The following is a 55,755-nucleotide window of genomic DNA, read 5'->3' on the forward strand; positions in this document are numbered from 1 at the left end:
CCTGTCACAACCAGGTTGATTTATACCGCCGGACCTGGAGCACATTCCCGTTTCGGGGCGTAAGGGAGGTTCCGGCGGGTGAGGCCGCGGAGGGTGAGGAACAGGGCGGCCGAGCTGGCCAGGACCAGCGCCGCGGCGAAGGCCAGGGTCGCCGGGTCCTCGGCCAGCAGCGCGGGGATCCTCCGGCCGGGCGCCAGGGTGGCGAACGCGAACGCGGTGGCCGTGCCGAGGTAGCTGCCGATCATGTTCCCGCGGTGGGCCGCGATGTTGCCCCGGATGGCGCTGATAAGGCCCAGGGTGACGGTCAGCAGGGTGAAGGCGGAGAGCCCGTGCAGCCAGCTGAAGCCGCCGTCGTGCGTAATCCAGAAACTCGAGATGCACACGTAGTACATCGCCCCGACCCAGGTGAAGCCGACGGCCTTGTGGACCGTGTCCTTGGCCCGGCGGAAGATGTTCAGCGGCCCCAGGACCAGCACGTAGCCGGCGGCGACGGCATGGGTGGCGATCAGCCAGTTCCAGTGCTCCATGGGTTTAGGATAGTTCCACTATCCTGTTGGCGCATTTATGGATAGCTGCCCGCCCGGCAGCTATCCGGTCAGGGGCACGCGATGCAGCTGAAGGAACTGGGCCTGCGCAGCGGGGTGAGTACCGCCAGCATCAAGTTCTACCTGCGCGAAGGCCTGCTGCCGCGCGGCCGGACCATGGACTCCTCCCGCGCGGAGTACACGCAGGCGCACCTGCGGCGGCTGGAGCTGATCAAGGGGCTGCGCACGGTGGTGGGGCTGGGGCTGGACCGGATCAAGGCCGTCACCGCCGCCATCGACGACGGGCAGCTGGGCGACGTCGAACTGATGGGCAGGGTCCAGGCCATGGTCCTCGGCCTGGCCGAGGACCCGGTGCCGGACCATCCGCTGACCGCCGGGCTGGTCGGCAGCGGGCGCTGGGTGGATGCGCCCTCGCAGGCGCGGAACTCGCTGAACCAGCTGCTGCACCGGATGGACGATCTGGGTGTTCCCGCCCGCGCCGAGGTCCTGGCCGCCTATGCCGACGCCGTGGACCAGGTCGCGGCGCTGGACCTTGCCAGCGCGGAGCAGGCCGGCAGCCGGGACGAGCTGGTGCTGGCCGTGGCCGTGGGCACCCACCTGTACAGCCAGCTGCTGCTGAAGATGCTCGCCGTGGCCCAGGCCTCCCGGGCCATGCGCCCCGGCGGCCGGGGACGCGGCCAGGGAGCGCCCTAGAGTGGGGCGCGAGGGACCCGGTGTGGCGGCGGAGCCGACACTGCGGGAGCACCCCAATCTTAGAAGACGGCCCGCACCCACCGGATCCGGGCTGCGGCCAGCGAGACGGCGAACGAGCCGGCGGTGGCCAGCACGAATTTGAGCGCCACCAGCCCGAACGTCGGGGTCTGGGCGGGGAACACCGCGACGGTCAGCCACAGCAGGATCAGGTAGTGGCACAGGAACACCCCGAAGGAGGCGTTGGACAGCGCGGCCAGGCCCCGGCCCAGCCGCGGCCCCGGCTGCCAGCCGCGCAGCCGGTGGAAGGCCCAGGCGAAGATGGCCGCCGCAGCCGCCGCCACGCCGAGCCCGATGTAGCTGGAGGGGGTCACGATGTTGAGCAGGGCCAGCTGGTCGCGGTTGATCCAGTGCCAGATATTGAACACGGACAGGACGACGGCGGCGGCTCCGGCCGCCGCTGCGGCACGGTCGGGCAGGCGTACCTGGGTGAGCACCCAGCCGGCCATGAAGTAGCCCAGGTAGGGGATCCACTGCGTCAGGGCGTTCCAGGCGAAGCGCCAGTCCCCGCCGGAAGCGATGCTCCAGGCCTGCCCGGCGAAGACCAGCAGCAGCAGCAGCTGCACCGCCGCCGTCGCCAGTCCCGCGCGGCGCAGGCCGCCGGAATGCAGGAACCTGGCCAGCGGCGGCGCCACCAGGTACAGCCCGAGGATGAGCCACAGGAAGTACAGGTGCGGAACCAGCCGGGTGTTGAACACCTCGGCGAGCAGCTGGCCGCCGGCCAGGCCGCGCCCGGGCACCAGGACCTGGACGGCGGCGATGTAGACCAGGTGCCAGACCACCAGCGCCGGCAGCAGGCGCACGGCGCGCCGCCGGTAGAACCCGGCCGGTCCGGACAGGTGGGCCCCCGGCGTGAGCGTCAGCGCCCCGGAGATCATCACGAAGACCGGCACCACCCAGATGAATCCGATGTCGATCACCGCGGCCGCCAGCCAGCCCCCGCTCCCGCGCGCCTGCTCGTTGCCGGCCAGCTGGCCGAACGCATGGATCGCGACGACGCCGGCAATGCTCACGATCCGCAGCAGATCGAGGGCGTAATTGCGCGGTTTCCTGAGGGGCATTGCGGCGGTCATGGTGCGGAAGGCAGGCAGGGTCCAGGGGCAGGGGGGAAGGAATGGCTGCGGCGGCTGCCGGAGCCGGGCAAAAGCAGAGGCCCCCGAAGGGTTACCCCGGGGGCCTCTGGAGGCCGCGATGCGTCAGCGGTCGATGTCGCCGCGGATGAAGGCTTCGACCTTCTCATGCGCGACGTCGTCGCTGTACTGCTCCGGCGGGGACTTCATGAAGTAGCTGGAGGCCGACAGGATCGGGCCGCCGATGCCGCGGTCCAGGGCGATCTTGGCCGCGCGCACCGCGTCGATGATGACGCCGGCGGAGTTGGGGGAGTCCCAGACCTCGAGCTTGTACTCCAGCGCCACCGGGGCGTCGCCGAAGTTGCGGCCCTCCAGGCGCACGAAGGCCCACTTGCGGTCATCGAGCCAGGACACGTAGTCCGACGGGCCGATGTGCACGTCCCCGGCCCCCAGGTCGGCCGAGGTGTTGGAGGTGACCGCCTGGGTCTTGGAGATCTTCTTGGACTCCAGGCGCTCGCGCTCGAGCATGTTCTTGAAGTCCATGTTCCCGCCGACGTTCAGCTGGTAGGTGCGGTCCAGGATCACGCCGCGGTCCTCGAACAGCTTGGCCATCACGCGGTGGGTGATGGTGGCGCCGATCTGGCTCTTGATGTCGTCACCGACAATCGGCACGCCGGCGGCGGTGAACTTGTCGGCCCACTCCTGGGTGCCGGCGATGAAGACCGGCAGCGCGTTCACGAAGGCCACGCCGGCGTCGATGGCGCACTGGGCGTAGTACTTGGCCGCTTCCTCGGAACCGACCGGCAGGTAGCAGACCATGACGTCCGCCCGGGCGTCCTTCAGGGCCGCGACGACGTCGACCGGCTCCTCCGGGGCCTCGATGATGGTTTCGCGGTAGTACTTGCCCAGGCCGTCCAGGGTGTGGCCGCGCTGGACCTTCACACCGGTGGCGGGCACGTCGGCGATCTTGATGGTGTTGTTTTCGCTGGCACCGATGGCATCGGCCAGATCCAGCCCCACCTTCTTGCTGTCCACGTCGAACGCGGCCACGAACTGCACGTCGTTGACGTGGTACTTGCCGAACTCGACGTGCATGAGGCCGGGGATGGTCGACTGCGGATCCGCGTCCCGGTAGTAATGGACGCCCTGGACCAGGGACGCGGCACAATTGCCGACGCCGACGATCGCGACCCGGATTGGGTTCTCTGCCACGGTTCTCCTTCAAAAAAACGCTGCGCTGGGGCCACGTCTGGACCACGCGGCCTGTTTATTCTACCGGTTAGCGCAAAGTGCCCTGCACAGGGGCAGGAGCAAGGCCTCAGCCGTTCATCGGCCCTTCGGCCCTGACATGCTCGGCACCCGGGCCCGTGACGTCCACCGTGCAGCGGACGACGAGCTTGTCGTGCCCGGTTTCGCCGCCGTCGATCAGGGTGTCCGCCTCGGACACCAGCGTGTATTCCGCCGTCTCTTCACGGATCCGCAGTCCCTTGGCGGCCGCGGTCTCCGCGGCATTGCGCAGCGCGGCGGCCTTCAGGTCCGCAACGTACGCGGCATCGTCTTCGCGGGCGGGATCGCCGAAGGCCCAGCCGAACAGTGTGGCATTCCTGGTCATGGCCGCCAGTTTAGCCGCACGCGCCCGCCGCTACCGGCGCAGCTGGAGCGCGAGCCGCAGCGCCGGCGCCGGCAGCAGGGTGCGCAGCCGCTGCCGCAGCCGCCGGCGCTGCGCCTCGGCCACCCGGCCCGCCCCCGTGGCCAGCCGGCCGGCCCGTGCCCGGGCGGCGTAGAAGGCCAGCAGTTCGGCCAGCGGGGTGTCCTGCCGGTGGAAGTAGTTCTCCCGCAGCCAGCCCTGCTCCGGGTGGAAGAAGCGGCCGGCCCTCAGGTCCTCGAGCGTGCCGAGCAGGCCGGAGCCGTCGAAGACCGCGTTCAGCATCTGCTCGGAGACGCCGAAGTCGGCCAGGACCAGCACCGGCAGTCCGGCGTCGACAGCCTCCAGCGCCGCGGTGGAGCTGACGGTGGCCAGCGCGGTGCCGGGGACCAGCTGTTCCGCCATGGACCCGGTGCAGAATTCGAGTTCGTGGCCGGCGGCGGCGCGGGTTTCCACCAACTGCTCCCAGAGGTCGTCGTACGGGTACCGCTCGCGGTGGGTCTGCGGCTCGCCGGCCCACGCCCGGAGCTTGACCCGGACGGTCAGCCCGGAGCGGCGCGAGAGCGCGGCCAGGGCCTGCAGGATCGCCACCCGTTCCGCGCGTTCGACCGGCACCTTGGCCTGCGGGGCGAAGACCACCGTCCGCAGCGGGGCGTCCACCGGTTCGGGCACCGGGGCCGAGCGCAGGAACGGCAGCCGGCTCACCAGGATCTGCTGCTCCTGCTGCAGCGACTCCGCCAGGTCGCTGAACGCGCGGCATTCGGCGTGGCTGTGGGTAATGAACGCATCGCCGAGGGCGCGGAAGCGCAGGGCCTTGCCGGTGGCCGGCAGGGCGACGCCGGGCAGGGCCGACACCAGCGCCGGGCGCGGACTGAGCCGGGCCGCATGCAGGAAGATTTCCTCGGCCACGGGGCCGGTGGCGGCGGCCAGCACGACGTCGGCCCCGGCCAGCACGCCGGCCAGCGCGCCGGCGGGCAGCACCGGGACCGGCCGGCCGTCCTGGAAGGTTCCGGCCGTGGCCGCGGCGAGCTGGGCGGGGGTGGGCTGCAGGGGCGAGCGGACCAGCAGGACGCGGCGCTCCCACCCGGGCCCGAGGGACTGCAGCGTGGCGCAGGCGAACTTCAGGTAGGAGTCGCTGTCGGCGACGGCGATGATCCGGTAGCGGCCGGCCGGGCCCGGGGCAGAACCGGTCATGGCCGGCCCGGCTGCCCGGCGGCGGCTTCGTCCAGGCAGCTGCCCAGGTGCCGGCGCAGCTCGGCCGAGGCCTGCGGGGTCCACCAGTGCCCGGGCACGTCGTGGCCGCGCAGGCGGACGCCGTCCGGAGCCAGGACCAGCCGCAGGGAGGCCAGCACGGTGGAGGGCAGGCTACGGACCACCTGGCCCGGCTGCAGCCCGCGCAGCCGCATTTCCACCGGGACGGTGTGCTCGTTGACGCGGATCAGCGGGTGGGCGGCCAGAGCCTCGAGGAGCTGCGGGGTTTCACGGCGGTGCGGGAAATAGCTGACCGGGCCGTCCTCGGTCAGGGACCGGACCCACTCGATGTACGGTCCGGGGTGGATCAGCCCGTCCGCCGGCATGGCCGAGCCGACCAGCACCGTGGGCTCGCGGATGATTTCGGTGACCGGCCGGGTGCCCAGCCATTCGAAGCGGTGCCGCTCCAGCTTCCCGCCCAGGGCGCGGAAGCGGCGTTCGACGGCGTCGGGCACGGGCAGCGCGGTGACGACCAGCAGCCGGCCCTGGCGGGCCAGCCGGCGCAGCCGGTGCCAGCTGGCCAGCCCCAGCATCCGGCGGGGAGCGGTCGCCCGGCTGCGCGGGCGGGTGAGCGCGGCGGGCCTGTCCTGCACCAACGTGGCGAGCAGTTTCAGGCTGGCCAGCCCGTCATCGAGCAGCACCAGTTCGTCCGCGTCCAGGCCGCGCAGCAGCCCGGCCTGGACCTGGCCGGAATAGGCGTCGCCGGCAACCCAGCGGTCCGGCCGCCCGGGCGGGGCCGCGGCTGTTTCCTGGGCAGGGCCGGCGGGCGGATCCTCGATGGTCAGCCCGGCCGGGGCCTGGTCCCGGAGCAGGGCCACGGTGCCGGCCATGCCGGCGCCGGCGCGCGGGCGGACCACCGTCTGCCGGCCCAGCAGGCCGGCGCTGTGTGCCTCGACGGCGCTGAGCAGCTGCAGCGGGGACTCGGCCCAGACCTCGGCCCGGCCGGACCGGGGCCGCAGGACCTCCGCCGGTCCGTGCCCGGGAACCCGGCGTGTCCGGGCCGCGGGCTGCGGGGCCGGCAGGGCCGGGAAGGAGTACATGGCGGCCACCGGCTATTTCCCGGCCGCCGCGATCATGCCCCGGGCGGCCGCGGCCCCGGCGCGCAGACCCGACCGGACGGTCCGCACGGTCCGGCGGGCGCGTCCCAGCCGCTGCAGCACGCCGGCAGGCACCGGCTGCGGGCCGGCACCGGGCAGCTGCAGGCTGGCCAGCCGGCGCCGCTTAAAGTAGCGCAGCTCCGCGGTGCCCTGGGCCCGGGCCAGGAACTGCTCGGCGGCCGGGCGCGCCTGCTGCAGGGTCTCCGGCTGCATGCAGTACGACACCGCCTCGACGAGCTCCTGCAGGCCGGCGCCCGGGCCGGCCGGCCCGGCGGAAACCGGCTGCCCGGCCGGTGCCGGGTAGCCGCGCTCCAGCACGGCGTCGATGATGGTCACCGGGATGCGGTTGCTGTTCTGGTAGGGGCTCAGCCGCTCCAGCAGCATGCCGGTCCCGGCGGCGGCAGCCTCGAGGCCGAAGAGGTACTTGGCGGTCATCAGCGCCGTGGAAAAGGCGCCAAGCACCAGGGCAGGCTGCAGCCGGAGCATCACGACTTCGGCCGGAGTGCCGTCCTCGAGCACCGTCAGCCGCAGGCCGAGGCCGGCGGCGGCCGCCTGCAGGGAGCTCACCGCTGCGGGCCCGGCCGCGGGGTGGGGCTTGAAGACGCAGCGGCGCAGTCCGCGCGCGGCCACCTGTGCCAGCATGCCGCGGTGCAGGTCCAGCTCCTCCTCGGCGGTGAGGATGCCGAGCCCGGCCAGGTACTGGCCGAGGACCAGGGCGGCGCCGCCGTCGTTCCCGCCGCCGGCACCCTCGCCGCCGCCGGGTGCGGCCGGCAGCGCCCGGGCCAGCGAGCGCATGCCGGCGGCCAGCGCCTGGGCCGGGACCGGCAGCAGGGCCGGGGCGTGCTCGCGCAGCAGCTGCGGGACCAGCCCGGGCACCAGGTCCACATAGAGCAGCGATTCCAGCCGCTGGGCGATCTCCAGCGGCAGCGGATTGCGGGTAGGCCCGTAGCTCATCAACCCGTCCGAGTGCACGCAGACGGCGGCGGTGGAAAAGATCCGGCACAACGCCACGGCGGGATTGACCTGGATGGACTCGACCCACAGCCGCAGCGGGCCGTCGCCGAGCTGCCAGTGCGAGCGCAGCAGCTTTTCCCAGGTGCCCAGCTCGTCGGCCCGGGGATTGAACTGGCCGGGCCGGCGCGGCCAGAGCAGCCCGCCCAGGTCGACCACCCGGTCGAACCGGGCGGCGGCCTCGGCGAACCCGGGGGAGTCGTGGAACGGGTCGGCCAGTTCCGGCAGCAGGGCGTTGTTGGCCAGCACGAGGATGCGCTCGCCGCTGGCCGGCAGCCGGCCGGCGTCGATGGCCGCGGCCAGCGACAGGCACTGGTAGAGCGAGGAGACAGCGAACAGCTGCTTCACAGGGTACTCCTGAGGACTTTGGTCAGTACTTTGCGCCGTTTGGGGTCCAGGTCCGCCAGGCCGGCGCGGGCGGCACCGGCGGGCAGGCCGGCCACCGTGTCGCGGATCCCGGAGCGCAGCTGCCGCCGCACGCCGCGGTCCATCCGGGACGAGCGGTCCACATGGTGGCAGGCGATGGCCAGGAACTGCCGGACCGCCTTGGGCCGGAAACGCTCCGCCTCCGGATCGGCCCCGACCAGGGTGAAGACCTCGCGGTAGCTGCGCAGGAAGTCCAGCTGGCGGCGGTCGAAGACCTGGCTGAGCGAGCCCGGCATGCCGCGGCGGTAGAAGGCACCCGGTGCGTCCACGACCGCGTAGGAGGAGGCCTTCAGGTGCAGCCGCCAGATCCACGGCCGGTCCTCGGCGGTCTGCAGCCCGTCCGGGAAGTGCAGCAGGCCCGCGTCGCGCAGGGCGCCGTCGAAGATCCCGAACGGGGCGTACGGGTAGTCCACCATGGTGGTGGCGTGCACCGGGCCGATGTCCGCGCGCGGATCGAGCGCCACGCCGTGCCGGGCCTGCGGGGCCCGGTGCACGGTGCGCACGCCGTCGGTGTGGCGGATGTGGTCGGTGCGCACGAAGTCCACGCCCAGCCGGTGGATTTCCGCGGTGAGCCGGGCCAGGTGGCCGGGGGCGTACCAGTCATCCGGGTCCAGGAAGGCGATGTACCGGCCGGTGGCCGCGTCCAGGCCCCGGTTGCGTGCAGCGGCCAGGCCGGCGGGCTGCTCGTTGCGCAGGATCTTCAGGCCCGGCAGCCGGCCGGCGTAGGCCGCCGCCAGCTCCCCGGTGCCGTCGGTGGAGCCGTCGTCGACGAGCAGGATTTCCATCACCGACGGGTCGTCGAACTGGCGGGTCAGGGAGGTCATCGAGTCGGCGATGAACGGTGCCTGGTCCCGGGCCGGGACGATGACGCTGATCAGCGGCCGGTGCACTGTGCTAGCCGTCCACCCGGCGCAGGCGGGAGAGCGGGGCCAGCTCGCCGGGGAAGACGCGCTTGACGCCGTCGCCCATGGCCTGCTCGAGGATGCGGATGTCCCGGATCAGGGCCTCGAAGCCCTTCGGCTCCAGCGAGGAGGCCTGGTCCGAGCCCCACATGGTCCGGTCCAGGGTGATGTGCCGCTCGATGGCGACCGCACCCAGGGCCACGGCGGCCAGGGAGATCTGCAGGCCGCGCTCGTGGCCGGAGTAGCCCACCGGCACCCCGTAGCGCTCCTGCAGGGTGGCGATGGTGCGCAGGTTCGCCTCCTCGGCCGGCAGCGGGTAGGTGCTGGTCGCGTGCATCAGGACCAGCTTCTCCGTGCCCAGGGTCTCGACCGCCGTGTCGATCTGGGCCAGCGTGGACATGCCGGTGGAGAGGATCACCGGCTTGCCGGTTTCGGCCAGGGCCCGCAGCAGCTCCAGGTCGGTCACGGAGGCGGAGGCGACCTTGTGCACCGGGGCGCCGGCGTCCTCCATGAACGCCACCGAGGGCACGTCCCAGGGCGAGGCGAAACAGTGCAGGCCCTGCGCGGCGGCGTGCTCCATCAGCTTCTGGTAGATCGGCATGTCGAACTCGACCCGGTGCCGGTACTCCAGGTAGGTCATCTCGCCCCAGGGCGTGGCGCGGATCTTGTCACGCATGTCCGCGGGCGTGGAGATCTCCGGGGTGCGCTTCTGGAACTTCACCGCGTTGGCCCCGGCCGCCGCGGCCGTGTCGATCAGCTGCCGGGCGATCTCGATGTCGCCGTTGTGGTTGATGCCGATTTCCCCGATCACGTAGACCGGCTGACCGGGCCCGACTTCGAGGTCGCCGATGGCAACGGGGGCGGGAACGGCGGCAGCCTGGAACGTTTGGGTAGTCATCACGGGCCTTTCAGGTGTGTGGATGGTGCCGGCGGAGCCGGCCGGACGGGCGGTGAGGATCCGCTCGCAGATTTCGCGGACGGCGCCCTGGCCGCCCTGGTGCTGCAGCACCACGCGTGCCGCAGCCTTGACCTCGGGCCGGGCGTCCGCCACGGCCACCGGCCAACCGACCAGGCCCATGGCGGGCAGGTCGTTGACGTCATTGCCGACGAAGGCCACCCGTGCCGGGTCCAGCCGGCAGGCGCGCATCCAGGCACCGAGGGTGGCGGCCTTGTCCGCCACGGCCTGGACGACGTCGATGCCGAGCTTGTCCGCCCGGGCGGCCACCACCGGGTTGGTTTCGGTGGAGAGCACCAGCTGGGGCACGCCGGCGCGGCGCAGCCGGGCCACGCCCATGCCGTCGGAACGGCTGACGCGGACGAATTCCTCGCCGTCGGCGTTCACCCAGGCGTGGTCGTCGGTATGCACGCCGTCGAAATCCATCACCAGCGCGTCCACGTCAATGGCCGCGGGGGCGGGATCCAGCTCCGCGGCCAGCGCGCGGGCCAGGGCCAGGTCGGCGGGGGAGTCGATCTCGACGGCGTGCGCGGCAGCGACGGGCTGCAGGGCCAGCCGGCCGAAGAAGCGGTGCCCGTGCTCGAGGAAGCCGTCCGTGCGGATGGCGTAGAAGGCCCCGGTTTCGCGGTACTGGGGCGCCCGGTCCTGCCGGCGCGGCCGGAAGCCGGCGTCGTGCCCGAGCGCGGCGGCCCGGCCGCCGTCGACGGTCCAGAGGAAGCCGTGGTCTTCGGCCGCCGAGAAGGCGACGTCGGCCTGGCCGTCCAGGACCTTCCGCACGGCCGCGTCCAGGTCCGCCGGGTCGATGAACGGCGAGGTGCACTGCAGCAGCACGGTCACCTCCGGCAGCACCGCGCGGTCCCGGAGCTGGTCCAGGACGTGCAGCAGCGCCGATTCGCTGCTGGCGGTGTCCCCGGCCAGCTCCGCCGGCCGGTCCAGGGCCTCGGCGCCGCAGCGCAGGGCCTCGGCGCGGATCCGGGGGTGGTCGGTGCTGACGACGACGCCGGTCACCAGGTCGGCGGCGCGGGCGGCCTCGATGGCCCGGGCCAGCAGGCTGCGGCCGGCCACCGGGGCCAGATTCTTGGACGGGATGCCCTTGGAGCCGCCGCGGGCGGGGATGACCGCCAGGACGCTTGGGGTGGTGTGCATGTTCATTGCGGCCACCGTAGGAAGCCCCGGTGACCGCTGAGGGTGCTCCGGGTGAACCGCCGGTGAGCGTCCGGCAACCATTTGCCTTCCCACCCTGTCTTCCCGTCGACGTGGCGGATCACGCCCGTATCCGGGCCGGAAACGGGCGTGATCCGCCACATCGATCGAAGCGGAGGGGGTCCCGGCAGTATGGTGGGCTGTATGCCCGCGACCACCCGGCCACCGTCGCGCCGCCGCCTGCCGCTGCGCATCGTGGTGCCCAGCAGGAACGATCCGTTCCTGCGCCGGTACACCGAGGTGCTCGGCGGGCCGCTGGGCCGGCACAGCGCCCCGGGAATCGTCACGCCCGGCTTCTTCACCGTGGAACGGGTGCTGATCCTGCTGACCACGCTGGCGGCGCTGCTGTCGGTGCTGGCCAAGACCCCGTGCCGGGCCGGGGGCTGGACGCTGCCGGACTACTTCTACCAGGGGTGCTATTCGGACTGGCCGGTGCTCTTCGAGTCCCGGCAGCTGGCCGAGGGCGTGTTCCCGCTGCTGACCCCGGGCAGCTTCTTCGAGTACCCGGTGCTGCTGGGCCTGCTGGCCGGCGCCACGGCCTGGCTGGTGCCGGGGCAGGGGGCCTCCGCGGAGCGGGTGCTGGCCTATTTCGACATCAATGCCGCGCTCGCGGCGGCGGCCTGGATCACCGCCGTCGTGGCGACGGCGCGGATGGGCCACCGCCGCCCCTGGGACGCGGCCATGGTCGCGCTGGCCCCGGGCATCGTGCTGGCCGGCACCATCAACTGGGATCTGTGGGCGGTGATGCTCACGGCGCTGGGCATGCTTGCCTTCGCCCGGAGCCGGCCGGTGGCCGCGGGCATCTTCCTGGGCCTGGGCACGGCCGCGAAGGCGTATCCGCTGCTGGTCTTCGGCGCCATCATCCTGCTGGCGCTGCGCACCGGCCGCTACCGCCCGCTCTGGCAGGCGACCGCCGCGGCGGCGGCGGCCTGGCTGGCGGTGAACCTGCCGGTCATGGTGCTCAACCCCGGAGGCTGGAGCCAGTTCCTGGCCTACAGCCGGGACCGCGGCGCCGGTCACTCCTCGCTCTGGTATGTCTGGAACCTGGCCGTGGAACAGCAGGGGCTGCCGCAGGTGGATGCCACCGTGGCCAACGAGGCCTCGCTGCTGCTGTTCCTGGCCGCCTGCGCCGGGATCGCCCTGCTGGCGCTGTCCGCCCCGCGCCGGCCGCGGCTGGCCTCGCTGGCCTTCCTCATCGTGGCGGCCTTCGTGCTGACCAACAAGGTCTACTCCCCGCAGTTCGTGCTCTGGCTGGTGCCGCTGGCGGCCCTGGCCCACCCGCGCTGGCGGGACTTCCTCGTCTGGCAGTTCTTCGAGGTCCTGCACTGGTGGGCGGTGTGGATGTACTTGGCCCGCGGCACCAGCGGCGGCCCGGCCGAGCACAACCTGGACACGCCCTACTACGTGCTGGCGGTGCTCGGGCACATGGCCGCCACCGGGTACCTGATGGCCCGGGTAATCCGGTCCATCCGGCACCCGGAGCACGACGTGGTGCGGCGGATGGACACCGACGACCCGCAGGGCGGCCCGTTCGACCGCGCCCCGGACCGCTTCGTGCTGGCCCCCCGGCCAGAGCGCCGGCCAGGGCGCCGGCCGGCGCCGCTGCCCGGGGCGGGGCGGCCGCCAGGACAGCAGGAGGAACCATGACCAGTCCCGCCGGCACGGGCGCCGGGAACGCCGTGGACGCCGTCGTCGTCGGCGCCGGCCCGAACGGGCTGGCCGCCGCCGTCGTCCTGGCCCGCGCCGGGCTGGCCGTCCAGGTCCTCGAGGCCGCCGCGGAACCGGGCGGCGGGGCCCGCACCGCGGAACTGATCGAACCGGGCCACTGGCACGATGTCTGCTCGGCGGTGCACCCGATGGCCGTCGCCTCGCCGTTCTTCAAGGCCTTCGGCCTGGCCGGACGCATCCGGCTGCACACCCCGGAGGTTTCCTACGCACAGGTCATCGACGGCGCGGACGCCGCCGTCGCCTACCGCAGCCTGGACCGCACGGTTGCCGGGCTCGGCGCGGACGGGCCGGCCTACCGGGCGCTGATGGAGCCGCTGGTCGACGGCGCGGAGCAGTTGGTGGACCTGACCATGAACCAGCTGCTGCGCGTGCCCGGCTCCCCGCTGGCCGCGGCCCGGTACGGGCTGCGCGCGCTGGAACAGGGCAGCCCGGGCTGGAACCTGCGCTTTAAGGAAGACCGGGCGCCTGCGCTGCTGACCGGGGTCGGCTCGCATACCCCGGGCGGGCCGCGCCGTCCCATCGCCGCCGGGGCCGGCCTGATGCTCGGCGCGCTGGCGCATGTGGGCGGTTACCCGATCCCCGCCGGCGGCTCGCAGGCGATCATTGCCGCCCTGGCCGCGGACCTGGAGGCCCACGGCGGCAGCATCGCCACCTCCGCCCCGGTGGACAGCCTCGCGGACCTGCCCGCGGCCCGGGCGGTACTGCTGGACACCACCCCGCAGCAGCTGCTGCGGCTGGCCGGGAACCGGCTGCCGGCCCGCTATGTCCGCACCCTGGCCGGCTACCGCTACGGCCCGGGCGCGGCGAAGGTGGACTTCATCCTCTCCGGCCCGGTGCCCTGGGCGGACCCGGAGCTGGCCCGGGCCGCCACCGTGCACCTGGGCGGCACCCGCGAGCAGATCCAGGTGGCCGAGCGCGAGGTGGCCCGGGGCCGGCACGCCGCCTGGCCGTTCACCCTGGTGGCCCAGCCCAGCAGCTTCGACGAGCTGCGCGCCCCCGCCGGCCGGCACGTGCTCTGGACCTACTGCCATGTGCCCGCCGGCTCGGCCCGGGACCTGACCGGGCTGATCACCGCCCAGCTGGAGCAGGCGGCGCCGGGCTTTTCCGACCTCGTCCTCGCCTCCCGGGCGATGTCCGCGGCGGAGTTCGCCCGGTACAACCGCAACTACGTGGGCGGGGACTTCGGCACCGGGGCGGTGAGCCTGCGCCAGGTGCTGGCCCGCCCGGTGCTCAGCCCGCAGCCCTGGCGCACGCCGCTGCCGGGGTTCTACCTGTGCTCGGCGGCCACCCCGCCGGGGCCGGGGGTGCACGGGATGTCCGGCTGGCACGCGGCGCGGCTGGTGCTCCGGGAGGTCTTCGAGCTGCCGGAGCCGGACCTGGCGCCCTGACTGCGTCCGCCGGGGCCGTCCGGAGCGTATATTCTGCCAAGCGGCGGATGTTTTTCCGCCGGGCCACGGGAACGACGGCGGCGTCCGGCCGCCTGCAGGAGGTACAGATGCGGCTGGGAACGGTACGGCGGAACGGGAGCACCCAGGCCTTCCGCCAGGAGGGCGGGACCACCACCTACCTGCCGGTGCGCGACGTCGGCGAGCTGCTGGCCCGGGAGGACTGGCGGTCGCTGGCCGGCGAGCAGGGCCCGGCCCCGGAGGCCGGGGCGCTGGAGCAGCCCATCCTGCGGCCGGAGAAGATCCTGTGCGCGGGCCTGAACTACCACGACCACGCCGCCGAGGTGGGCCAGGAGCCGCCCAAGTACCCGACCATCTTCACCAAGTACGCCAACGCCCTGGTCGGCCCTGCCGACGATGTCGTCATGCCCGCCGCCAGCACGAAGATCGACTGGGAGGTCGAGCTCGCCGTCGTCATCGGCCAAACCGTCCGGCACGCCGACGAGGCGGCCGCCCGGGCCGCGATCCTGGGCTACACCGTGCTCAACGACGTCTCGGTCCGGGACTGGCAGGGCCGCACCTCGGAGTGGTTCCAGGGCAAGAACTGGGACCGCACCACCCCCTGGGGGCCGGTGATCGTCACCGCCGACGAGCTGGACCCGGAGGCCGGCCTGGCCCTGGAATGCGAGGTCAACGGCGTGCTGAAGCAGTCCGGGACGACGGCGGACATGATCTTCTCCTGCGCGCAGCTGGTGTCCTACCTGAGCGAGTTCATGACCCTGGCCCCGGGGGACCTGGTCGCCACCGGCACCCCGGCCGGCGTCGGCCTGGCCCGGAAACCGCGCGAATGGATCCCCGCCGGTGCCGAGCTGGTGACCCGGATCGAGGGCATCGGCGAGCTGCGCAACCGCTGCGTAGCAGAATGAGCACCGACTAACCCCGCCCGCTCCAATCGACGTGGCAGATCACGCCCGTTTCCGGGTCGGAAACGGGCGTGATCTGCCACGTCGACGGGGAGGGGACGGGGGAGGGGCGGGTCAGCGGGTGAGCTCGGCCGTCCAGGTGCCGGGGTCGGTGCTGATGCCCCGGAGGAAGGCCAGCACCGCCGGCCGGTAGCTGTCCGCCTCCGCGGCGCCCCGGCCCTTGAGCCGGATCGCATGCAGCAGGAGGCCGTCGAAGGCCTGGGCCAGCACCTGGGCGTCCAGCGGCAGGATCTCGCTGCCGTCCTGGCCCTGGCGGATGATCTGCGCGAAGGCGGCGAGCATGTTGTCATACTTGCCGCGCCAGTCGGCGAACTCCTCCTCGCGCAGCAGTTCGGTCAGGTACAGCCCGCGGACATCGACCGGGCTGCCGAAAATGACCTCCAGTTCGTGGTCGGCGATCTGCCGCAGCCGCGGCAGCGCCGGCCCGCCCGCCCGTGCGGACCGGGCGGCGAGCACCAGGGTCTCCTCCAGGTCCAGCTCGAACAGCCGGTGGGCGATGTCGTGCTTGGTGGGGAAGTGGTAGAAGAGCGAGGGCTGGCGGATGCCCACCGCCGCGGCAATGTCCCGGGTGGAGGTCCCGTGGTAGCCCTTGGCCGCGAAGAGTTTGCTGGCCTCGTGCAGGATCTTCTCCACCGTCCCGGCCGCTTTCGCCATGGCTCCCCTTCCCGGTCCGTCCGTCCGCCATCCTGCCAATCCTTCCGGCCGGCGGGCAAACCGGCATCCACAGAAAACGAATATTTTTCATTTAGGGCTTGACGGTGACGCGGACCACTTCCTACCCTGATTCTACCTATCGATCGATAGGTGAAGTTTTCCGGCGCGTTCCGCCCGAAGGAAAGTGAAGCACCGTGACACCACACCCAGACGCCCTGCCGCGGCTGTCGCCCCAGGCCCTGGCGGCCATTTCGGGGACCTTCGTCGTCGGCTACATGATTGCCAACGTCATTCCGCTGATCATCGCCGCCATGGAGGCCGACCTGGGCCTTGAGCCGGTGGCGGCCGGGGCGCTCGGCACGGCGATGATGCTGTGCAGCGCGGCTTCCGGCACGCTTCTGGCCCGCCGGGCGTCCCGTCCGAACCGCTACAAACTCGCCCGGGCGGGCCTGCTGGTGATGGCGGCCGGCAGCCTGGTGGCGGCCCTGGCCCCGCTGCCCTGGCTGGCGGTCGCCGGCGTCGTCGTGGCCGGCCTCGGTGCCGGCGCGGGGATTGCCTCCGGCGGCGCGGCGATCGCCGCCACCGCGGATCCGGACCGCACCTCCGGACTGGCCGCGCTGGTCAATCGCCTGCTCGCCGCCCTGCTGCTGCTGGTGGTGCCGCTGTTCGGGATCAGCATGGCCTCCAGCTTCCTGGCCCTGGCCGCCCTGGCCCTGCTGGGCGCGCTGATCTGCAGGCCGTTGCCCGAGGCCCCGGCCGCTGCCGGCCACCTGCCGGTGGCGGTGGACCGGCGGACCCGAATCCTCGGCCTGGTGCTGGCCGCCGGCGCCTGCCTGTGGGCCGTGGGCGAGGATTCGCTCTGGGCCATGTCCTCGGGGATGGGGGTCGACCAGGCCGGACTGGACGGGCCGGGCATCGGCCTGCTGCTGAGCATCTCCACCGCCGCCGGCCTGGCCGGCATCCTGGTGGCCACGGTGCTCGGTTCACGCTTGGGCCGGGTGGTCCCGCTTGCGGTGCTGCTGGTGCTCGGCGCCGCCGCGAAGCTGGTCACGGCCACCACCGGTGACCCTGCGGTCTTCGGCACCGCGTTCATCGCCTGGAACACCATCTACGCGGCCACCTTCGTCACCATCGTGGCGCTCTCGGCCGCCGTGCACAGCAGCGGCCGGTACGCGGCGCTGCTGACCAGCGTCTACCTGTTCGGCTCGGCCCTGTCGCCGCTGTTCGGCGCCGCCCTGGTCGAGGCGGCCGGCTACGCCGGCTTCGGCCTGTCGACGGCGCTGATCAGTGCCGCCGTCGCCGTTCCCTTCCTGTGGGTGGCGGTCTCGCTCCGCCGGCAGCCCGCCCCGTCCAGCGTCCCCGAGGAGCAGTTCGATGCCCGCTGAGTACGCCGACCTGATCATCCATTCGGCCACCGTCCACACCCTGGACCCGGACTCGGCCGGCACCGCCGTGGCCGTCCGGAACGGACTGGTCACCGCCGTCGGCTGCGACGCGGACATCCTGGCCCTGGCCGGACCGGCCACCGAGGTGGTCGACGGCAGCTCGCTGACGCTGACCCCCGGGCTGACCGACTCGCACCAGCACCCGCTGATGGGCCTGGAGCACGGCCGCGGCCTGGACCTGACCGGGGTGGACCGGCTGGAGGAGCTGCGGGACCGGCTGCGCGCCTACAGCGCCAACCTGGGTCCGGAGGAGTGGGTGATCGCCCGCGGCGTCGAGTTCAACGCCTTCGCCGGCCGCAGCCTGCACCACGAGGTCCTCGACGACGTCACCGGCGGACGCCCGGCCTTCCTCTGGATGATCGATGTGCACACCGCGCTGATGAACCGGCGCGGGCTCGAGCAGGCAGGCATCACCGGGGCGCGGCAGTTCGAGGACGCCTCCGAGATCGTCGTCGACGCCGCCGGGCGGCCCACCGGCGAGCTGCACGAGGGCAACGCCGTCTTCGCCGGCTACGCGGCCGTGCCGCCGCTGGACGCCGCGCAGCAGCATGCGCAGCTGCGCGGGCACTTCGCGGCGCTGAACGCCGCCGGCATCACCGAGATCCACATCCTGGACAACTGGCGCGGCACCGAGCAGGCCCTGCGCGCGCTGGAGGCCGACGGCGAGCTGACCGTGCGCGTGCTGTGGGCGCCGTGGTGCCTGCCGGGCACCACGGACCAGCTGCTGGAGCAGATCGGCGCCACCCGGGCGGCCGGCCAGGGCAGGTACTGGAAGGTGGCAGCGGTCAAGTTCCTGATCGACGGCGCGGTGGACGGCGGCGGGGCCTGGCTGTGCACCGCCGACTACCTCGGCGGCAACGACCGCTCCATCTGGCGCGACGTTGAGGCCTATCGCGGGTCCGTGCGCCGGATGGCCGGGGCGGGCCTGCCCGCCTGGACGCACGCGATCGGGGACGAGGGCGTCTCGGCGGTGCTCGACACCTACGCCGGCCTGGCCCGCCCGGAGGGCGGCGCGCGGTTCAGGATCGAGCACGTCGAAGTGCTCAAGGACCAGGACGTGGACCGGTTCGCCGGCCAGGACGTGGTCGCCTCGATGCAGCCGACGCACATGGACTGGACCCGCGCCGACCACCAGGACAACTGGTCCCGGCGCGTGGGCGAACACCACTGGGACAAGGCCTGGCGCTGCGCGGACATCGCCGCCGCCGGCGGCCGGGTGGCGATCGGCAGCGACTGGCCGGTGGTGGACTTCGACCCGCGCGGGATCCTGGCCTCGGCCCAGCTGCGCCGGCCGGTGCACGACGCCGCCCGCGAACCGCACCTGCCGCTGCAGGCCCTGACCGCCCGGCAGGCGCTGGAAGGCTACACGGTGCAGGCCGCCTACGGCGCCGGCCAGGAGGCGGTGGCCGGCAGGATTGCGCCCGGCTTCCGGGCCGACCTGGTCCTCTGGCGCCGGGACATCCTGGCCTGCCCGCCGGAGGAACTGCCGCAGGTGGACGTGGTTCTGACCATCATGGACGGCCAGGTGGTGCACGGCGCGGTCCCGGCCATGGCCCGGCCCTGACCGGACCGGCCGCGGCGCCGCGGACGGTCCGGTCCGGGGAAGTGCCACATTTCGACTCTTTTACGGATGAAAACGCTGTTATCCGGCACGTCAATGGGAGGGAACGGGAGGACCGGCCTAGGATCGGTTGCGTGGGACAGCAGCGGCTCTTCGGACGGGAACGGGAGGTGGCGCAGTGGCGCCTGCTCGCCGATTCCGTCGCCGCGGGCCGGAATGCCGGGCTGACCATCAGCGGCCCCTCGGGCATTGGCAAGAGTGCGCTGCTGGAGGCGATCTGCCAGGACGCGCAGGCGCGGGGCTGGAAGCTGCTGCGCGCGGTCGGGGACGAAAACCGGCAGCTGCCCGGGGCCATGCTGTGGCAGTGGTTCGCACCGCTGGCCCAGCAGCACCCGGCCGGCCTGCCCCCCTTTGACGGCCAGGGCGCACTGCTGCACCGGTTCCTGACCGACACCGAGCTGGATGTCAGCCAGGACGCGCTGAGCTATTCGGCCTCCTGGGTGCTGCGTTCGCTGGGCCAGCAGCAGCCGGTGGCCGCGGTGGTGGACGACGCCCAATGGCTGGACGAGCTGTCCCTGGCCGTCCTGCTCGATGTCGGCAGCTTGCTGCTGGACGTGCCGGTCCTGCTGCTGCGCGGACTGCGCACCGGCACGCCCCGGCCGGCCGGCGGGACCGCGGACGGCCGGCGGGAGGATCTGCACGCCCTGGTCTCCCGGGGCCAGTCCTCGGGCGCGGAGCTGCACTGGAACCTGAAGCCGCTCTCCCACGAGGCGATCGAGAACTGGCTGACGGCCCGGCGGCAGGACACCCTCGCGGTCAGCGCCGCCCGCCTGCAGGCCGCCAGCGGGGGCGTGCCGTTCTTCATCCGCGAACTGCTCGAACGCGAGCAGGACTACAGCCTGGACCCTGGCAGCCGCGAGGACGCGATCCTGCGGGAACGGCTGGACCGGCTGCCCGAGGCCGGACGCCAGGTGCTGGCCGCCGCCGCCGTCCTGGGCGAGGACGCCTCCGCCGCGCGCATCGCCGCCGTCCTCGGCACCGAGCCGGCCCAGGTGGCCGCCGGCCTGCGCAGCCTGCAGGAGGGCCGCTTCCTGTCCACCGTGCGCCCGCGGCCGCGGATCCAGCATGCGCTGATCGCCGAGACGCTGCTGGCCGGGCTGGACCCGGCGGCGCTGGCCCGGCTGCAGCGGCGCGCGGCGGAGGCGCTGCTGGCCGACGGCGCCGGCACGGCGGCCGTCGCCGGGCACCTGCTGGCCGCGCCCGCCGGGGCCGACCAGCGCACCGCCCGGGTGCTGCTCGACGCGGCGGCGGATGCCCGCCGCCGGGGCGCCCACGGCATGGCGGTCCAGCTGGGCGAGCGGGGCCTGGAGGAGGGCGGCCTGCCGGCGGACCTGCGCCGGCAGCTGCTGGTGGAGACAGCCCAGGCCCGCGAAATGGCCGGGGAGAGCAGGCGGGCCGAGGAGCTGGCCCGGCAGGCCCTGGCACTGACCGAGGGCACCGCCGCGCGCGGTACGCTGCTGCTGGAGTTCGCCGAGACGCTGTACAACAACGGCCGGGTGGAGGCCGCCGCCGAGTGCTATGCCCAGGCGCTGAAGGAACTGGACAACGAACCCGGCGCCCATGCCGGACTGCGCCGGAAGGCGGTGGCCATGGCCGCCGGCGCGGGCTTCCAGCAGATGCAGTTCACCCGCGACTACGCGGCGCTGGTGGGGGAGGTGCTGGCCCAGGACCCGGCCGCCGACGGGCCGTGTGACCGGCTGCTGCTGGTCCAGGAGGCCCTCCGGCTGACGCTGGCCGGCGAGGACGCCCGGCGCACGGCGGAACTGGCGGTGCGGGCCGTGGCCGGCGGGAAGCTGCTGGCCGAGAACGGGGCGGCCTCGAACATCATCAACTATGCCACCGGTGCGCTCACCGGGACCGAGCAGGATGCGGTGGCCCTGGTGCTGCTCGACGCCGCGATTGCCGAAGCCCGGGCCGGCTCGGCGGTCATGGCCCACGCCACGCTGGCCTACTGCCGCGGCGCGCTCCAGCTGCGCCGGGGCCGGCTGCGCCTGGCCCAGGTGGACCTCGAGGCCTGCCTGCGCGCCGCGGACCAGGGCTGGCGGACCTACCTGGAGGCCGCCTGCGTGATCATGGCCGGCATCCGCATTGCCCGCGACGACCTGGAGCCGCTGGACGGGCTGCTGGCCCGGGTGCCGCTGGCGGCCCGGCGGCCGCCGCTGGTGCAGGCCATGGCGCTGCAGCTGCACGGCATGGCAGCCGCTGCCCGCGGCCGGCACCACGCGGCGCTGGAGCACTTCACCGCCGCGATGGACCTGGCCGAGGGACTGGGGCCGGCCCTGGACCTGTGGACCGGCGCGGCGATCGAATCGGCCGTGCGCTCCGGCTCCCGCGACAACCTCGAATACGCCCGGGTCGTTGCGGAGGAGGCGGTGGCAAGGGCCCGGGCCTTCGGCGCCCCGCGCTGCCTGGGCACCGTGCTGCGGCCGGCGGCGCTGGCCCAGCCCCCGCAGGCCGCCGTGGCCATGCTGCGCGAGGCCGCGGCCCTGCTGGAGGCCGGTTCCGGCCGTTATGATCTGGCGCTGGCGCTGGCGGACCTGGCCGAACTGTGCCTGCTGCCCGGCAGCGATCCCGCGCTGGCCGGCCACCGCGCCGAGGCCCTGGCGGCGGCGCGCAAGGGGCTGCTGCTGGCCAACCGGATCGGGGCGGCCGGCGTGGCCCGGCGGATGGCGGCGCTGCTGGCGGCCCAGCACGCCCCGACGCCGGCGGTGGCCGAGCAGCGCGCGGACCGGCTCACCCCGGCCGAATTCCGCGTCTGCTCGCTGGCGGCGCGCGGGCTGACCAACCGGCAGATCGCCGCGGAGCTGTTCATCACCATCAAGGCGGTGGAATGGCACCTGTCCCGGTCCTTCGCGAAGCTGGAAATTTCCTCCCGCAGGGAGCTTGCCGGTGCCCTGGAACCGCGGGAGTGAGCCGCGTTACTACCGGAATACCCTAGCGTTTGCGAACTAGGGTGGTTAACGCTGGTGAAACCGCCCGCGCGGCAGCATGATGGATGGTGTCGGGGATGGACCGGGAGACCGGAACGGAACCGGCAGCAGCTGTGGCTTAGTTGGGGGCGGCCGGATTCTCCCGGCTGTGGTGGCGACCACCTGGTAATTCTTGGCTGCAAAACTGGCGGAATGGCTTGAAGCGCACGACGGGGGAAGGCGCTTCAAGCCATTCCGTTGTGTCCGTGAAAAACCGGGTGGATCCGGCAGGCAGCCGGTGCCGGCACACGGAAAACCTGCGCAGGCTGGCAGACTGGTCCAATGGCCCACACCGTCCTCTCCGGCGCCCGGACCGGCTCCGCCCGCGCCGCCACCTTCGCCGTCTTTCTGCTCAACGGCCTGGCCTTCGCCAGCTGGGCCGCCCGCATTCCGGCCGCCTCGGCCACGCTGCAGATCGGCGCCGGGGAAATCGGCATGCTGCTGCTGGCGCTGGGCCTGGGCTCGGTGCTCTCGCTGCCGGCGGCCGGGCCGCTGGCGGCGAAGATCGGCACCGCGAACACCGTGCGGGCCGGCGGCGTCCTGACGGCGCTGGCCCTGCTCGGGCTGGCCGGCGCGCTGCTGGCCGCCTCGGTGCCGGCCGCCGCGGCAGCACTCTTTGGCTACGGCGTGGGCGTGGCGTGGTGGGATGTGGCGCAGAACATCGAGGGCGCGGAGGTGGAGCGGCGCCTGCTGCGCACCGTGATGCCGCAGTTCCACGCCGCCTTCAGCCTCGGGGCCTTTGCCGGCGCCATGGCCGGGGCCGGGCTGTCGGTGCTGCAGGTTCCGCTCTCGGCGCACCTGCTCTGGCTGGCCGTGCTGGTCGCCGCTGCCTCCCTGGCGCTGCCGAGGTTCTTCCTGCCGCACGATCCCCCGCCCGGCGACGGCGCCGGTGCAGCCGGCGGGGGCCGGGCCGGCGCGTGGCGGGAGCCGCGCACGCTGCTGATCGGCGTCGTCGTCCTGGGCGCGGCGCTGACCGAGGGCGCGGCGAACGACTGGATCGCCAAGGCCACCGTGGACGGGCTCGGCGCCAGCGAGGCCGACGGCGCGCTGATGTTCGCGGTGTTCGTCGCCGCAATGACGGCGCTGCGGCTGGCCGGCGGCCGGTTCATCGACCGCCTGGGCCGGGTGGCGGTGCTGCGGCTGAGCCTGACCGCGGCACTGGCCGGGCTGCTGCTCTTCGTGTTCGCGCCCCAGCTGCCGCTGGCGGTGGCCGGCGCGGTGCTCTGGGGCGCCGGAGCGGCGCTGGGCTTCCCGCTGGGCATGTCGGCGGCCGCCGAGGACCCGGCCCGGGCCGCCATGCGCGTCTCCGTGGTGTCCACACTGGGCTATGTAGCGTTCCTGGCCGGCCCGCCGCTGCTGGGCTTCCTCGGCCAGCACGTGGGGGTGCGCAACTCCCTGCTGGCCGTCGGGCTGCTGATCACCGCCTCCATCCTGACCGCCCCGGCTGCCCGCGAGCAGCGCGCTACCTCCGGCTGACCGGCCCCTCCTGGGCGGACTCGCCCAGGTCCCAGGAGCGCAGCCGCCGCAGCAGGCTGCGCTTCTTCTGCATATGGTCCTGCATCCGGGCCAGGATGTCCGCGAGCATGGTGATCGCCTCATGGATGTAGGGGCCCTTGTTGAGCATCACGCATTCGGCGCGCTCGGCCATGGCCGCATCGGTGACCTCGGCGCGCGAGGGCACGCCGGTGCGCGCCAGCCTGTCCAGCACCTGGGTGGCCCAGATGACCGGCACATGCCCGGCCTCGCACAGCCACAGGATCTCCTCCTGGACCTCCGCGAGCCGCTCGAAGCCTGCCTCCACCGCCAGGTCCCCGCGGGCGATCATCACCCCGATGTTCTCCCAGCGCATGGCCTCGAGCAGGATCTGCGGCAGGGCTTCGAAGGCCGGGACGGTTTCGATCTTGAGCACGATGCCCAGGTGCTGCCGGTCCCCGAGCCGGGAGATCAGCTCCTGGACATCGGCCGGGCTGCGCACGAAGGACAGGCTCACGATGTCCGCGTGCTCCTTGACGAAGTCCAGGTCCCGGATGTCCTCCTCGGTCAGGGCCGGAACCGACAGCCAGGTATCGGGCAGGTTGATGCCCTTCCCGGCCCGCAGCCGGGTGCCGCCGGCGGCGGCGGTGCGGACCTGGACCTCCACCTCGTCCGGGGACACCGCGGTGACCACCCCGCCGATCTTGCCGTCGTCGAGCAGCACCCGCTCGCCGGGCCGGACATCGGTGAACACCTCCGGCAGCGTGCAGCCGATGCGGTGGATGCCGCCGGTGGAGGGGACGGCCGGGGCCAGGTCCCGGGTCAGCACCACCGTGTCGCCGCGGTGCACCAGCAGGGCCTGCCGGGCTGCCGGCAGCGGCCCGACCCGCACCGTGTCCCCGTCCGGCTCCCCGTTCCGCCGTTCCTCCTCCGGCGCTTCCCCGGCCGGAAAGGCCGCCAGCTCCAGGCCGGGCACGAAGTAGACGGTGCGGGCGGAGGAGGCCAGGCAGCCGCCGCCGGCCTGCACCACCTGCAGGCTGCGGCGGGAGCCGCGGGCATCCACCAGCCGGACCGTCTCGCCGGCCCGGCGGCGTCCGGCCCACCCCGGATCCGCCAGCGGGAGCACCGGGGCATCGGCGGCCCCGGGGGCGTGCACCGGCCGGCTTCCCAGCCACAGCAGCGCCGGTTCGACGACGGCGCCGGTGGCGGTGCGCACCGGCCGCACCTTGAGCACCTGGGGGCCGGGCTCGACCGGCCCGGTGCGCAGCTTCGGGCCGCCCAGATCCATCGCGACCAGGCAGCGGGTGCGCAGCGCGGCCTCGGCCGGGCGGATGTTGGCAATCATCGCCGCCCACTGCTCCGGCCCGTCATGGGCGCAGTTGATCCGCGCGATGTCCATGCCGCTGGCCAGCATGTCCTGCACCAGCTGCGGGTCGGTGGCGGCCTCGCTGGGGAAGGTCACCATGATCCGGGTGCCGCGCCCTTCCGGCTTGGGGCCCAGGAGCGCGTCCGCGTTGCCCGCGAGCAGCTCGGCCCCGTCCGGCACGCGGGCCGGCGGCGGTTCGGCACCGTCCGCCCCGGTCAGCCGGATCAGGGTGCGCAGCAGCGACTCGACGCTGGCCAGCACCCGGGACTCGGTCCGGCCCAGCGAGGTCAGCCCGTACCGGGCCAGCCGCGCCTGCATGTCCCGGATGTCGTGCCGGCGCAGCTCCACGTAGTGGACCAGGTTGGCGGCGCTGTAGCGGTGCCGGGGACGGACGGCGGCAATCTCGGCCGCCTGCCGGGCCTCGGCCTCAAGCAGGTCCTGGTGGAGCCGGCGCACATCCGCCAGCAGCGCCTCCAGCTCCTGCCAGTCTGAGGAGTTCATCCCGCAGCCCTTTCCCGCCCATCATGGCGGCTGTCCCGGCGCGGCCGGGCCGGGTTAGCTCCGGCGCGAGGGGCCCGCGTCCGGCTCGTCCGCGGCCGGGCCGGTGGAGCCCGAGGTGCTGCCGGGCTGGCCGGTTCCGGTGGAGCCGGGGCCGGCCGTGCCCTCGTCCGGACCCGGTCCGCTGCTGCCGGTCCCGCTGGTCCTGGTACCGGCTCCCGTACCGGTCCCGCTGCTGCCGGTGGCTCCGGTCGGGCCGGCGTCCGCCCGGGTGCCGCTGCTGGAGACGGTGCCGCCCATATCGGTGACCGTACCGGCCGGGTCGGGCTGCAGGCCGGCCGTGGCCGGATTCTCCACCGTCGCCGCCGGCTGGCCGGAGTACCGCAGCGATTCCTCCCCGCCTGCCTTGTCGCCGCCGTGCTCGCGGTGCAGCACGCCGGAGAGGCTGCCGCCGGCCTTCTTTACTGCGTCCTTGAGGTGGCCGGGTGCCTCGGGCGCCTTGTCCTTGACCGCGGCGGCCGCCCCGGAGACCTTGTCCTGGACCTTCGGGTTTTCCCAGAGCTGCCGGGCCCGGGTCTTGAGCTGCTCATAGCTGCCTCTGCCGGCGCGGGCGCCCAGAACGTAGCCTGCGGCCACACCTGCGCCGAAAACAATGGCTTTCATGATCGCTCCTGTCGGTAGGGGAATAGAACAACGTAAGCATACTGAGCATTGCCGTTCAACCACGGTTTCCTGCCCGGCATCATCCCTGAGGACTACCGGCCTGCGGCCGAAGATCAGCCCCGGGAGCAATGTGGCCGTACCGGGCGGTCCGTAGCGTGGTTCATGGCAACGGAAATGCCGGTTTCACCGGCCCCTCCTGGTTTCCCGAGGATTCTTCTAAGGACGGTAAGCATGATCGAGGCACGCGGCCTGGTCAAGGTCTACGGCGGCAAGCCGCAAAAATACGCCGTGCAGGACATCTCCTTCACGGTCCGGCCCGGCAAGGTCACCGGCTTCCTGGGCCCCAACGGCGCCGGCAAGTCCACCACCATGCGCATGATCATGGGTCTGGACGACCCGACTGCCGGCCGGGTCACGGTCAACGGCAGGCCCTATGCGCAGCACAAGGCACCGCTGCGCGAGGTCGGCGCGCTGCTGGACGCCAAGGCCGTGCACACCTCGCGCAGCGCCTGGCACCACCTGCGGGCCATGGCCGCCACCCACGGCATTCCCCAGCAGCGGATCCACGAGGTGATCGAGCTGACCGGGCTGGGCCCGGTGGCCACAAAGCGCGTCGGCGGGTTCTCCCTGGGCATGGGTCAGCGCCTGGGCATTGCCGCCGCGCTGCTCGGGGACCCGCAGACGGTGATCCTGGACGAACCGGTGAACGGCCTGGACCCGGAGGGCGTGCTCTGGGTCCGCAACCTGGCGCGCTCGCTGGCGGCCGAGGGGCGCACCGTGTTCCTCTCCTCGCACCTGATGAGCGAGATGGCCCAGACCGCTGACCACCTGATCGTGATCGGCCGCGGCCGCATCATTGCCGATGCCTCGATCCAGGAGATCCTGGACGGCCAGGGCCGGGCCCGGACCCGGGTGCGCACCGGAGGCCCCGAGGGTGCCCAGCTGCTCGGCCGGGTGCTGGCCGGCCCCGGCGTGAGCATCGAGGCCCGCGAGGGGTGCCTGCTGGAGGTCTCCGGCGTCGAGCCCCGGGCCATCGCGCAGGCGGCACTGGAGCAGCAGGTGCTGGTGTGCGAGCTGACCCCGCTGCAGGCCTCGCTCGAAGAGGCTTACCTGGACCTGACCCGCGACGAGGTCGAATACCACTCCGGCGCCCTGGCCGGACGCCCCGATGCACCCGATGACGTTGCCGCGCCGGCCGCGGCAGGAAGGCAGTCTTGATGAGCACCACGGCACTGCAGAGCCCCCGGACCGGCATGAAGGCCGCCCGGCCCGCCGGCGGCGTCAATTTCCTCCGCGCCCTGCACGCGGAGTGGATCAAGTTCACCACCCTGCGCTCCACCTGGATCCTGCTGGCCACCACCCTGGCGGCTATGGTCGGCATCGGCCTGCTCGGCGCCTGGGGCGTGGCCACCGCCCTGGAGCAGGCAGCGGATTCCGGCCGGGACCCGGGCGCCGACGGCGTCCGCCCGCAGCTGCTGTACCTGATGCCTACCGGAGGCATCGACTTCGCCCAGCTGATCATCGGCTCGCTCGGCGTGCTGCTGATCGCCTCCGAATACTCCACCGGCATGATCCGCTCCACCATGACGGCGGTGCCGGACCGGCTCTCGCCGCTGTTCGCCAAGGCCCTGGTGATCGCGGCCGTCGCCGCCGTCACCGGGATCGTCTCCAGCTTCGCCACCTACTTCCTGATGCAGCCGGTGCTGGCCGGGTACGGGCAGGAGTTCGGCCTGGAGGTGGAGAACCTGGTGCCGTCCATGCTGCTGTCCGGAGCGTACCTGGCGCTGGCCTCGCTGACCGCCCTGGCCCTGGGGTCCCTGCTGCGCAACAGCGCCGGCGGCATTGTCACCCTGGTGGCGCTGTTCCTGGTCCTGCCCACGGTGCTGGGCCTGATCCAGCTGGACTGGATCCAGGACGCGCTCCCGTACCTGCCTTCCAACGCCGGCCGGCAGCTGCTGGCCCTGGAGATTGCCGGCGGCGACCTGACCCGGCTGCAGGGCGGGCTGGTCATGGCCGCCTGGTCCGCGGTGCTGCTGGCAGCCGCCGCGGTGGTCACCAAGGTCCGCGACGTCTGAGCCGCCCGCCGGGCCCGGTTAGGCTTTCAGGTATGGGGACCATGGCGGCGGTGACGGAGGCGGCGGAGCGGGCGGGGGCCGTCTCCTTCACCGAACTGGCGGCCCGGCGGCGCGGGCCGCTGCGCCGCTTCTTCCGCAGCCGGCCGCTGGCCATGGACTGGCTGGTCGCCGCGGCCTACCTGCTGCTGTCCGCGCCGGGGGCCGTGGCCACCGCGCTCGCCGGCGAGCCGGTGGCCCTGGCGCTGGTGCTGCTGATCGGCGCCGTCCTGCTGCTGCGCCGGCGCCGGCCCGTGGCCGTGCTGGCCGCTGCCACCGTGCTGGAGCTGCTGCTGATCATCCTGCAGCCGACCAGCCAGTCGGCCACCTCGAGCATGTGGTTCGCCCTCTACGCCGTGGCAGCCTCCCGGCCCACCCGCTTCGCCCTGGCCGCCGCCGCGGCGGCGAGCCTGCCGCCGATGGCCGCCTTCGCGCTGTTCCTGCCGCAGCTGCTGGCACGGGCCGGGATCCCGCCCGCGGTGGCCGCGGAGCTCAGCTCGACCGAACTGGGCTATGCCGGCTGGGTGGTGGCCGGGTTCATCGCCGCGGCCAACCTGATCGCCACCGGCATCGGCAGCATGGTCCGCCGGGACCGGCTGCACGAAGACGAGGTGGCCCGCTGGGCGGCCGAACACGCCCGGTTCGCCTCGGCCACCGAACGGACCCGCATCGCCCGGGACATGCACGACGTCGTGGCCCACTCGCTCTCGGTGATGATCGCGCTCTCCGACGGCGCCGCCGTCGTCGTGCGGAAGGACCCCGAGCGCGCCGGCCAGGTGCTGGAAAAGCTCTCGGCCACCGGCCGGACGGCCCTGGCCGACATGCGCCGCGTGCTCGGGGTGCTGCGCGGGGACGACGCGCCGGCGGCGCCGCTGGAGCCGCTGCAGGGCGACGGGCAGCTGGCCGGCCTCATCGAGGGGTTCCGCGCCGCCGGGCTGCCGCTGCGCATGGTGGTCTCCGGTCCGGAACTGCCGCAGGATGCGACCTTCCGGCTCACCGTGTACCGGATCATCCAGGAATCGCTGACCAACGTGCTGCGCTATGCGCGCGGGGTGACCCGGGTGGAGGTGGCCCTGGAGCGCGAGGGCGCCCGGGTGCTGGTCCGGGTGGCCGACGACGGCAGGGGCCAGGTGCCGGCGGCGTCGCTGGGTGCCGGCCAGGGCATCACGGGCATGCGCGAGCGCGCGGCCATCTACCACGGGAGAGTTGACTGCGGGCCCGGGACGCACGGCGGCCGGGAGGGCTGGATCGTCGAAGCAACGCTGTACTGGCCGGGAGAGGACGGGGATGGAACCAGGACCTGAAACAGCACCTCGGGAAGGAACCGGGCAGGCACCAGGCTCCGGGCAGCCGGGTCCGGTACGGGTGCTGCTGGCGGATGACCAGCCGCTGCTGCGCATGGGCTTCAGGCTGATCCTGGAGGGCGAGGACGACGTCGAGGTGGTCGGGGAGGCCTCCGACGGCGCCGACGCGGTGCGCCTGGCCAGGCGGCTGGAGCCGGACGTGGTGCTGATGGACGTGCGGATGCCGGTGATGGACGGGATCGAGGCCACCCGGCAGATCGCCGCCGGGCCGCAGGGACCGCGCATCATCATCCTGACCACCTTCGACCTGGACGAATACGCCTTCGCCGGGCTGCAGGCCGGGGCCAGCGCCTTCCTGCTCAAGGATGTGGCCCCGGCGGAACTGGTCTCGGCCGTGCGCCTGGTGGCCAGCGGCGACGCCGTTGTGGCGCCCCGGGTGACCCAGCGGCTGCTGGAAACCTACGTCCGCGGCCTGCCCGCGGCTCCGGAGGCCGGATCCCGGCCGGTGCAGCGGGACCCGCTGCTGGATGGGCTGACCCCGCGCGAGCAGGAGGTGCTCGAAGCCATCGCCGAGGGCCTGTCCAATGCGGAGATCGCCCACCGGTTCTTCCTCTCCGAGGCCACGGTGAAGACCCACGTGCGCCGGATCCTGGCCAAGCTGCACCTGCGCGACCGGGTGCAGGCGGTGGTCTACGCCTACGAGACCGGGCTGGTGGTGCCCAGCCAGGGGCTGGACTACTAGTGGTCCGGGTCTGAAATCCGCTTCCTGAGGCGGGCGGGGCCGGCGAGGACGTCGCAGGCTGTCCTGGTGCAGCTGGACGGCGGTTCTGCTGCGGATCGGCGGGTCCTTGTCGGCTGGCGCGGGACCCGATAGCTTGTCTTGCCAAGCACGTCCCGGGAACCGCTGACCGGGGGGAAGGTGGGGTGCGGCATGCCGGCAGAAGACCATGCTGCGGTCATCCGCAGTCTTTTCGATGCTTTCAACGAAGGAGATGTCGGCCGCTGTGCGACGCTGGTCACCGCGGATTTCGAGTTGCGGGACATGCCCACCGGCCAGACGTTCCACGGTCCGTCCGGCCTGCAGCAATGGCTGCAGGTGTTCCTGACCGCCGGCCCGGATGCAAAAACCAGCATCCTGACCACGATCGTGGAGGGCGACTGGGCCGCGACCGAACACGTCGGCAGGTCTACCCATACCGGGCCGCTGCTCACCCCGCCGGGGAGATTCCGCCAACAGGCAGGCACATCGAGTTGCAGATTGCAGAGGTCTACCAGTTCAAGGACGGGAAGATTTCCCTGCTGCGCGCCTACTACGATCTCGCGACCTTGATGCGGCAGCTCGGCCTGGGGCCGGAGGCACCGTAATCAGCCACGGAAGCCGGTTGGCCAAATGGTTTCGGGCACCGTGTTGTGCCTGCATGAGCTGAGCGCGGCTGCTTCGAACCCGTCCGGGCCTCAATTTATCGTTCCGACGGTGAGGAACCGGGCCCGTCAAGGGCAACCGGCGACGGGGGTCCTCTGCGGCAGCAGACGTCCCGGACGGGCTCGACGCCTCCGGGCGGAGCGTCGGGACGGTGCCGCTGCCGCTGTGGACGCAGGATTAGCTGCGGCTGCCCGCCACCGGCCCGAGGGCCGCGATCGGCAGGTCGCCGTCGGTCTCGATCGCGTCGCCGCCGCCGTTGCGCGCGTGGTAGCCGGTGGAGAAGTGCCGCACGATGTGCACCGCGGCGCCCGCATCGCGCAGGGCGGCCACCACCAGGTCCCGTTCCCTGTCGGTGTCTTCGGCGATTTTGTGGGTGACCTGGAAGGTGAACAGGGACAACCCCACCCGGCGGTCGAAGGTGGCCGCCCCGACCAGGTCGACGGCGAACCCTCCGGGCAGCCGCCATCCCGGCGGGCAGGCCCAGTAGCGCACATGGTGGCGCTGGGCGGGACTGCCGGCCACCTCTTTTTCGAAGGCCAGGGTCTGCTTCTGCCCGAACACAAACAGCGGGCTGACCGGGGCTGCCGGATAGCTGCGCCGCAGCAGCGAATCCCGGACGATCCGCCAGCTGCTGCGCCAGGTCACCGGGTCGGCCTCGGTCCAGCCGGCGGCCGTCATGGCTGAGCGCAGCGCTTCCGGGGTGCCGATTACTGCCAGGTTGACCGGGTCCCCGAGCAGCCCGTCCACCGTCCGGGTCCGTCCGATGAAGTAGTCGGGGAGGTAGATGCGGGTGAGCACCCGGTTCAGCCGGGGCAGCAGCAGGTAGGCGGCCAGCACCCAGATGGCCAGGAACGCCCAGGGCTGGCGCGCGCCGTCGTCAATTTCGGCGACGAACAGCGCATAGACCGCCCAACCGGCGGCTATGGTGGTGGCCAGGTAGAACAGCCGCTGCAGGGCCAGCACCACGGTGCCGGCCAGCCGCCGGTACCAGCGCCGCGCCGGCGCCGCTGCGGGGAGTGCGGCATCGCCACCGTCCATCGTCCCATTATCGCCGCGCTGCCCGGGATTTAGGCCCGGCCGCGGCCATCCGGTACCATTGATGAGTCTGTGCTGCCTGCGGAAGCGGCCTTCCCAAGGAACCCAACCGGGTCCCGCGGGTGGGCCTGCACCCTGCACGGCAGCCACGTCAACGCACTAGAACCTCCTGTTACGGAAAGACCGTGACCGCTTAGCCCGAAGGAGGTGGGTTCACAATGCGTGCTTATGAACTGATGGTGATCATCGACCCCGAGGTTGACGAGCGTACCGTCGAGGCCTCGCTCGACAAGTTCCTCACCGTTGTCCGCACCGATGGTGGCACCATCGACAAGGTCGACATCTGGGGACGCCGCCGTCTGGCCTACGACATCAAGAAGAAGTCCGAAGGCATCTACGCCGTCGTCAACTTCACCGCCACCCCCGCGACCGCGGCCGAACTTGACCGCCAGCTTGGTCTGAACGAGACCATCCTGCGCACCAAGATCATCCGCCCGGAGGAGCAGAAGGTCTCCTCGAAGTAACCGCCGGGTACGTCCCGCGCAGTTGCTCCGGCAGGAGTCTTCGGGCCCTTGACCAGGGCCCATCCAGAACGTAGCTACCAGGAGGCACCATGGCAGGCGAAACCACTATCACCGTCATCGGGAATCTCACCAACGATCCCGAACTCCGTTTCACTCCGTCGGGTTCCGCAGTCGCCAACTTCACCGTGGCGTCTACGCCGCGGACCTTCGACCGCCAGACCAATGAGTGGAAGGACGGGGAGACCCTGTTCCTGCGCGCATCGGTGTGGCGCGAGGCTGCCGAGAACGTCGCCGAGACCCTGACCAAGGGGACCCGTGTGATCGTCCAGGGCCGCCTGAAGTCGCGTTCGTATGAAACCAAGGAAGGCGAAAAGCGCACCGTTATTGAGCTCGAGGTGGACGAAATCGGCCCCTCGCTGCGCTACGCCTCCGCCAAGGTTACCCGCACCCAGCGCTCCGGCGGCGGGCAGGGCGGCTTCGGCGGCGGCAACGGTGGCTTCGGTGGCGGCGGTGGCTTCGGCGGCAACGCCGGGGGCAACGCCGGCTGGGGCGGGCAGCAGCCTGCGCCGCAGGAAGATCCCTGGGGCGCACCGTCCGGGGGCAGCTCCGGCGGCTGGGGCAACGGCCCAGACTCCAACGAGCCGCCCTTCTAGCCTTCCCGAGGTCTCACTTCGCCCGGTCTGCCGGGCATCCCAGGCGGCATCCGCCGCCGCAATCCATCCCGTGGATAAACATCCACGGGCTCCACTAGACAAAGGAGCTCCACGATGGCTAAGGCTGAACTTCGTAAGCCCAAACCAAAGTCCAACCCCTTGAAGGCCGCTGACGTCACCGTCATCGACTACAAGGATGTAGCACTGCTGCGCAAATTCATCTCCGACCGCGGAAAGATCCGTGCCCGCCGCGTCACCGGTGTGACCGTGCAGGAGCAGCGCAAGATCGCCCAGGCTATCAAGAACGCCCGCGAAGTTGCCCTGCTGCCCTACTCCGGCGCTGGCCGCGGCTAAGCGAAGAGGAGAGAGAGTAGAAAATGGCAAAGCTCATTTTGACCCACGAAGTTACCGGTCTGGGCGCCGCCGGCGACGTCATCGAGGTGAAGAACGGTTACGCCCGTAACTACCTTCTGCCCCGCGGCTTCGCCCTGGCCTGGTCCAAGGGTGGCGAGAAGCAGGTTGAGGCCATCAAGGCCGCCCGCGCCGCCCGTGCCATTGCTTCCCTCGAAGAGGCACAGCAGCTGGCCGCTTCCCTGTCCGCCAAGCCGGTCACCCTGACCGTCAAGGCCGGCGATTCCGGACGCCTGTTCGGCACCGTCAAGGGCGAGGATGTGGCCAAGGCCGTCGAGGCCGCAGGTCTGGGGTCGATCGACAAGCGCAAGGTCGAACTGGCCGAGCACATCAAGTCGACCGGCGAGTACCAGGCCAGCGTCCGCCTGCACGAGGACGTTTCCGCCGTGATCAACCTGAAGGTTGTGGCTGCCCGGAAGTAACCGGACAACCGGCACAGGAGGGGCTCCCGCCACCGGGCGGGGGTCCCTCCTGCCGTTAACGCGCCGGCGCCTCCCACCCCTCGCTTCGCCCGGGTCGGGTCCCTCGGCGCCTAGACTGGGCGCATGACTGAGCGCGCGTTCTCCCAGGTCGACGTCTTCACCACCGGTCCGGGCATGGGCAACCCGCTGGCCGTGGTGGCCGCCGCCGCCGACCTGACCGACGGGCAGATGCAGGCCTTCGCCCGCTGGACCAACCTCTCCGAAACCACCTTCCTGCTGCCGCCGCTGGACGAGGCGGCGGACTACCGGGTGCGCATCTTCACGCCGGGATCCGAGCTGCCCTTCGCCGGCCATCCTACCCTCGGCAGCGCCCACGTCTGGCTCGAGCACGGGGGCGTGCCGAAGACCCCGGGCATGGTGGTGCAGGAGTGCGGCGCGGGCCTGGTGCAGGTGAGGAACGACGGCGGACGGCTGGCCTTTGCCGCCCCGCCCCTGCGCCGCACCGGCCCGCTGCCGGAGGAGAACGTCGCCAAGATCTGCGCGGCGCTGGGCATCGGACGCTCTGCAGTGCTGCGGCACCAGTGGGCTGACAACGGCCCGCAGTGGCAGGCCCTGCAGCTGGCCGACGCCCGGGCGGTGCTCGACGTCGAACCCGACTATGCGGCGCTGGCCCCCTTCGGCGTGGGGCTGGTGGGCGCCTGCGGGCCCGGGGACGCCGCCGACTTCGAGGTGCGGGCGCTGATGGGCTTCGAGCCGGTGCCGGCCGAGGACCCGGCCACCGGGAGCCTGAACGCCGCCCTGGCGCAGTGGCTGGTGGGGGAGGGCCACGCGCCGCGGCGCTACACGGTGCGGCAGGGCACCCGGCTCGGCCGGGACGCACGAATCCACGTGGACGCCGACGGGTCCGAGGTCTGGATCGGCGGGGACGTGCGCACGGTCATCCGCGGCACGGCGGACTTCTGAGCAGCCCGGAACGCGGAGCGGACGTTGCCGTCCGCCCGTTACCGGTGCACCGCCGTCGTCATGTGCGCGTAGCCGGCGCTGACCAGCCGTTCGAGCACCTGCATGTCCACGTCGGCGAGCTTGTTGATGTACAGGCAGGCGGCGCCGGTTTTGTGCCTGCCCAGCTTCGGCAGCAGCTCCGCGGCCTCCGGGGCGAGGGTCAGGCCGTAGAGCGCCAGGTTGGACGCGCGCGGGGAAAAGCCGACGGCCAGGGCATCGCCCTCCCGGCCGCTCGCATACTTGTAGTGGTAGCTGCCGAAGCCCACCATGGACGGCCCCCACATTACCGGCTCCTGGCCGGTCAGGCGGGACATCATCTCCAGCAGCACAAAGGCGTCCTCCCGGCGGACCGGATGCGGCGCCTGGGCAAGGAATTCCCCGACAGGCCGGTCCGTGGGCCCGGTCTTGTTCCCGGCCGTGCTCACTCCTCCTCCGGCCCGATCAGGGCCACGAACTCCAGGGCCTCCTGCTCGCCGGCGTCGGAATGCTCCCTCAGCAGCCGGGCCGCGGCCGGCAGGTCCCCGGACAGGGCGGTCTCGCGGATGCGGGCGAAGATCTCGTCATTGAGCCGGGTACTGGCAATCTCGCGGATCTCGTCCCCCTTGGACACAATCGCCCGGTACCGGTAGGCGGTCGCCTTGTGCGATGCGGGGGCGCCGGGGGAGGGCTTGCCGACGGCGTCGGCAGTGCCGGGCGGGGGTGCCGGGGACTCGGCCGCGGCCGGCTGGGCGGGCCGGACCGGTTCCGGCGGCGGCACGGGCTGCTGTTCCTCCCTGGGCGGTTCTCCGCCGCCCGGCAGGGCTTCTTCTGCGGGGCGTGCCGCAGCCCCCTCGGGCCGTGCTTCGGCCTCTTCGGGGCGTGCCCCGGCGCCGGCCGCGGTCCCGGGCGTGCCACCGGAGGCTTCGGCCTCCGGTTCCTGTTCGGCGGCCGGCGGGGTCTGCCCTGCGGGGGCCTGGGCAGGCCCCGCGGTGTCGGCAGCCTGCGGAAATTCGGGATGGACGTACGGCTGGGGGTAGGCAGACATGCTGGCGACAGCGGCGGCGGCCTCGCGCAGCCCCGTCCCGGTAGCCTTCCGGTAGGCCTGGATCGCCTCCAGCCCGTGCCCGCGGGCAATCATGGAGTAGACAGCCGTGTGCTGCTGCTGGTCCAGCCGTGCAGTCGCCGCCGCGGCGGCCTCGCGCGTGGGGACAGGCCCCCCCTTGGCCTGGCCGGGGGCGGCCAGGGACGAATCCGCGGCCGGCCGCTTCCTGGCGAGCTTGACCGCCAGCAGAACGGCCGCAATCACGACGAGGAGGATCAGGGCAGGGACCAGGAAAGACTCCATAGGAGAATCCTACGGGCAGCAGGGGTCCTCGGCACCGGTGCAGCGGGTGCCGGCGGGAAGCAACTTGTCCTGTATCACATTATGGGGATAATGCCTGTGGAAAACTCGTGGATAAGTGCCCCGCAGGCCCGGTTTTCCCCTGTTTCCACACCTTGGCTGTGGAAGAATCCGCGTCAAAAATTCTTTTAATTCACAGCCTGAGGACAGTAAAATCGCAGGTCGGCAGCCGGATGTGGACAAAAAAACTTTTTAATCCACAGCTATCCACACAGGCTGTGCACAAGACACGCCGCACAATCCACAGCATGCCCACAGGGCCTGTGGATAACTCGCTTGGCGGAGCGCCTCCGGAGGGCTACCGTTGCGGAGTATCTCATCCGGTCCGGGGGCATCCAGCGGCCGGTCCGGCCACTACCGGCAGATGCCGGAAGCCGCCTCCTGGACCTGGTGAAAAGTGTCGGAAGCATCCGGAATCCTTAGTTCCGGAACCCCGGTACAGGCAGGGCCGGACCCGTCTTGGGGCCATAGATAGAAAGCAGGCAGCGGTGACTCTCGCACACGCAGACTCCACGGACATGGGCCGGGACCCGGAGTTCGCACGGACGCCGCCGCAGGACCTCGTGGCCGAACAGTCCGTCCTCGGCGGCATGATGCTGTCCAAGGACGCCATTGCCGATGTCGTGGAGGTGCTCCGCGGCGTGGACTTCTACCGTCCGGCCCACGAGAGCATCTACGAGGCGATCGTGGACCTGTACGGCCGCGGCGAACCCGCCGACGCCGTCACCGTCTCGGACCTGCTCACCAAGCGCGGCGAAATCGCCCGCATCGGCGGCCCGGCCTACCTGCACACGCTGATCCAGTCCGTCCCCACCGCCGCCAACGCCGGCTTCTACGCCGAGATCGTCCGCGAACGCGCCGTGCTCCGCCGGCTGGTGGATGCCGGCACCAAAATCGTCCAGCTGGGCTACTCGCAGGACGGCGAGGTGGACGCGATCGTCAACCAGGCCCAGGCCGAGATCTACGCCGTCGCCGAGCGCCGCACCGCCGAGGACTATGTCCCGCTGAAGGACATCATCGAAGGGACCGTGGACGAAATCGAGTCCGCCGGCCACCGCGGCGAGGGCATGACCGGCGTGCCCACCGGCTTCTACGAACTGGACGAGCTGACCCAGGGCCTGCACCCGGGCCAGATGATCGTCATCGCGGCGCGACCGGCCGTGGGCAAGGCCCTGGCCCTGGATACCCCGCTGCCGACTCCGCAGGGGTGGACCACCATGGGGGAGGTCCGCGCCGGGGACGAGGTGCTGGCCGCCGACGGCACCCCGACCACCGTTGTTGCAGTCACCGACGTCATGATGGACCGTCCCTGCTTCGAGGTGACGTTCGACGACGGTTCCACCCTGGTTGCCGATGCCGAGCACCAGTGGCTGACCGAAACGAACGACGACGATGCCGCCGTCGTGACCACGTCGGATATCGCCGCTTCCATGAGCGACGGCGGACGCGTGTTCATCAGGAATCAGGCCCCGGAACTGGCCGAGGAACTGCGGTACCGCGAGGGCTGGAAGATCGTCGAGGTGCGCGAAGTGGCCTCCGTCCCCGTCCGTTGCATCCAGGTGGCCCACGAATCGCACCTGTACCTGGCCGGCCGGTCCTTCATCCCGACCCACAACTCCACGTTCGCGCTGGACTTTGCCCGGTCCGCGGCGATCAAGCACAACATGACCACAGTGTTCTTCTCCCTGGAAATGGGTCGGAACGAAATCGCCATGCGCCTGCTCTCGGCCGAGGCGACCATCGGCCTGCAGGACCTGCGCAAGGGCACCATCAAGGACGAGCAGTGGGGCAAGATCGCCACCACCATGGGCCGGATGAACGATGCCCCGCTGTTCATCGACGACAGCCCGAACATGTCCCTGATGGAAATCCGGGCCAAGTGCCGCCGCCTGAAGCAGCGCCACGACCTGAAGCTGATTGTCCTGGACTACCTGCAGCTGATGTCTTCCGGCAAGCGCGTGGAGTCGCGCCAGCAGGAAGTCTCCGAGTTCTCCCGTGCCCTGAAGCTGCTGGCCAAGGAGCTCGAGGTCCCGGTCATCGCCCTGTCGCAGCTGAACCGTGGTTCCGAGCAGCGCACGGACAAGAAGCCGATGGTTTCGGACCTTCGTGAATCGGGCTGCCTCACGGCCGACACCCGGGTGCTCCGCTCCGACACGGGCGCCGAGACCACCATGGGAGAACTCTTCGCCTCCGGTGCCAAGGACGTCCCGGTCTGGTCGCTGGATGAGAGCCTGCGCTACGTCGAACGCCACCTGACGCATGTCTTTTCCACAGGCGTGAAGCCGGTCTACAAGCTGACCCTCGCTTCGGGCAAGACCGTGCGGGCGACGGCGAACCATCCGTTCCTGACCTACGAAGGGTGGCGTCCTCTCGGGGAGCTGGCGGTCGGGGACCGGCTGGGCGTGCCGCGGCACGTCAACGGCCCCTCGGAACGCGTCCACTGGGATGATTCCAAGGTCATCATGCTGGCACACCTGATTGGCGACGGTTCCTTCGTAAAGCGCCAGCCGATCCGCTATGCAACCAAGGACGAAGCCAACGTCCAAGCCGTTACCAAAGCCGCAGAGCACTTTGGCATCGCGGCTGTCAGGGACGATTACGCTGTTGCACGCTGCACTACGCTGCGGCTGCCGGCACCCTACCGGCTCACGCACGGCAAGCGGAACCCGATCGCCTCCTGGCTCGATGAGTTAGGCCTCTTTGGCGCCCGTAGCCACGAAAAGTTTGTGCCGTCAGGCGTCTTTGCCCTGCCCAAGGCCCAGATCTCGCTGTTCCTGCGTCATCTGTGGGCCACGGACGGCTCCGTCACGGTCAACAAAGCCGCAACCGGCGGCCGCATCTACTATGCGTCCACGTCCCGGCGGCTGGTTGACGACGTCGCACGGCTTCTGCTGCGCTTCGGCATCAGTGCGCGGATCAAGACTGCGACTCCGAAACCCGGATACAGGTCCGGCTACACGTTGGATATTTCCGGTGTAGACGATCAGCGGCGGTTCCTGCAGGAAATCGGCGTCCACGGTGCCCGGTCGGCCAACTGCGATCGGTTGCTTGAGATCGTGCGCGAAAAGACGGCGAACACCAACGTGGACACGGTTCCGATCCAGGTCTGGAACGATGTGCGCACCATCCTCGAGGAAAAGGAAATCCCGCACCGGCAATTCCAAGCCGCACTCGGGACCCAGTACTGCGGTTCGACCCTGTTCAAGAGCGCACCGTCGCGGCAGCGAATGGGGCGCATCGCTGAAATCCTCGGCTCCGCGGAATTGGACGTCATGGCAGTAAACGATCTGCTGTGGGACGGCATTGTCAGCATTGTTCCCGACGGTGAGGAAGAGGTCTTCGACGCCACGGTCCTGGGCAATCACAACTTCGTCGCCAACGGCATCGCCGTCCACAACTCGATCGAGCAGGACGCCGACATGGTCATCCTGCTGCACCGTGAGGACATCTACGACAAGGAATCCCCACGCGCCGGTGAAGCGGATGTGATCGTGGCCAAGCACCGTAATGGCCCGACCAAAACCATTGTGGTGGGCTTCCAGGGACACTACTCCCGGTTCGCCAACATGGCGGTCGAGCACGGGTAAGTTTGTAGATTCTCAGGCCATTTGTCAGATTCTCACGACAAATGCTGCCCGGCTCTATTGGGCAGGAAGCCCGGGTTTGGCAATCATGGCAGCTGCATCCTGGACGTGGATCCAGGTGTGACGGATTTGGTGCCTTCAGCAGGCTTTATTGCGGGCGGGTATCCGTGAATCGGGAATCGCAGTGTTTACCCGGGGCTTATGGCCGCCAGGCAAGTCGACCCATGCTGTCGCACTGGGGGATCGGGTTATGGAAGGCCTTCACCCCGGGACGGCGCGAATAATGACAACAGTGAGTAGGCCTTCGAACGATTACTGGAAAACCTGGCGCGGCGTTCTTTCGGGTATCTCGCGCTGTCACCGGGGCCAGGGGGATTCAAGAGGGACCGGAGGTTGGGGCCGGTCGGACTGCGGCACTGCGGCATATGCAACGGGGCTGAGCGGGCGCGGGAGGAATGTTCGCTGGACGCGGCCGAAAGCGCGCCGGACTCGTGCAGGGCGATCCTTCGGTCCAGTGCCGCCACACTGATGCCAGCACGTCGGCCAATGTGATGGCCGCACCGATAATCATCGTCATTCCTATGCTGAGCCCGGCAAGAGAGATGGCAAGATGTTGGCTGGCTAGCGATTTTCGATGTAATCGGACTCGTGGCCGCCGCCCCCGTGGCCAGGAGCTGGCCTGCCTCTACTTCAAGAGATCCTCTTCGAATGGGAAGCGTGAGAGAGCGTCTATGGGGGTCTCGGTGATCAGAACCTGTTCTTCAAGCTTTACGCCTTCGGCCCCGCCTTGAGGCCGATGTAGTTTTCCACGCACCGAATCGAGCGCGCGAAGGAAGGACTCGGCGAAGAACCACGTGGTCGAGCAAGGTGTGCCATCCGTGCCGCACTGCGATTGGCTGACTTGGCGGGTTGATCCCGCCGGGGCATGGACCTAGGCCATCCCCCGGGCTATGGCGCACGATCGGCACCGCGCCTTTACATTAGTTGCACCCTATTGCAGGCGTGGTTTAAGAATACTGAATATGGAGATCGACCCGCGCCGGCTGCGCGTGCTTCTGGCCATTGCCCGCACCGGCGGGGTGCTTGCCGCCGCTGACGAGCTGCGGATCACGCCTTCGGCCGCCTCCCAGCAGCTCAACAAGCTGGAGGACGAGACGGGGCACGCCTTAGTCGTGCGGACGCCCCGGGGTTCCGTCCTGACCCCCGCCGGTCTGGCGATGGCAGAGGCTGCCGAGGAGATCGAGCGCGCACTCAACGTCGCCCGCGCCCGGATGGAAGGCGGGGCGGAGCTGACAGGAATCGTGCGGGTGGGCGGATTCACCAGCTTTCTTCGGACGATAGTGATCCCGCGTCTGCCCGAATGGCGCCTCCAGTACCCTCAGCTGCAGATCCGGATCGTTGAGGACGACCTCCCGGCCTTGATGCGGCTGCTGCGCCAGCGCGAACTCGACGCCGTGGTGGTCGAGCTTGACTCTGCGACGGCCGAGCAACGCTCGCTGCCGGCCGGAATGTCCGAGGAGCCGCTGCTGGATGAGCCATGGAAGCTGGTGGTTCCCTCCGGAGCCCTGCTTGCCACCGAGAACCTCGACCTTGCCCGGCTGCCGCTTCCATGGCTGGGCGTCGAGGCCACGGCCGCGAACGCTTCAGTGATCGGCAGGCTGCGCCGGGCGACGGGTGCCCAGGTGGAGACAGTCCATCAGTACCAGGAGACGCTGACCGCGCTCGCGCTGGTGGCTGCGGGGGAGGGTGTTGCCGTCGTACCCGCCCTGGCGCTCAGCCGCGTCGTCCAGGACGGCGTCGACGTCCTGGACGTCCCCGGACTCGGCACGCGGCGCGTCGTTCTGCGGCGCTTCGACCGGCGAAGGTCCATCAGCATGCCAGTGGACACAGTCGCACGCCTTCTGCGGGAATCGGTTGCGGCGTTCGACACGCTGGTCGTGGCACCGAGGCCAGGGTCTGCGGGGCACGCCGAGCGCCGGGCGCCGTCCTGACTGCCGCTGCCGAAAGCACGCCGGGCTACTTGCCCGGTACTGCCATGACCTTCACCCCTCCGGGTAATGAGGTTCAGGGCAGTTGCGCGACCACGCGGCCAGGGCGTCGCTGCGGACCGGCAGGAGCCTGAACACACACCGCGCGCTCCAGCGGACCGGTGAGCACCGCGGGATCCTGGGCCCCGGTGCCCGGCAGATGGGCATCTGCCGCCGGTGCGGGACCTGGAATCTCGTTCACTCCGAGCCCGGGGCGCCGCCGACGGTGCCCCTCGATCAGGGCGTGAAGGCCCAGGGCGGCCCAGGCGAAATTGGCCGCCGCGCTCGGCCACGCTCCGTAGAGTGCGCTGCCGACCCCGCCCATCAGCCCGCCTACCGTGTTCAGGGCCGCATACCGGCGCGACTCCGACGTGAGCCAACCTCGCGACAGCATGACGTACGCCACGAAAGTCCCGACTGTTCCCAACCAGCCCAGAGCCGCCGCCAGCATCGCATTTCCCTCTCTACGCAAACATGTGATTACAGCAGCAATGATCGACAAACCTGCCCTTTAGATCAATTGCACTCTGCTGCAGACATGGTTTAGGAATACTGAATATGGGTAGAGGTCGCGCCGGCTGCCCGTACTTCGGGTCATCGGCCGCACGGGCGGTGTGTTTATCGCCACTCACCCTCAACCCCGGCTCAGCCTGGGGCACGCCGGGGACCGCCCCCAGCCGGTCCTGTCATGGATCGGGCGCAAGACCAGCGGTCCGGGGGAAGACCCGGCCGTAGCCGTCCGGTTCAGTCCTGTGTCTTCCAGCTTCACAGCTGCCTGTAATCTACGTTTCGTACCGGCGGCGTTCCCGCCGGCTGCCAGGGAGATCCCATCCGGGGCACCGGCTTTTTGAAAGGATCTTGTTATGGCGTATCTGTTCCTTTGTCTGGCGATTGCAGCTGAGGTTGCCGGTACAAGCCTGATCAAGTCCACGGACGGGTTCAGCCGGCTCTGGCCCAGCATTTCCTGTCTGGCAGCGTACGGTGTGTCCTTTGCATTCCTTTCACAGGCAGTCAAGGACGTTCCCGTAGGCGTGGCCTATGCCCTGTGGTCTGGTCTTGGAACAGTAGCCATTGTGACCATAGGCGCAGTATTCCTGGGTGAAACCCTCAGCCTGGCCAAAATCATCGGCGTGGCATTAGTGGTTTCCGGCGTCGTCGTCCTGAACCTTGGCGGGACCCACTGAGCCCGCTTGCGCCCCACCCGGCCCTCGGCCGCGGCGCCGTCACACGCTGCTGTTACCGGCATCGCGGGTTGTGACTAGTTCGGCCAGGAGTGGATAAGCACCTTCCGGTCATCCAGCGACAGCTAAAACATGGAACATGCCCGGGTCTCTTGCCGATTCGGGGGTGCCCCTCGCCATGAACGCTGCGAATTCCAAAGCCCGAATTGTTACAGATGGACCAGCAGGTCGGGCAAGGGGTTTTACTCTTCGACCTGTCCGGCCCATGGTTCCGTGCACCGATTGACAATCCCTGACCGGAATCGGCACTAGGTGCCGACTCCGGTCGAATATTAACGACGATTCACGCTCGATGCTGTCAGCATGCTGTCGCGAGGGGAAGACCGCAGGAAGCCCCCGCCGGTCTTTGCGGCCGGCGGGGGCTTCTTAGAGGCTGGAGGTCAGCGGACGATATAGGTCCTGCTGATCGTGTAGGCCGGTTTGCCCGCTTTGGTGCCGTGGACCCGGACGACGATCTTTGTACCCTTGTCTTCCGGGCGGACCTCGTAGGTCTCCCAGCCGTCCGGGAGGCCGCAGCTACCGACCCGGTACCAGTGGTATTCCAGCTTGGTGCCCTTGTCCCAGCCGTACTTGTTGGCCCTCAGGACGGATCCGACCGTCGTGTACGAAGTGGACTTTCCGATCGTGCGGTTTCCGTGCTCGACGTTATACGCCCTGCCGTCCTTGTAGGTTTTCTGGCTCCCCTTGATGCCCGTGACCCGGACGGTGATCTTTGCACCCGCATCGTACGTACGGACCGTGTAAGTGTCATCCCAGCCGCCGGCGATGCGGCAGCCGTCTCGGTACCAGCGGTATTCCAGCTTGGTGCCCTTGGGCCAACCGTACTTGTTGGCCCTCAGGACGGATCCGACCGTCGTGGACGAAGTGGGCTTTCCGTCCGTGCAGATTGACTGCTCCGGGCACTCTCCTGCGCTGGCAGGCGCGGCCGTGACGAGGGTACCTGACGCCAGGACGGCGGAAAGGATGGCAGCGGCGGCCGCGGTACGGAAGGTGATCAATCGTTTCAATACTGGCATGGTGGCCGGTAGCTCCTGTCGGTGGTCGGCAGATGTTTCCTGACTGCTGAACGCACCCGACATAGAGCGTCGGCGGCGTCCCCCACCGTGAGTATAACGACACGGGTCCCGCCGGCAGCATGGGTGTCGCGGAGGTAGCCGGAAAATTCCGGCACCGCTGGGCGGAAGTAGCGCAGCACCGTGGTGCTGCGCTACTTCCGATCCCGCCGGGTTGTCCGCCGCCGAGCCTGTTCCCATGGGCGGCGCCGGCACGCCGTTTGCCTAGACCGAGTTGGCGCCGGCTTCGGCCACGGCGTGGTCCTGTTCACCGCTGCCGCCGCTGACGCCGATGGCGCCGATGACCTGGCCGTCGCGGGTCAGCGGGATGCCGCCGGCGAAGATCATGATCCGGCCGTGGTTGCTTGCGTGGATGCCATAGAACTGCTGGTTGGGCTGGGAGTTCTCGCCCAGGTCCTTGGTGGCGATGTCGAAGGCCCTGGAGGTGAAGGCCTTGTTGATGGAGATGTCGATGCTGCCGATCCAGGCCCCGTCCATGCGCACATGGGAGACAAGGTTGCCGCCGGCGTCGACCACTGCGATGTTCATGGGCTGGCCGATCTCGGCAGCCTTGGCTTCGGCAGCGGCGATGACGCTGCGGGCGTCGGCAAGGGTCAGGGTCATGGTCGTCTCCTCTTAGCCCTTGATGTACCCGTTGGGGTTGAGCACGTACTTGGTGGCCGCTCCCGCGTCGAACTCGGCGTAACCGCGCGGGGCGTCCTCGAGCGTGATGGCCCGGGCGTTGACGGCCTTGGCGATCTGGACCTTGTCGTAGAGGATGGCCATCATCAGCTGCCGGTTGTACTTCATCACCGGGCACTGGCCGGTGGTGAAGGACAGGGACTTGGCCCAGCCGGTGCCGAGTGAGAGCGAAAGCGAGCCGTGCCTGGCCGCCTCGTCGATGCCGCCGGGGTCCCCGGTGACGTACAGGCCGGGGATGCCCAGGGCGCCGCCGGCGGCCGTGATGTCCATCAGCGAGTTCAGCACCGTGGCCGGCGCCTCGTGGGAGGCGTCCTTGCCGTGGCCGCGGGCCTCGAAGCCGACGGCATCGACGCCGCAGTCCACCTCCGGCACGCCCAGGATCTGCTCGATCTGGTCCTTCGGGTCGCCGGCGGAGACGTCCACGGTCTCGCAGCCGAAGGAACGGGCCTGGGCCAGGCGGTCCGCGTTCATGTCCCCGACAATGACGACGGCGGCGCCGAGCAGCTGCGCACCCACGGCGGCGGCCAGGCCCACCGGGCCGGCCCCGGCGATGTAGACGGTGGAGCCGACGCCCACCCCGGCGGTGACCGCGCCGTGGAAGCCGGTGGGGAAGATGTCCGAGAGCATGGCCAGGTCCATGATCTTCTCCAGCGCCTGGTCCCGGTCCGGGAACTTCAGCAGGTTCCAGTCCGCGTACGGGACCAGCACGTACTCGGCCTGGCCGCCGACCCAGCCGCCCATGTCCACGTAGCCGTAGGCGGACCCCGGACGGTCGGGGTTCACGTTCAGGCAGATGCCGGTCTTGCGTTCCTTGCAGTTGCGGCACCTCCCGCAGGAGATGTTGAAGGGGACCGAGACAATGTCCCCGGCCTTGATGAATTCCACGTCCGGGCCGGTCTCCACCACTTCGCCGGTGATTTCGTGGCCCAGGACCAGGTCCGCCGGGGCGGTGGTGCGGCCGCGGACCATGTGCTGGTCCGAGCCGCAGATGTTGGTGGCCACGGTCCGCAGGATGGCCGCGTGCGGGACCTTGCGCCCGACGTTGGCCGGGTTGACCCCCGGTCCGTCCTTGAGTTCGAAGGTGGGATAGTCGGTGTCGATGATCTCGACCTTCCCGGGTCCCTTGTAGGCAACGGCTTTGTTCCCTGGCATGGTCAATCCTTTCGGTATGGCACGTACTGACATCTGGACCCTACCGGCAGGCCTGCGGTTGCGGTAGCAGCAGACCGGGAATTTTCCGGTGCCCGGAAACCTGCGGGACCTACGTGGCCAGCAGCTGCGCGGCCTGCTCGCCGAAGGCGCGCATCCGCTCGCCCCAGGCCTGCACCTGGGCCCCGGTGGCCTGCGCCGGCGGATAGTACAGGCGCAGCACCAGCTGGGTGTGCCCGCCGGCGTCGAGGATGGGGGCGGTGATCGCCGCGACGTCGTACTTCGTCTCCGGATCCAGCTTGTCGATGTTGTAGTACCGGGAGGAGGCCACGATCCGCTGGCTCAGTTCCCGCTGGCGGGCCGGCAGGGGAGTGCCCTGGCCGTATTCGACCACCGCGTCCTCAAGCGACTCGCGCCGGCCCGGAGCATCCAGGGACAGCGACCAGCCGCGCTCGCGGGCCTCGGCCAGCCGCCGGCGGTACATGGCCCTGTCCTCGTCGGAGGCGCCGTAGGCGCGGCCGATCCAGGCCTCCTGGTCCTCCTCGGTGGACCAGGCCACGAACGCGTCCCCAAGCGGCGGGATCAGCGGGTAGCGCACACCCAGCGGGGCCACGAAGTCGTGCTGCGGCCCGGCCGCGGAGACCACCGAGACGGCGTCGTTCTCCACCCGCGTGTACAGGGTGACGTCGCCGCCGAGCTCGGCGGCCAGCTGCTCGATCCCGGCGCGCAGGACCTGCGCGCGGGAGACCGCCGAGGCCAGCTCCTTGTCCGCGGGCACCATGAACGAACGCGGCGCGAACCCGCCGTAGCCGCCCTGGAAGAACACCAGCGGGGCCGCGGCCCGGTGGACCCGCAGGTCCTGCACGGTACACAGGGCGATGTGGTGGTCGCCGCCGTCGAGCACGGAGTCCAGGGTGCAGTCGATGGAGGCGACCACCCCGTCCAGCACCGGCGCCCCGCCCGCGGACAGCTGCCAGCTTTCGTCCTTGAGCTTGTCCGGCACCGGCCGGGCCAGCCGCCGGCACAGCGCCTCCTGGTCGTGGGCCAGGATATTGACGGCGAGCGAGCGCGCCGTGCGCAGCTTGTCGAAAATGAAGGAGGTCCTGGTCGGCAGGAACGCCACCAGCGGCGGATCCAGCGAGACAGAGGTGAAGGTGCCGACCACCATGGCCAGCGCCTCGCCGTCCTCGCCGATGCCGGTGATGGCGGTGACTCCGGTGGGGTAATGCCCCATGACTTCCCGGAAGCGCATCGCGTCGATCCGCGCTGCCTCAGCGTTCCCTGCCACGGCTCACTCCTTCCCGCGCCCGGGGCGCCGGCGGTCCAGTCCCCGCCAGCGTACCCGGCCTTTGGCCGCCCGGCGATGGTGCCGGCAGCGGCCGTGCGCGCCCAAGCCTTTCCCAAGCACGGCATGGCAAAAGTAAAGGCGCAGCACGCCATTCGACCGGCATGTCCCGAAAGGTTGCGACCATGGCCAAAACCACTCTCTTCCGCCGGCAGGGCCCCGGCCTGTCCGCGGCCCCGCAGACCGTCGGCTCGGGCCGGGGTGCAGTCCTGGACCTCTACATCAACGAGGGCTTCGTGCCGATGGTGGACGGGGCCCTGGTCTACCACCGCGGCTTCGGGGACCGGCCGACGGCGGTGCGCGACCCGGAGCCGAGCCTGGCGGCCGCGCCGCGGGTCTTCACCGCCTCCGGCCAGCTGGTGGTCAGCCGCACCTACCCGCTCGGGCGGCCGGCGCCGCCCGCCGGGCGCCCGGCACCGCTGCGGCCGGACCCGGAGGAGCGGGGCTACTATCTGCCGCGGCGGGCGTACTGGGCCAGCTACTTTCCCGACCGGACCATCATTGCCGAAACCGGCAGCACCATCAGGCTGCGCATCCACAACCGGCTGGCCCAGCCGCACCAGCTGGCCATCCACGGGGCCGGGCCCAACCGGGGCGACGTCGGCAGCGGCCGGATCGCCCCCGGCGCCACCGCCCGGCTGGAGCTGCGGGCCCCGGCACCGGGAACCTATCTTTTCTCCGATCCCAGCAACGCGCCGGTGGAACGCACCCTGGGGCTGTACGGGGCCCTGGTGGTCATCGACCCGGCGCGGGCCTGGCACCTGGGCCCCAACGGGCCGGAGTTCGAACGCCAGTGGCTGTGGCTGTGCCATAACGTGGTGCCCGAATGGGCGCGCGTGGCCGCCCGCGGCGGCACCGTGCAGGCCGGCGGCACCGACATCGCCCCGCGCTACTTCACCCTGAACGGCTTTGCCGGCTTCCAGTCCCTGGCCGTCACGAAGGACCCGGAACTGAACGAGGCCCGCGAGGAGGACACGCTGCCCTCCGGCTTCCCGCGGCGGACCGACGTGCGCGATTTCAGCCGGTCCCCGGCCCCCGGCACGGTGCTGACCGGCCAGCTGATCCGGATGGCCAACGCGGGCCTTGTCGGACACCAGCTGCATTTCCACGGCAACCACGTCTGGACCGTACGCGCCAACGGGCGGGACTTCCCGCGCGAGGACGGGTCGGTGATGGCCGACGGCCACATCAGCCTGCAGCAGTGGGAGGACACCGTCTCGCTCATGCCGCTGGAGCGCAAGGAGTCCGTCCTGCCGATGTTCCGGCCGCCGGACGTCGTCGACGCCGTGTGGAACGCCCGGCGCACGGACTGGAAGTACCCGATGCACTGCCACGCCGAGCCGTCACAGACGGCGGCCGGCGGGCTGTACCCGGGCGGCCTGGTGGCCGACTGGGTGCTGGCCGCCGGGCCGACCCCGGACCAGCACCACCTGTACGCCAGCCAGGTCGACTTCGCCTCGGACCAGCCGCACGAGGGCAGCCCGGAGACCCAGTTCCGCCAGCGCCCGCAGGTGGCCATGGAGCTGGATTTCTTCGGCCGGGAGCTGGAATTCCCCGACGGCTCCGAGCATGACGTCTGGGGTTTCGAAAGCGGCAAGTCCGGGCGCGGGCTGCCCTCGCCGCTGGTCCGGGCCACCGAAGGCCAGATCGTCCACGGAACGATCAAGCCGAGCAAGCGCGTGCACACCATCCACTGGCACGGGATCGAGCCGGATCCGCGCAACGACGGCGTCGGGCACACCTCCTTCGAAGTCACCGGCCACTACACCTACCAGTGGCGGCCGGACGTGGCCGAGGCCGGCAACCCGAATCGCGGCGCGGCCGGCACCTACTTCTACCACTGCCACGTCAACACACCGCTGCATGTGCAGATGGGCATGTTCGGCCCGATCATCATCGACCCGGCTGTCGATCCGGCGGATCCGCCCGCCCGGGGAACCCGGCGCCTGTTCATCGACGGGCCCGAATACGACATCGCCACCGAAACCCTGCTGCTTCCCTATTCCCTGGACTCCCGCTGGCACGAGCTCAACCATGCCGCAGGCCTCTCGGGGGAGGACGCCGGCCTGAACCGCTTCCAGGCCGACCACTTCTACCTGCTGGGCGGCAACGTCCCCACGCGGCCGCGCGGGGACCGGGTCTGGAGCATCTCCAGCATGCGCGCGAATGTGGCGGGAAGCGGCCGCGCGCCGACGCTGGTCAGGATGGTCAATGCGGACTACTTCCCGACCCTGACCGAGTTCACCGACATGGGCGGCAATCCGGTGGCAATGGCGGAACTGGTCTCCCACGACGGGCGCCCGTTCCGGCACACCCAGGACCCGGACGGGCCCGCCGTGCCGGTCTGGGCCACGGACAGTCCGTTGATCACCAACCGGATCGCCTCCGGCGCGGCCGAAAAGTACGATTACCTGCTGCGTCCGCCGGCCCCGGGCCAGTACCTGATCACGGTCAAGTTCCTGACCTGGGTGCCCGGCCGGGTCCGTGCCGTGCGCAGGGTCACCGTCACGGCCCGGTAAGTGCTCAGGCCTGCCGGGCCGTGACGATGACCAGCGGGGGCAGCCGCAGGACCGAGGTGTTGTCCCGGAAGGGGTCGGTGAACTCCACCGCAAAGTCCGCGGCCGAGGCCGGCACCAGGTAGCTGATCCACAGCTGCTCCGCAGACCCGGGCGCGAGCGCGCCCGGGCCGCGGCCGGCACGCTGGGGTGTAATGGTTTCCCTGCCGGCCCGCAGCCGCAGCTGGCCCGGCGAAAAGGTGATGGGGCCGTCCCCGGTATTGCGCACCTGGAGCTCCAGCAGGACCACATCGCCCCAGGTCAGGTTCACCGGCTGCGGCCAGCCGCTGCCGGAATGGCCCTGCCCGTGCCCGGCCAGGACGACGGCGGGGCTTGGGCCCGGTGCCGTGACGGCGGCCTCAGCGACGGTGCCGGGGGCGGGCAGCAGCGACAGCGCCGGCTGCCCGACCAGGGGTGACGGCGTGCCGTCGGCCTGGAGCCGGGCCAGGCGGCCGGCCCGCAGCAGGGTCAGCGAGCCGAAGGCGGTGCCGGCGCTGGTCCGGGCCTGCTGTTCGGTCCGGGCCACGATGCCGAAGCCCGCTCCGCCGACCACCAGGGCCGCCCCGCCGCCGAACAGCAGCCCCAGCTGCCGGCGGGTGAGCACCGGAGTCTCCGGCTCCGGGCCGGCCTGATCCGTTTGCCGTTCCTTGCCTGCGCACACTTCCGACACGGCCAGTACCTGCCTCTCCGATCGCAGCTGTGCAGCCGATCGTGGCGCAGCCGGCTTGGAAAAGGCTTGTGCCCGGCGCCGGCACCTTCGGTTCCGCAGAACCGGAACCGAAGGTGCCGGCGCCGTTCCCGTTCCGCGTCCCTGCCGGGCAGACTGGTACCGGACACTACTGTCCGGACCACACCGGCGGGAAAGGCGGAGCCGTCCCATGGGCACAGAACCAGCAACAGCACCCGAACCAGCACCCCACCGCAAGCGCATCGGTTTCCTCTCCTTCGGGCACTGGCAGTCCGCCCCCGGCTCGCGCACCCGCACGGCCGCCGATGCCCTGCTGCAAAGCATCGAACTGGCCGTGGCCGCCGAGGAGCTCGGGATCGACGGCGCTTACGTGCGGGTGCACCACTTCGCGCCGCAGCTGTCCGCCCCGTTCCCGCTGCTGGCGGCGATGGCCGCCCGGACCAGCCGCATCGAGCTGGGCACCGCCGTCGTCGACATGCGGTACGAGAACCCCCTCTACCTGGCCGAGGAGGCCGCGGCCACGGACCTGATCAGCGGCGGGCGGCTGCAGCTGGGGATCAGCCGGGGCTCGCCCGAACCGGCGCTGCGCGGCTCGGAAGAGTTCGGCTTCGTGCCCCGGGAAGGGCAGACGGACGCGGACCTGGCGCGCGAGCATACCCGGCTCTTCCGGGCCGCGATTGCCGGGGCGGGCGTGGCCCGGGCCGACCCGCGGATGACCGGCACCTCCGGCGCCCTGGCCGTCCAGCCGCAGTCCCCGGGGCTGCCGGAGCGGATCTGGTGGGGGTCCGGCACGCGCCGGACCGCGGAGTGGGCGGCCGCGCAGGGGATGAACCTGATGAGCTCGACACTGCTGATCGAGGACACGGGCGTGCCGTTCGCCGACCTGCAGGCCGAACAGATTGCCCGCTACCGGCAGGCCTGGGCGGAGGCCGGCTGGGACCGCCGGCCGCGGGTCTCGGTCAGCCGCAGCGTCATCCCGATCACCAGTTCCGAGGACCTGCTCTACTTCGGCAACCGGAACGGGGAGGGGGACCAGGTCGGCCTGCTGGAAGGCCACATGGCCCGGTTCGGCCGCACCTACACCGGGGAGCCGGACGTGCTCGCCGAGGAGCTGGCCCGGGACGCTGCGGTCCAGGCCGCGGACACCATCCTGCTCACCGTGCCCAACCAGCTGGGCGTGGACTACAACGCCCGGCTGCTGGAGACCATCGCCCGGGAGGTGGCGCCGGCGTTCGGGTGGCAGCCGGCCGGACGCCGCTGACGGTTCACCCGGGCCCGGGTGCGGGCATAGACTCAAGACAACTGCCGCATGTCCACCTGCCGGAGGCGCAGCATGAGCAACCTGGAGAGCAACCCGCGGGAACTGACCTGCACCGGGACGGCCGGCGTGCTGACCCGGCCCGCCGTGCAGGTCCTGGCCCCGCGCGAGGTGCCCCTCGGCGGGCTGCGGGCGATGCCCGTGCGGCGCACGCTGCCGCAGCGCGAGCGCTCGCTGATCGGGCCCTGGTGCTTCCTGGACCACTACGGGCCGGACGATGTCCGGGCCACCGGGGGCATGCGCCTGCCCCCGCATCCGCACACCGGGCTGCAGACGGTCAGCTGGCTGTTCAGCGGGGAGATCGAGCACCGGGACAGCGCCGGCTACCACGCCCTGGTCCGCCCGGGCCAGCTGAACCTGATGACCGCCGGCCGCGGCATCAGCCATTCCGAGGTCTCCACCGCCGCCACCTCCGTGCTCCACGGCGCCCAGCTGTGGCTGGCGCTGCCGGACCGGGAACGCTTTACGGATCCGGGCTTCGAACACTATGCGCCGCCGGCGGTGGCGGGCGAGGGCTTCGAGCTGCGGGTGTTCATCGGCTCGCTGGCGGGCAGCAGTTCCCCGGTGCGCACCTTCTCGCCGGTGCTCGGCGCCGAGGTGCTGGTTGACGCCGGCGCCACCGTGCCGCTGGCCGTGGACCCGGCCTTCGAGCACGGGGTGCTGGTGGATGCCGGCAGCCCCGCGGTCAACGGCCAGCCGGTGGCCCGCGCGGAACTGGCCTACCTGCCGCCCGGCGGGCAGGAGCTGGTCCTGGCCGCCGGGGACGAGCCGGTGCGGGTGCTGCTGCTGGGCGGGCAGCCGCTGGGGGAGACCATCGTGATGTGGTGGAACTTCGTGGGCCGCTCGCACGAGGAGGTCGTCCAGTACCGGGCCAACTGGCAGGCCCAGATCGGGGCCGAGCCGCCCGGCCCGCCGCTGCCGGCGGCCCAGAGCCAGTTCGGCACCGTCACCGGCAACACCATGGACCCGCTGCCGGCCCCGGCGCTGCCGAACGCAAGGCTGCGTCCGCGTGGCTGAGCCGGCCGCCGGTGCCCCCGCGGCACCGGGTGAAATCGACATTGTCCACAATCCGGAGCGCCGCCGGTACGAGCTGCGCGACGACGGCGTCGTCATCGGCTTCACCAAGTACCGGCGGGCCGGGGGCAAGGTCGTCTTCATCCACACCGAGGTCGACGAGGACTATGCCGGCCAGGGCCTGGCCTCGAAGCTGGCCCGCTTCGCGCTGGCCGACGTGCGGGCCTCGGGCCGCCGGATCGTGCCGGTCTGCCCGTACATCGCCTCCTGGCTGCGCACGCACCACGACTTCGATGACCTGGTGGACTGGCCGGCAGAGCAGGAAGGCTGACGGAGTGGAACCGCTGCACGGAGGCAAGCTGTACCTGGACAAGCAGCATCCGGCCCTTTGGCGGGCGCTGAACGGCATGGGCCTGAAGGCCAAGGAGGCCGCCGAGGCGGCCGGGCTGGACCGGATCCTGATCGAGCTGCTGTACGTCCGGATCTCGCAGCTCAACGGCTGCGCCTACTGCCTGAACCTGCATGTGGGGCAGGCGCTGGAGCACGGGGAGACCCAGCAGCGGATTGCCGTGCTGCCGGCCTGGCGGGACACCGAGGTGTTCACGCCCAAGGAGCGGGCGGCCCTGGCCCTGGCCGAGGCGGTTACCGAGCTGGCCGGGGCGGACGAGCTGGAGCGCGAGCTGGCCGAGGCCCGCACCGGGCTCAGCGACGACGAGTTCTCCGCCGTCAACTGGCTGGTGATCACCATGAACGCGTTCAACCGGGTCTCGATTGTCAGCAGGCATCCGGTGCGCAACAACCGCCGGAAGTAGCCGGCCTACGGGCCGGGACGCAGGGCCTCGGTTGCCGTCGTCCGCACCGCCTCGGTGAGCAGCTCCAGCAGCGGGGAGCTGATTTTCCAGCGCTGCCAGTACAGCGGCACGTCCAGGGGCATTTCCGGGGCGAGCTCGCGCAGCGCCCCGCTGGCCAGGCCGTCCAGGCAGTGCTGCTCGGGCAGCAGCGCCCAGCCCAGGCCGAGCCGGACCGCCTCCGCGAATTCCGCCGAGGCCGGGACATAGTGCCGGGGCGCGTGCAGGTCTCGCCCGGTCAGCTGCCGGTAGAACCGGTTCTGGATCTCGTCCTTGCGGTCGAAATCCACCACCGGGGCGTCCCCGGGCCAGCCGGTCTCCTCCGGCCCGGCGTCCGGGCGCGGCCAGGCCGCGAGGAAGTCCGGGCTGGCCACCGCGCGGTAGCGCAGTGCGCCCAGGGCCTCGACGGTGCAGCCCTGGACCGCCTCCGGGGCCGCGGTCACCGCCGCCATGACCCGGCCGGTCCGCAGCAGGGCGCTGGAGTGCTGCTCATCCTCCCGGTGGATCTCGAAGCACGCCCCGGCCTCGCGCGGAATCCGGGCCAGCACGGGCAGGAACCAGGTGGCCAGGGAGTCCGCGTTGACCACCAGCGGCAGCGTCGCGGCGCCGCCGGCGTCGCCGAGGGCGCGGGCGGCGTCCGCCTGCAGCTGGCCCACCTGCCGGGCCAGCCGCATCACGGCCTCCCCTGCGGCGGTCGGCAGCACCGGCACGCTCCGCTGCAGCAGCACCTGGCCCGCGGCCTGCTCCATCGCCTTGATCCGCTGGGAGACCGCGGACGCGGTCACGTGCAGCTGCCGTGCGGCGGCTTCGAAGGTGCCCTGCTCCACCGCGGCGGCAAAGGTCGCCAGATGCTCCAGCTGGAAATGCTTCATTAGAGAATCTTAGGTATCCAGAGAATCTTTAGCTGTACCGGGTGAAGCACCTGCCGGTAGCGTCGACGGTTGTGACTACAGCAGACATCCTCCAGTCCGTGGTGCTGGGCCTGGGTACCGGGCTGGCCCTGATCGTGGCCATCGGCGCGCAGAACGCCTTTGTGCTGCGCCAGGGCATCCGCGGCGAGCACGTGGCCGCCGTCGTGCTGATCTGCGCTGCGTCCGATGCCGTGCTGATCGCCGCCGGCATCCTGGGCATCGGCACGCTGGTGCAGGTGGTGCCGGTGGCCCTGGACGTGATCCGGCTGGCTGGTGCGGCCTTCCTGGCCGGCTACGGGGTGATGGCCGCGAAGCGGGCGATCCGCCCGGGCTCGCTCGTGGCGGCCGCGCAGGCGGGCCGGCCCGGCGCCCGGGCCGCGGTGGGCACCGTGCTGGCGCTGACCTGGCTGAACCCGCACGTCTACCTGGACACCGTGCTGCTGCTGGGCTCGGTGGCCAGCAGCCAGGGCGAGGGACGCTGGCTCTTCGGCGCCGGGGCGATGCTCGGCAGCGTCCTCTGGTTCTGCGCGCTCGGCTTCGGGGCCCGGCTGCTGCGGCCGGTCTTTGCCCGCCCCGGTGCCTGGCGTATTCTGGACGGCCTGATCGCCGTTGTGATGTTCACCCTGGGCATCCGGCTCGCCTTCGGCCTGTAGGCGCCGGCTGTCCGGGACGGGCAGGAAGGGGAAAACGATGCCCCCGCACAGGCGCGCCGGCCCGGAGCCGGCAGCCGAGGTCGTCGCCATTACCGCCGAAACCTGGCCCTTGTTCGAGGAACTGCTCGGCCCCGGCGGGCTGCAGGGCGGCTGCTGGTGCTCGTGGTTCCGGCTCTCCTCGAAGGAGTACGGCGCCGCCACCTCCGCCGGGCGCAAGGCCTTCGTGCACGGCCGGGTGCTCGACGGCGAGCCGTTCGGCCTGGTTGCCGTGGTCGAGGGCATGCCTGCGGCCTGGGTATCGGTCGCGCCGCGGGCCTGCCACGCCCGGCTGCTGCGGTCCCCGATCGCCCGGCTCCCGGAGGGGGAGGAGGAGGGCGTCTGGTCCGTGGCCTGCTTCTACGTGGCCGCGAAGGCGCGCGGGCGGCACCTGACCGGGCAGCTGCTCGAGGCCGCGGCGGCGTACGCGGCCGGGCACGGCGCCCGCGTGCTGGAGGGCTACCCGGTGGACCCGGGCGGGGAACGGATGGCCCCGGCCGGGCTGTACCACGGCACGCTGGCGATGTTCCTGCAGGCCGGGTTCGAGCTGGTGGAGCGCCGGGGCGTCCGCCGGGCGCTGGTGCGCCGGCAGCTGCCGCCGGGCCCCGGCCGGGACTGAGCCGGAAGCCCGGCCTCAGTCCTGCGGTTCCCGTTCCGGCAGCCCGCGCAGCAGCCGTCCGGTCCGGCGCGCGTCCCGGTAGGCCAGGACGACGGCGGCGATGGCCA

General features: G+C 71.2%; 51 protein-coding genes and 2 pseudogenes (1 of these 53 only partly in view). 29 read left to right on the forward strand and 24 right to left on the reverse strand.

The annotated features are described in order from the left end of the window. Window positions 1–20: 20 nt before the first annotated feature. Window positions 21–527 (reverse strand): DUF2306 domain-containing protein, encoded by a 507-nt coding sequence (locus HGG74_RS13800; RefSeq protein ID WP_168487240.1) that lies wholly within the window; start codon window positions 525–527, stop codon window positions 21–23. An 81-nt stretch (window positions 528–608) separates the two neighbouring features. Here HGG74_RS13800 and HGG74_RS13805 point away from each other — a divergent pair, with 81 nt between their 5' ends. After that, window positions 609–1,238 carry a MerR family transcriptional regulator gene (locus tag HGG74_RS13805; RefSeq protein WP_168487242.1) on the forward strand — a complete coding sequence of 210 codons (630 nt, stop codon included), beginning with the start codon at window positions 609–611 and terminating at the stop codon, window positions 1,236–1,238. 59 nt (window positions 1,239–1,297) lie between these two features. On the opposite strand, the gene HGG74_RS13810 is transcribed toward HGG74_RS13805, so the two are convergent. The 9 genes and pseudogenes from HGG74_RS13810 to HGG74_RS21205 form a co-directional block, all read right to left on the reverse strand. Then, window positions 1,298–2,356, reverse strand: coding sequence for an acyltransferase (locus HGG74_RS13810; RefSeq protein ID WP_168487244.1), 1,059 nt, complete (start codon window positions 2,354–2,356; stop codon window positions 1,298–1,300). 135 nt (window positions 2,357–2,491) lie between these two features. Beyond that, window positions 2,492–3,577, reverse strand: coding sequence for an inositol-3-phosphate synthase (locus HGG74_RS13815; RefSeq protein WP_168487246.1), 1,086 nt, complete (start codon window positions 3,575–3,577; stop codon window positions 2,492–2,494). Between the two features lie 106 nt (window positions 3,578–3,683). Continuing rightward, window positions 3,684–3,977 carry a hypothetical protein gene (locus HGG74_RS13820; protein ID WP_168487247.1) on the reverse strand — a complete coding sequence of 98 codons (294 nt, stop codon included), beginning with the start codon at window positions 3,975–3,977 and terminating at the stop codon, window positions 3,684–3,686. Between the two features lie 30 nt (window positions 3,978–4,007). Beyond that, window positions 4,008–5,204, reverse strand: a complete 1,197-nt coding sequence (locus HGG74_RS13825) for a DUF6716 putative glycosyltransferase (RefSeq protein ID WP_168487249.1) — start codon at window positions 5,202–5,204, stop codon at window positions 4,008–4,010. After that, complete coding sequence (locus HGG74_RS13830; RefSeq protein ID WP_246262901.1) at window positions 5,201–6,301, reverse strand: hypothetical protein; 1,101 nt, start codon at window positions 6,299–6,301, stop codon at window positions 5,201–5,203. The genes HGG74_RS13825 and HGG74_RS13830 overlap by 4 nt, the downstream gene beginning before the upstream one ends. 12 nt (window positions 6,302–6,313) lie before the next feature. After that, window positions 6,314–7,717, reverse strand: coding sequence for a polysialyltransferase family glycosyltransferase (locus HGG74_RS13835; protein WP_205761922.1), 1,404 nt, complete (start codon window positions 7,715–7,717; stop codon window positions 6,314–6,316). Beyond that, complete coding sequence (locus tag HGG74_RS13840; RefSeq protein WP_168487251.1) at window positions 7,714–8,685, reverse strand: glycosyltransferase family 2 protein; 972 nt, start codon at window positions 8,683–8,685, stop codon at window positions 7,714–7,716. Before HGG74_RS13840 ends, HGG74_RS13835 begins: the two co-directional genes overlap by 4 nt. 4 nt (window positions 8,686–8,689) lie before the next feature. Beyond that, window positions 8,690–9,595 (reverse strand): N-acetylneuraminate synthase family protein, encoded by a 906-nt coding sequence (locus HGG74_RS21200; RefSeq protein ID WP_205761939.1) that lies wholly within the window; start codon window positions 9,593–9,595, stop codon window positions 8,690–8,692. Window positions 9,596–9,697: 102 nt separating this feature from the next. Continuing rightward, a pseudogene (locus HGG74_RS21205) lies at window positions 9,698–10,879 on the reverse strand (cytidylyltransferase domain-containing protein); the annotation flags it as partial. 120 nt (window positions 10,880–10,999) lie between these two features. On the opposite strand from HGG74_RS21205, the gene HGG74_RS13850 reads away from it, so the two are divergent. The 3 genes from HGG74_RS13850 to HGG74_RS13860 all read left to right on the forward strand — a co-directional run bounded on the left by HGG74_RS13850 (window position 11,000) and on the right by HGG74_RS13860 (window position 14,894). Further along, window positions 11,000–12,502, forward strand: coding sequence for a glycosyltransferase family 87 protein (locus HGG74_RS13850; RefSeq protein ID WP_168487255.1), 1,503 nt, complete (start codon window positions 11,000–11,002; stop codon window positions 12,500–12,502). Then, complete coding sequence (locus tag HGG74_RS13855; RefSeq protein ID WP_168487257.1) at window positions 12,499–13,971, forward strand: phytoene desaturase family protein; 1,473 nt, start codon at window positions 12,499–12,501, stop codon at window positions 13,969–13,971. The genes HGG74_RS13850 and HGG74_RS13855 overlap by 4 nt, the downstream gene beginning before the upstream one ends. 107 nt (window positions 13,972–14,078) lie before the next feature. Next, a complete protein-coding gene (locus HGG74_RS13860) occupies window positions 14,079–14,894 on the forward strand; it encodes a fumarylacetoacetate hydrolase family protein (RefSeq protein WP_168487259.1) in 816 nt (271 codons plus the stop codon). Window positions 14,895–15,005: 111 nt separating this feature from the next. Here the strand turns inward: HGG74_RS13860 and HGG74_RS21210 are convergent, their stop codons facing one another. Next, complete coding sequence (locus HGG74_RS21210) at window positions 15,006–15,605, reverse strand: TetR/AcrR family transcriptional regulator (RefSeq protein ID WP_205761924.1); 600 nt, start codon at window positions 15,603–15,605, stop codon at window positions 15,006–15,008. Window positions 15,606–15,799: 194 nt separating this feature from the next. Here HGG74_RS21210 and HGG74_RS13870 point away from each other — a divergent pair, with 194 nt between their 5' ends. The 4 genes from HGG74_RS13870 to HGG74_RS13885 all read left to right on the forward strand — a co-directional run bounded on the left by HGG74_RS13870 (window position 15,800) and on the right by HGG74_RS13885 (window position 23,116). Continuing rightward, the gene (locus HGG74_RS13870; protein ID WP_168487261.1) at window positions 15,800–16,990 is read left to right on the forward strand and encodes an MFS transporter; all 1,191 of its coding nucleotides are present in this window, start codon (window positions 15,800–15,802) and stop codon (window positions 16,988–16,990) included. Further along, window positions 16,980–18,614 (forward strand): amidohydrolase, encoded by a 1,635-nt coding sequence (locus tag HGG74_RS13875; protein ID WP_168487263.1) that lies wholly within the window; start codon window positions 16,980–16,982, stop codon window positions 18,612–18,614. The genes HGG74_RS13870 and HGG74_RS13875 overlap by 11 nt, the downstream gene beginning before the upstream one ends. A 131-nt stretch (window positions 18,615–18,745) precedes the next feature. After that, entirely contained in the window at window positions 18,746–21,583 is a 2,838-nt protein-coding gene (locus HGG74_RS13880) for a helix-turn-helix transcriptional regulator (protein WP_168487265.1), read from the forward strand. 339 nt (window positions 21,584–21,922) lie between these two features. Then, window positions 21,923–23,116: an MFS transporter gene (locus HGG74_RS13885; RefSeq protein WP_168487267.1), complete on the forward strand. Its 1,194-nt coding sequence runs from the start codon at window positions 21,923–21,925 to the stop codon at window positions 23,114–23,116. Here the strand turns inward: HGG74_RS13885 and HGG74_RS13890 are convergent. Together HGG74_RS13890 and HGG74_RS13895 are read right to left on the reverse strand one after the other, a co-directional pair. Next, window positions 23,103–24,980, reverse strand: a complete 1,878-nt coding sequence (locus HGG74_RS13890) for a pyruvate kinase (protein WP_168487269.1) — start codon at window positions 24,978–24,980, stop codon at window positions 23,103–23,105. The two genes, HGG74_RS13885 and HGG74_RS13890, sit on opposite strands and share 14 nt — an antisense overlap. 54 nt (window positions 24,981–25,034) lie before the next feature. Continuing rightward, window positions 25,035–25,640: a hypothetical protein gene (locus HGG74_RS13895; RefSeq protein WP_168487271.1), complete on the reverse strand. Its 606-nt coding sequence runs from the start codon at window positions 25,638–25,640 to the stop codon at window positions 25,035–25,037. Window positions 25,641–25,871: 231 nt separating this feature from the next. On the opposite strand from HGG74_RS13895, the gene HGG74_RS13900 reads away from it, so the two are divergent. The 6 genes and pseudogenes from HGG74_RS13900 to HGG74_RS21955 all read left to right on the forward strand — a co-directional run bounded on the left by HGG74_RS13900 (window position 25,872) and on the right by HGG74_RS21955 (window position 30,420). Continuing rightward, window positions 25,872–26,858 (forward strand): ABC transporter ATP-binding protein, encoded by a 987-nt coding sequence (locus tag HGG74_RS13900; protein WP_168487272.1) that lies wholly within the window; start codon window positions 25,872–25,874, stop codon window positions 26,856–26,858. Continuing rightward, on the forward strand, window positions 26,858–27,715 hold the full coding sequence (locus HGG74_RS13905) for an ABC transporter permease (RefSeq protein WP_168487274.1): 858 nt from the start codon (window positions 26,858–26,860) through the stop codon (window positions 27,713–27,715). The genes HGG74_RS13900 and HGG74_RS13905 overlap by 1 nt, the downstream gene beginning before the upstream one ends. 32 nt (window positions 27,716–27,747) lie before the next feature. Then, entirely contained in the window at window positions 27,748–29,055 is a 1,308-nt protein-coding gene (locus HGG74_RS13910; RefSeq protein ID WP_246262900.1) for a sensor histidine kinase, read from the forward strand. Then, entirely contained in the window at window positions 29,039–29,797 is a 759-nt protein-coding gene (locus HGG74_RS13915; protein ID WP_168487276.1) for a response regulator, read from the forward strand. The genes HGG74_RS13910 and HGG74_RS13915 overlap by 17 nt, the downstream gene beginning before the upstream one ends. Before the next feature lie 189 nt (window positions 29,798–29,986). Then, window positions 29,987–30,259, forward strand: a pseudogene (locus HGG74_RS22255) (nuclear transport factor 2 family protein); the annotation flags it as partial. Further along, entirely contained in the window at window positions 30,142–30,420 is a 279-nt protein-coding gene (locus HGG74_RS21955; protein ID WP_281356135.1) for an ester cyclase, read from the forward strand. The pseudogene HGG74_RS22255 and the gene HGG74_RS21955, both read left to right, overlap by 118 nt. Before the next feature lie 235 nt (window positions 30,421–30,655). Here the strand turns inward: HGG74_RS21955 and HGG74_RS13925 are convergent, their stop codons facing one another. After that, window positions 30,656–31,516 carry an LssY C-terminal domain-containing protein gene (locus HGG74_RS13925; RefSeq protein WP_168487280.1) on the reverse strand — a complete coding sequence of 287 codons (861 nt, stop codon included), beginning with the start codon at window positions 31,514–31,516 and terminating at the stop codon, window positions 30,656–30,658. Window positions 31,517–31,731: 215 nt separating this feature from the next. Between HGG74_RS13925 and rpsF the strand changes: the two genes are divergently transcribed. From rpsF to HGG74_RS13950, 5 genes are all read left to right on the forward strand, one after another. Continuing rightward, window positions 31,732–32,037, forward strand: coding sequence for a 30S ribosomal protein S6 (rpsF, locus tag HGG74_RS13930; protein ID WP_168487282.1), 306 nt, complete (start codon window positions 31,732–31,734; stop codon window positions 32,035–32,037). Window positions 32,038–32,126: 89 nt separating this feature from the next. Then, window positions 32,127–32,690 carry a single-stranded DNA-binding protein gene (locus HGG74_RS13935; protein WP_168487284.1) on the forward strand — a complete coding sequence of 188 codons (564 nt, stop codon included), beginning with the start codon at window positions 32,127–32,129 and terminating at the stop codon, window positions 32,688–32,690. Window positions 32,691–32,804: 114 nt separating this feature from the next. Then, window positions 32,805–33,044: a 30S ribosomal protein S18 gene (rpsR, locus tag HGG74_RS13940; protein ID WP_005273147.1), complete on the forward strand. Its 240-nt coding sequence runs from the start codon at window positions 32,805–32,807 to the stop codon at window positions 33,042–33,044. A 23-nt stretch (window positions 33,045–33,067) separates the two neighbouring features. Further along, window positions 33,068–33,523, forward strand: a complete 456-nt coding sequence (gene rplI, locus HGG74_RS13945) for a 50S ribosomal protein L9 (protein WP_168487286.1) — start codon at window positions 33,068–33,070, stop codon at window positions 33,521–33,523. 123 nt (window positions 33,524–33,646) lie between these two features. Then, window positions 33,647–34,486, forward strand: a complete 840-nt coding sequence (locus tag HGG74_RS13950; protein ID WP_168487287.1) for a PhzF family protein — start codon at window positions 33,647–33,649, stop codon at window positions 34,484–34,486. Between the two features lie 38 nt (window positions 34,487–34,524). Here the strand turns inward: HGG74_RS13950 and HGG74_RS13955 are convergent, their stop codons facing one another. Both HGG74_RS13955 and HGG74_RS13960 read right to left on the reverse strand, forming a co-directional pair. Further along, window positions 34,525–34,950 carry a DUF1801 domain-containing protein gene (locus HGG74_RS13955; RefSeq protein WP_168487288.1) on the reverse strand — a complete coding sequence of 142 codons (426 nt, stop codon included), beginning with the start codon at window positions 34,948–34,950 and terminating at the stop codon, window positions 34,525–34,527. Beyond that, window positions 34,947–35,849, reverse strand: coding sequence for a hypothetical protein (locus tag HGG74_RS13960; protein WP_168487290.1), 903 nt, complete (start codon window positions 35,847–35,849; stop codon window positions 34,947–34,949). The genes HGG74_RS13955 and HGG74_RS13960 overlap by 4 nt, the downstream gene beginning before the upstream one ends. A gap of 575 nt (window positions 35,850–36,424) precedes the next feature. Here HGG74_RS13960 and HGG74_RS13965 point away from each other — a divergent pair. Beyond that, complete coding sequence (locus tag HGG74_RS13965) at window positions 36,425–39,493, forward strand: replicative DNA helicase (RefSeq protein WP_168487394.1); 3,069 nt, start codon at window positions 36,425–36,427, stop codon at window positions 39,491–39,493. A 1,019-nt stretch (window positions 39,494–40,512) separates the two neighbouring features. Continuing rightward, a complete protein-coding gene (locus HGG74_RS13970) occupies window positions 40,513–41,481 on the forward strand; it encodes a LysR family transcriptional regulator (protein WP_168487292.1) in 969 nt (322 codons plus the stop codon). A 73-nt stretch (window positions 41,482–41,554) separates the two neighbouring features. On the opposite strand, the gene HGG74_RS13975 is transcribed toward HGG74_RS13970, so the two are convergent. Then, window positions 41,555–41,968, reverse strand: coding sequence for a CBU_0592 family membrane protein (locus HGG74_RS13975; protein ID WP_512698806.1), 414 nt, complete (start codon window positions 41,966–41,968; stop codon window positions 41,555–41,557). A 412-nt stretch (window positions 41,969–42,380) separates the two neighbouring features. Here HGG74_RS13975 and HGG74_RS13980 point away from each other — a divergent pair, with 412 nt between their 5' ends. After that, window positions 42,381–42,701, forward strand: a complete 321-nt coding sequence (locus tag HGG74_RS13980; RefSeq protein ID WP_168487295.1) for a DMT family transporter — start codon at window positions 42,381–42,383, stop codon at window positions 42,699–42,701. 437 nt (window positions 42,702–43,138) lie between these two features. Here the strand turns inward: HGG74_RS13980 and HGG74_RS13985 are convergent, their stop codons facing one another. The 4 genes from HGG74_RS13985 to HGG74_RS14000 form a co-directional block, all read right to left on the reverse strand. Next, window positions 43,139–43,837 (reverse strand): hypothetical protein, encoded by a 699-nt coding sequence (locus tag HGG74_RS13985; RefSeq protein ID WP_168487297.1) that lies wholly within the window; start codon window positions 43,835–43,837, stop codon window positions 43,139–43,141. Between the two features lie 198 nt (window positions 43,838–44,035). After that, window positions 44,036–44,434, reverse strand: coding sequence for a GlcG/HbpS family heme-binding protein (locus HGG74_RS13990; RefSeq protein WP_168487299.1), 399 nt, complete (start codon window positions 44,432–44,434; stop codon window positions 44,036–44,038). Between the two features lie 12 nt (window positions 44,435–44,446). After that, a complete protein-coding gene (gene fdhA, locus HGG74_RS13995) occupies window positions 44,447–45,664 on the reverse strand; it encodes a formaldehyde dehydrogenase, glutathione-independent (protein WP_168487301.1) in 1,218 nt (405 codons plus the stop codon). Between the two features lie 109 nt (window positions 45,665–45,773). Next, a complete protein-coding gene (locus HGG74_RS14000; protein WP_168487303.1) occupies window positions 45,774–46,949 on the reverse strand; it encodes a flavin reductase family protein in 1,176 nt (391 codons plus the stop codon). 182 nt (window positions 46,950–47,131) lie between these two features. Here HGG74_RS14000 and HGG74_RS14005 point away from each other — a divergent pair, with 182 nt between their 5' ends. Beyond that, entirely contained in the window at window positions 47,132–49,525 is a 2,394-nt protein-coding gene (locus tag HGG74_RS14005; RefSeq protein ID WP_168487305.1) for a multicopper oxidase domain-containing protein, read from the forward strand. A 4-nt stretch (window positions 49,526–49,529) separates the two neighbouring features. On the opposite strand, the gene HGG74_RS14010 is transcribed toward HGG74_RS14005, so the two are convergent. Next, on the reverse strand, window positions 49,530–50,231 hold the full coding sequence (locus HGG74_RS14010) for a DUF4352 domain-containing protein (RefSeq protein WP_168487307.1): 702 nt from the start codon (window positions 50,229–50,231) through the stop codon (window positions 49,530–49,532). Window positions 50,232–50,439: 208 nt separating this feature from the next. Here HGG74_RS14010 and HGG74_RS14015 point away from each other — a divergent pair, with 208 nt between their 5' ends. From HGG74_RS14015 to HGG74_RS14030, 4 genes are all read left to right on the forward strand, one after another. Further along, the gene (locus HGG74_RS14015; protein WP_168487309.1) at window positions 50,440–51,510 is read left to right on the forward strand and encodes an LLM class flavin-dependent oxidoreductase; all 1,071 of its coding nucleotides are present in this window, start codon (window positions 50,440–50,442) and stop codon (window positions 51,508–51,510) included. 72 nt (window positions 51,511–51,582) lie between these two features. Next, complete coding sequence (locus HGG74_RS14020) at window positions 51,583–52,584, forward strand: pirin family protein (RefSeq protein ID WP_168487311.1); 1,002 nt, start codon at window positions 51,583–51,585, stop codon at window positions 52,582–52,584. Then, the gene (locus HGG74_RS14025) at window positions 52,577–52,912 is read left to right on the forward strand and encodes a GNAT family N-acetyltransferase (RefSeq protein ID WP_312856848.1); all 336 of its coding nucleotides are present in this window, start codon (window positions 52,577–52,579) and stop codon (window positions 52,910–52,912) included. The genes HGG74_RS14020 and HGG74_RS14025 overlap by 8 nt, the downstream gene beginning before the upstream one ends. 4 nt (window positions 52,913–52,916) lie before the next feature. Continuing rightward, window positions 52,917–53,393, forward strand: coding sequence for a carboxymuconolactone decarboxylase family protein (locus HGG74_RS14030; RefSeq protein ID WP_312856849.1), 477 nt, complete (start codon window positions 52,917–52,919; stop codon window positions 53,391–53,393). Window positions 53,394–53,398: 5 nt separating this feature from the next. Here the strand turns inward: HGG74_RS14030 and HGG74_RS14035 are convergent, their stop codons facing one another. Next, the gene (locus HGG74_RS14035; protein ID WP_168487315.1) at window positions 53,399–54,301 is read right to left on the reverse strand and encodes a LysR family transcriptional regulator ArgP; all 903 of its coding nucleotides are present in this window, start codon (window positions 54,299–54,301) and stop codon (window positions 53,399–53,401) included. A 71-nt stretch (window positions 54,302–54,372) separates the two neighbouring features. On the opposite strand from HGG74_RS14035, the gene HGG74_RS14040 reads away from it, so the two are divergent. Together HGG74_RS14040 and HGG74_RS14045 are read left to right on the forward strand one after the other, a co-directional pair. Further along, window positions 54,373–54,993: a LysE/ArgO family amino acid transporter gene (locus HGG74_RS14040; protein ID WP_312856850.1), complete on the forward strand. Its 621-nt coding sequence runs from the start codon at window positions 54,373–54,375 to the stop codon at window positions 54,991–54,993. A 37-nt stretch (window positions 54,994–55,030) separates the two neighbouring features. Beyond that, window positions 55,031–55,648: a GNAT family N-acetyltransferase gene (locus HGG74_RS14045; RefSeq protein ID WP_168487317.1), complete on the forward strand. Its 618-nt coding sequence runs from the start codon at window positions 55,031–55,033 to the stop codon at window positions 55,646–55,648. Between the two features lie 15 nt (window positions 55,649–55,663). Here HGG74_RS14045 and HGG74_RS14050 read toward each other — a convergent pair whose 3' ends face one another. Next, window positions 55,664–55,755: the final stretch of a hypothetical protein gene (locus tag HGG74_RS14050; protein ID WP_168487319.1), read on the reverse strand. Its footprint extends 439 nt past the window's final position; the window shows 92 of its 531 coding nt (coding positions 440–531); its start codon lies beyond the right edge, outside the window; its stop codon occupies window positions 55,664–55,666.

This window comes from Arthrobacter mobilis, from assembly GCF_012395835.1.
Classification (GTDB): domain Bacteria; phylum Actinomycetota; class Actinomycetes; order Actinomycetales; family Micrococcaceae; genus Crystallibacter; species Crystallibacter mobilis.

Coding starts and splice junctions, on each gene's coding strand:
- HGG74_RS13900 (WP_168487272.1), top strand. CDS start 25,872: ATGATCGAGGCACGCGGCCTGGTCAAGGTCTACGGCGGCAAGCCGCAA.
- HGG74_RS13990 (WP_168487299.1), bottom strand. CDS start 44,434: ATGACCCTGACCCTTGCCGACGCCCGCAGCGTCATCGCCGCTGCCGAA.
- HGG74_RS21210 (WP_205761924.1), bottom strand. CDS start 15,605: ATGGCGAAAGCGGCCGGGACGGTGGAGAAGATCCTGCACGAGGCCAGC.
- HGG74_RS13805 (WP_168487242.1), top strand. CDS start 609: ATGCAGCTGAAGGAACTGGGCCTGCGCAGCGGGGTGAGTACCGCCAGC.
- HGG74_RS13885 (WP_168487267.1), top strand. CDS start 21,923: ATGGCCCACACCGTCCTCTCCGGCGCCCGGACCGGCTCCGCCCGCGCC.
- HGG74_RS21200 (WP_205761939.1), bottom strand. CDS start 9,595: ATGACTACCCAAACGTTCCAGGCTGCCGCCGTTCCCGCCCCCGTTGCC.
- HGG74_RS13800 (WP_168487240.1), bottom strand. CDS start 527: ATGGAGCACTGGAACTGGCTGATCGCCACCCATGCCGTCGCCGCCGGC.
- HGG74_RS13905 (WP_168487274.1), top strand. CDS start 26,858: ATGAGCACCACGGCACTGCAGAGCCCCCGGACCGGCATGAAGGCCGCC.
- HGG74_RS13850 (WP_168487255.1), top strand. CDS start 11,000: ATGCCCGCGACCACCCGGCCACCGTCGCGCCGCCGCCTGCCGCTGCGC.
- HGG74_RS14015 (WP_168487309.1), top strand. CDS start 50,440: ATGGGCACAGAACCAGCAACAGCACCCGAACCAGCACCCCACCGCAAG.
- HGG74_RS13960 (WP_168487290.1), bottom strand. CDS start 35,849: ATGGAGTCTTTCCTGGTCCCTGCCCTGATCCTCCTCGTCGTGATTGCG.
- HGG74_RS13950 (WP_168487287.1), top strand. CDS start 33,647: ATGACTGAGCGCGCGTTCTCCCAGGTCGACGTCTTCACCACCGGTCCG.
- HGG74_RS13860 (WP_168487259.1), top strand. CDS start 14,079: ATGCGGCTGGGAACGGTACGGCGGAACGGGAGCACCCAGGCCTTCCGC.
- HGG74_RS13935 (WP_168487284.1), top strand. CDS start 32,127: ATGGCAGGCGAAACCACTATCACCGTCATCGGGAATCTCACCAACGAT.
- HGG74_RS21955 (WP_281356135.1), top strand. CDS start 30,142: ATGGCTGCAGGTGTTCCTGACCGCCGGCCCGGATGCAAAAACCAGCAT.
- fdhA (WP_168487301.1), bottom strand. CDS start 45,664: ATGCCAGGGAACAAAGCCGTTGCCTACAAGGGACCCGGGAAGGTCGAG.
- HGG74_RS13925 (WP_168487280.1), bottom strand. CDS start 31,516: ATGGACGGTGGCGATGCCGCACTCCCCGCAGCGGCGCCGGCGCGGCGC.
- HGG74_RS14020 (WP_168487311.1), top strand. CDS start 51,583: ATGAGCAACCTGGAGAGCAACCCGCGGGAACTGACCTGCACCGGGACG.
- HGG74_RS13970 (WP_168487292.1), top strand. CDS start 40,513: ATGGAGATCGACCCGCGCCGGCTGCGCGTGCTTCTGGCCATTGCCCGC.
- HGG74_RS13855 (WP_168487257.1), top strand. CDS start 12,499: ATGACCAGTCCCGCCGGCACGGGCGCCGGGAACGCCGTGGACGCCGTC.
- HGG74_RS13980 (WP_168487295.1), top strand. CDS start 42,381: ATGGCGTATCTGTTCCTTTGTCTGGCGATTGCAGCTGAGGTTGCCGGT.
- rplI (WP_168487286.1), top strand. CDS start 33,068: ATGGCAAAGCTCATTTTGACCCACGAAGTTACCGGTCTGGGCGCCGCC.
- HGG74_RS13915 (WP_168487276.1), top strand. CDS start 29,039: ATGGAACCAGGACCTGAAACAGCACCTCGGGAAGGAACCGGGCAGGCA.
- HGG74_RS14045 (WP_168487317.1), top strand. CDS start 55,031: ATGCCCCCGCACAGGCGCGCCGGCCCGGAGCCGGCAGCCGAGGTCGTC.
- HGG74_RS13830 (WP_246262901.1), bottom strand. CDS start 6,301: ATGTACTCCTTCCCGGCCCTGCCGGCCCCGCAGCCCGCGGCCCGGACA.
- HGG74_RS13910 (WP_246262900.1), top strand. CDS start 27,748: ATGGGGACCATGGCGGCGGTGACGGAGGCGGCGGAGCGGGCGGGGGCC.
- HGG74_RS13975 (WP_512698806.1), bottom strand. CDS start 41,968: ATGCTGGCGGCGGCTCTGGGCTGGTTGGGAACAGTCGGGACTTTCGTG.
- HGG74_RS13875 (WP_168487263.1), top strand. CDS start 16,980: ATGCCCGCTGAGTACGCCGACCTGATCATCCATTCGGCCACCGTCCAC.
- HGG74_RS13890 (WP_168487269.1), bottom strand. CDS start 24,980: ATGAACTCCTCAGACTGGCAGGAGCTGGAGGCGCTGCTGGCGGATGTG.
- HGG74_RS14005 (WP_168487305.1), top strand. CDS start 47,132: ATGGCCAAAACCACTCTCTTCCGCCGGCAGGGCCCCGGCCTGTCCGCG.
- HGG74_RS13810 (WP_168487244.1), bottom strand. CDS start 2,356: ATGCCCCTCAGGAAACCGCGCAATTACGCCCTCGATCTGCTGCGGATC.
- HGG74_RS13825 (WP_168487249.1), bottom strand. CDS start 5,204: ATGACCGGTTCTGCCCCGGGCCCGGCCGGCCGCTACCGGATCATCGCC.
- HGG74_RS13895 (WP_168487271.1), bottom strand. CDS start 25,640: ATGAAAGCCATTGTTTTCGGCGCAGGTGTGGCCGCAGGCTACGTTCTG.
- rpsR (WP_005273147.1), top strand. CDS start 32,805: ATGGCTAAGGCTGAACTTCGTAAGCCCAAACCAAAGTCCAACCCCTTG.
- HGG74_RS13985 (WP_168487297.1), bottom strand. CDS start 43,837: ATGTCGGGTGCGTTCAGCAGTCAGGAAACATCTGCCGACCACCGACAG.
- HGG74_RS13965 (WP_168487394.1), top strand. CDS start 36,425: ATGGGCCGGGACCCGGAGTTCGCACGGACGCCGCCGCAGGACCTCGTG.
- HGG74_RS14035 (WP_168487315.1), bottom strand. CDS start 54,301: ATGAAGCATTTCCAGCTGGAGCATCTGGCGACCTTTGCCGCCGCGGTG.
- rpsF (WP_168487282.1), top strand. CDS start 31,732: ATGCGTGCTTATGAACTGATGGTGATCATCGACCCCGAGGTTGACGAG.
- HGG74_RS13820 (WP_168487247.1), bottom strand. CDS start 3,977: ATGACCAGGAATGCCACACTGTTCGGCTGGGCCTTCGGCGATCCCGCC.